The following is a 44,844-nucleotide window of genomic DNA, read 5'->3' on the forward strand; positions in this document are numbered from 1 at the left end:
GGTCCATGCCGGGATGCCCGCCGACGCAGCCGCGATAGGAGAGGACGACATGGTCGGACTGAGCAAGGGCGACACCGGAGAGCGCGTCAAATACCTGCAGGTCATCCTGATGAAGGCCGGGTTCGACCTGCCCGGGTTCGGCGCCGACGGCCACTACGGCGACGAGACCGAGAAGGCGGTGCTGGCCGCCCGCAAGTCCCAGGGGTCCGAGCAGGACTTCGGCGACCGCGTCACCGGCTGGGCCGCCGCCCAGATCATGGCGGCCTTCACCAGGAACCAGCTCGTCTGACCGGCCCCGCTCCGGACCCCCGCCCCTCCCGTCCGCGCCGGGGCGGGGCTCCGCCCGTTCCCGGAGTCGGATTCCGGCGGCCTGGGCCCTGCCCCTTCCGCTCAGCGGGCGGTGCGCCTCCGGGGCGGGATCAGGCCCTCCACCGCCGGTTCCCGCCGGACCACGGCCTCGGCCGTCTTGGACAGCCGGAGGTTGTTGCTCCGGGAGAACCCGCGCAGCATCTCGAACGCCCGGCCCACGTCCACATGGTGGTACTCCGCGAGCACCCCCTTGGCCTGCTCGATGGCGATCCTGCTGTTGAGCGCGGACTGGAGCTGCTCGGCGAGCCGCTCCTGCTCCTCCAGGGCGCGCGAGTTCAGGATGCCGATGGTGGCGATGTCGGCCAGCCCCTGTGCGACCGAGGCGTCGGCGGCGCTCAGGGAGCCGGGGGAGGTGCGGAACAGGTTCATCGCCCCCAGGGTCCGTTCGCGCAGGCGCAGCGGCAGCGCGCACACCGAGGCGAAACCGGCCGCGCGCGCGGCCTCCAGGAACGTCGGCCAGGGGGAGGACTCCCCGTCCACATCGGGTACGGAGACTTGGGCCCCCGTGCGGTAGGCCTCCAGGGCAGGGCCCTCCTCGTCTTGGAGCTGGAGCAGTTCGAGCAGGCGCGCCTGCTCGCTGGAGGCGGCGACGAAGTGCAGGCGCCCATCGGCGGCATTGTTCAGCATCAGGCCTCCGGCGTCGGCATCGACCAGCTCCACCGAGCGTTCCAGCAGGTCGTGCAGGAAGTCGGCGACGTCGAAACCGGCGACGAGCGTGTCGGCCAACCCGACGAACGCGTCGACCAGTTCGAGCTCTCGCGACACTCGGGGTTCCTCCTTCGGGAATGGGGCGCGGGGGCGTCGGAATCAGCCGGTCGCCGGGTCAGGGGAGAATCTGAGCCGCCGACGGACGACCTCGGTCGCCACGTCCGCCAGAGTCAGGTCGTGCCGGAAGGCATGGGCCCGAAGGCGGGCATAGGCCTCGTCCATGGCCACATCGAGTTGTACGGACACCATTCCCGCGGCCTGGTGCACTTCCACCTGGTGCGAGCCGAGGTCGCTCCCGTTCGCCCAGGGGACGGTCGTGTCGGGGCCTCGGTGCAGCATCAGGTCGAGCGTCGCCTCGGCCGAGGCGAGGCCGCAGGCGAGCCCCTCCTCACCGAGCGGGCCGGTGTCCGAGCGGTGGATCGTCAGGGCGCCGAGCATCGCGACACCGGTTCCGATGGGGAAGGCGAAAAGGCTCCGCAGCCCCTGGGCCGACGCCGATTCGGCGAAGACCGGCCAGCGCCGGCGGGCCTGGGGCTGGGACAGGTCGGGCACGAGCACCGGGGTGCCCTCGGCGGCCGCCGAGATGCTCGGCCCCTGGCCCAGGGCGGTCTGGAGCTCGTCCGAGATGCGGCTGAGATCCGAGGTGGCGTAGTAGGAGCCGGTGCTGGTCCCGGTCGAGGAGGAGACGATGACCCCGACGCCGTGGGAGTGCACCAGCTCTGCGCAGGCCTCGCACACATCGCCCACCTCCGGTGGCGTGTGCCGTGTCCGGGCGCGCTCGATGACCCGTGCGCGGATGGTCCGCGGTGCAGTGGTCAGTGGGCGCTCCTCGGTGTTCGGCGGGGTCCTTTCGATCCTACGCCCCCGTAGGGGAGGCGGGGGGAGCCCGGATGGCGATGCGTCTGATGGAAAAGGGGGATACGCCGTTCAGCGGCGGCGTAGCTTGGGTGGTTCGGGAATAACAGCCCGCTCCGGTTCCGGACCTTGATCGGTGGGCGCAACGGCAGGGACGCCGGGGAGGAGTCGCAGTGACCGGAGCCGGATTGGATGTGCGTGTCGAGCGGGACGGGACGCGGGTGCGCATCACGGGTGATCTGGATGTCGCGGGGGTGGACCTGGTCCGGGCGCGGGCCTGCGCGGCGGAACGGCGGGCGGGGCCGCGGCTGCTGGTCGACCTGACGGGCCTGCGCTTCATCGACTCCAGCGGGCTGGGGCTGCTGGTGGCGATGGACCGCGGTCGGCGCGCCCACGGGCGGCGGTTGCGGGTGCTGGTGGTCGAGGCGGGAGCGGTGGCCAAAGTCCTGGGGTACTCCGGATTGGACCAGGTGTTCGATGTCCGCGTCACCGCTTCCTGAGCGGCCCGGTTCGGGCCTTCCCGTCCGGGTCGGGACTCCGATAGGCAGGAGGGGGCGAAGGAGAGGAGCCCTGCCGATGGTCCCGTCGGGCAGCGAGGAGTGGCCGGAGGGCACGTTCATGGCCCGGATCGGCCCCGAGGCCCGCGATGTCCTGATGGACCTCGCGGTGCCGCGGCGCGTCCCGGCGGGCCGGGTGCTGATGAGCCAGGGCGGGCCCGGCGACGGCGTCCTGCTGCTGCGTGCGCCCGGCCGGTCGGCCTCGGCGTGCGTGAAGGTCACCTCGGTGCTGCCGAACGGCACCGAGACGCTGCTGGGCGTGCGCGTCGACGGCGACCTGGTGGGGGAGATGGGCATCGTGCGGGACCGCCCGCGCACGGCGACGGTGACCACCTGCACCCCGACGCTCGTGCACTCCTTCAGCGCCCGTGCCTTCAAGGACTTCCTGGACCGCGTCCCCGGCACCTGGGAGGCGGTGGCGTCGGTCCTGGGCGACCGCCTGGAGTGGTCGGACCGGCAGCGCAGCGAGTACACCGCCTACCGCGTCCCGGCGCGCCTGGCGCGTGCCCTGCTCCAGCTCGCCGCCCGGCACGGGGTGGTGAACGGCGACGGGGCGGTCGACATCGGGGTGCAGCTCTCCCAGGCCGAGCTGGGGATGCTCATCGGCGCCCGGGAGGACGCGGTGGGTGAGGCGCTGCGCCGGATGCGCGAGGCCGGGTGCGTCGAGGCCGGGTACCGCAAGGTCGCCATCCTGGACGGCGAGGGGCTGCAGTCCTTCGCCGACGAGGACTGAGGGGCGGTGCGGGGCGGGGCCCGGCCGGCGGGCCCCGCCCGTATGCGGGCTGCGAATACCCGCGGGCGCGTCCGCATCCGGGGCCGCTAGCGTCGCCCCGTGCCGTCCGCGGGTGCGCGGAATGCCGACTGGTCCGGGATTCCGGTGCGGCCCCGGCGAGAGACTGGGGCGGTGAACGGGGCGAGGCCCCTTCCCGGAGAAGAGCCGGAGGTCGGCCGCAGCATCGGCGGCGGGCGGCGGCGGGGCGGCGCTAGGACGGGGCGGCGCCCCGCGCATGGCCCGGACCCTCTGCGGGAGGGGCCGGGCCCGCCCGGACCGCCGTGTCCCCGCGGCTCGGGCTCACTCGCCCCGGAGCAGGCGCTCGAAGGGCACCGGATCCTCGTAGGGGCCGGGTCGGCGCCGCCGCGGGCCCCCGGACACCAGGGCGGCGAACTCCCCGCCGGCCCGGGCGATCCGGTCGGCGAGCGCCGCGTGCGCCCGGCCGCCGTCCGCGGTGCCGGCGCCCCAGTCCTCGGAGGCGGCGTAGACCGCGGTGGGCGCGACCACGGCGCGCAGGTAGGCGAACATCGGCCGCACCGCGTGCTCCAGCACCAGCGAGTGGCGCGGCGAGCCGCCGGTGGCGCCGGCGAGCACCGGGACGCCCTCCAGGTCGTCCGCGGCGACGAGGTCGAAGAAGCTCTTGAACAGGCCGCTGTAGGAGGCGTTGAACACCGGCGTGACGGCGATGAGGCCGTCGGCGCCGGCGACCGCGTCCACGGCCCGCTTCAGGTCCCCGGTGGGGAAGCCGGCCGCCATCGCCTCGCCGATCCCGCGCGCGTGGTCGCGCAGTTCGACGGTCTCCACCGCCGGTGTGCCGCCCGCCTCGCGCAGGGCCTCCTCGGCCGCCCCGGCCAGCCGGTCGGACAGCAGGCGCGACGACGACGGCGTGCTCAGTCCAGCCGTGACGGCGACGATGCGCTGCTCGCTCACTTGGCCTCCTCCGCGGTCTCCTGCCGCCCGTCCTTCTCCTGGGCGAGCGCGCGCTTGCGCTCCTCGTGGTCGGGCGGCCCGTCGGGAACGCCCGCGGGGCGCCGGGCGGCGAATTCGCGCCGCAGCACCGGGACGACCTCTTCGCCGAGCAGGTCCAGCTGCTCCAGCACGGTCTTCAGCGGCAGGCCGGCGTGGTCGATGAGGAAGAGCTGGCGCTGGTAGTCGCCGAAGTGCTCGCGGAACTCCAGGGTGCGCTCGATCACCTGCTCCGGGCTGCCCACGGTCAGCGGCGTCTCCCGGCTGAACTCCTCCAGCGTGGGCCCGCCGCCGTAGACGGGGGCGTTGTCGAAGTAGGGGCGGAACTCGCGCACCGCGTCCTGGGAGTTGCGGCGCATGAACACCTGGCCGCCCAGGCCGACGATCGCCTGGTCGGCGCGGCCGTGGCCGTAGTGCTCGTACCGCCTGCGGTACAGGTCGATCAGGCGCTGGAAGTGCTCCTTGGGCCAGAAGATGTTGTTGGCGAAGAACCCGTCGCCGTAGTAGGCGGCCTGCTCGGCGATCTCCGGGCTGCGGATGGAGCCGTGCCACACGAACGGCGGGACCCCGTCCAGCGGCCGCGGGGTGGCGGTGAAGCCCTGCAGCGGCGTGCGGAACCGCCCCTGCCAGTCCACCACGTCCTCCCTCCACAGCCGGTGGAGGAGCGCGTAGTTCTCCACCGCCAGCGGGATCCCCTGGCGGATGTCCTGGCCGAACCACGGGTAGACCGGGCCGGTGTTGCCGCGCCCGAGCATCAGGTCGGCGCGGCCGCCGGCCAGGTGCTGGAGCATGGCGAAGTCCTCGGCGATCTTCACCGGGTCGTTGGTGGTGATCAGCGTGGTCGCGGTGGACAGCACCAGGCGCTCGGTGCGCCCGGCCAGGTAGCCGAGCATGGTGGTGGGCGAGGACGGCACGAACGGCGGGTTGTGGTGCTCGCCGGTGGCGAACACGTCCAGGCCGACCTCCTCGGCCTTCTCGGCGATGCGCATCATCGCCGTGATCCGCTCCGCCTCGGTCGGCGTGCGACCCGTGGTCGGGTCGGGGGTGACGTCCCCGACCGAGAAGATCCCGAACTGCATGGCTCCTCCAGCCCCCGGCAAGAAATAGTTCCGCATTCAACTACTTCCCGGGAACACGATGGGGCCGCCGCGCATTCCCGGCGGCAGCCCCGTGCCCCGCTCAGGCCGGGACCAGGTCCAGCAGCGCGGCCTCCGGGCGGCAGCAGAACCGCACCGGCGCGTACGGCGAGGTGCCCAGCCCGCCGGACACGTGCAGGTGCGCGCGGCCGTAGCGGCTGAGCCCCCAGGCCCGGCGGCGGTCGATGCCGCAGTTGGTGACCAGCGTCCCGTAGAGCGGCAGGCACAGCTGCCCGCCGTGGGTGTGCCCGGCCAGCAGCAGGTCGTAGCCGTCGGCCTCGAACCGGTCGAGGTTGGCGGGCTCGGGGGAGTGCAGTACCCCCAGCCGGAGCGCCGCCCCGGACGGGGCGGGCCCGGCCACGTCGTCGTAGCGGTCCAGCCCGATGTGCGAGTCGTGCACCCCGGCCGCCGCCACGGTCTGCCCGCCCGCGGCGAGCGTGCCCCGGCGGTTGTTCAGGTCGGCCCAGCCGGCCTTCTCCATCGCCGCGCCGAGCTCGCGCCACGGCAGGTCCGGCTCCTGGCGCTCCCGGTAGTCGGCCTTGCTGCTGCGCCACAGGTAGCGCGCGGGGTTCTTGAAGCGCGGCGAGTACATGTCGTTGGACCCGAAGACGAACGCCCCGGGGCGGTCCAGCAGCGGCCCCAGCGCCTCCAGGAAGGGCTCCACGGCGTCGGGGTGGGCCAGCGAGTCCCCGGTGTTGACCACCAGGTCCGGCTCGTAGCGCTCCAGGCCGCGCACCCAGTCGACGAGCATCCGGCGGCCGGGGGTCAGATGCGCGTCGGACAGGTGCAGCACCCGCATCGGGGCCGAGCCGGGGGCGAGGACCGGCAGTTCGTAGCGGCGCAGCCGGAACCAGTTGCGCTCGACGACCGAGGCGTAGGCGAGGCCGGCGGCCCCGACCGCGGCGACCGCCGCCGCCGACCGGCCGAGCCTGCGCAGTCCCGCTCGCTGTCCATTCACGTGCCGCACCTCTCCACTGACCTCGAACGTCCGGACGCCCGCCCGGAAAAACCCTGGGGAAGCCGTCCGCGACCACCCTATGATCGTTGGCATGTCCGAACTCAAAGACCGCCTCAAGGCCGACCTCACCACCGCGATGAAGGCGCGCGACGATGTGCGCACCCGAACGCTGCGCATGGTGCTCACCGCCGTGTCCAAGGAGGAGGTGGCCGGCGGCTCCGCCCGCGAGCTCTCCGACGAGGACCTCGTCGCCCTGCTCACCCGGGAGGCCAAGAAGCGCCGCGAGGCCGCCGAGGCATTCGAGGCGGGCGGCCGTGCGGACAGCGCCGCCGACGAGCGGGCCGAGGGCGAGGTCCTGGCCGAGTACCTGCCCGCCCAGCTCACCGACGAGGAGCTGGGCTCCCTGGTGGAGGCGGCCATCGCCGAGGCCGGGGCGAGCGGCCCCAAGCAGATGGGCGCCGTCATGAAGATCGTCAACCCGAAGGTGGCCGGCCGGGCCGAGGGGTCCCGGGTGGCCGCCGAGGTCAAGCGCCGCCTCGCCGGCTGAGCGCCGCGGACGCCGACGGCCCGCGCCCCGATCCGGGGCGCGGGCCGTCGCGCGTCGTGGTCCCGCCGGGGCGGTCAGTCCTGCCGGCGGGGCATCTCGGAGACGGGGACGAACGCGGGCGTCCCGGTGTCCTCCGGTCCGGGCCCGGTGGGCTGTTCTTCGCCGTCACCGGAGGGCGCGGCCCGCCCGGAGCCGTTGCTGAGGAAGATGTTCACCGTCGCCCCCTCCGGCAGGAGGGTGCCCGGGTCGGGGTTGACCGCGGCCACCGTGCCCTCGGCCCGCTCGGAGCGGACCTGCGTTTCGGAGACGCTCACCCGGTACCCGGCCCCCTCCAGGGCGGCCACCGCCTCGCCCCGGCTCTGGCCGACCACGTCGGGCACACCGCCCTCGACCATGGCCTGGCCGGAGGTCTGCTGGGCGTCGGGGGAGCCGCCGCCCCGGTACTTCGAGGGCGCCGAGGGGAAGTCCTCCTCGGGCAGCTCCTCGACGGCCTCGGACATCGTCTCCTGCCAGATCGGCCCGGGGATGGTCGCGCCGTAGACCGTCCCGTAGTACCGGCCGCCCAGGGTGACCCCGCGCAGCGGGTGGTTCTGCGGGCCGCGCGGGTCGCCGACGAAGACCGAGCCGGCCAGGTTCGGCGTGAACCCCGCGAACCAGGCCGCCGCCGACCCGTCGGTGGTCCCGGTCTTGGCGGCGGCAGGGCGGCCGATCTCCAGGCCGTTGGTGGTGCCGCCCTTGAAGGTCTGCTGCAGCAGGTAGCTCACCCCGGCGGCGACGTCCTTGTCGAGGCGGCGCTCGCACTCGGGCTCGATCTCGATGGTCCGGCCGGCCTGCCGGTCCTTGATGGAGGTGATGGCCTGCGGCTCGCAGTAGGTGCCGCCGGAGGCGAAGGTCGCGTAGGCGTTGGCGACCCTCAGCGGGGAGACCTCCTCGCTGCCCAGCACGAAGGAGTTGTTGCCCTGGGTGCGGGGGTTGTCGAAGGACTCGCCGTCAGCCCGCTTCACGCCCAGGTTCTCGGCCATCTCGATGACGTTGCACAGCCCGACGTCCTTCTGCAGGTGCGCGAAGTAGGTGTTCACCGACCCCTTGGTCCCGGAGACCATGCTGCTGCCGCCGCCCTCGGTGTCGCCGGCGTTCTTCACCGGCCAGGGGGCGAGCCGGCCGCCCTCGCAGTTGCGCTGCCCGGTGATGGTGGTGCTGGAGCCGCCGGCGCCCGAGTAGGAGGTGCCGAAGCCCTTGCCCTGCTCCAGCGCCGCCGCCAGGGCGAAGGCCTTGAAGGTGGACCCGGCCTGGAACCCGGTGCTGCCGCCGCGGTTCGCGTCGGTGGTGAAGTTGATCGAGGTCATGCCGAGCTGGGACTCGTCGGGGCCGTAGTCCCGGCTCTGCGCCATGGACCGGATCTCGCCCGAACCCGGCTCGATCAGGATCTCGGCGGCCACCTTCTTGGACTCGTTCTTGCGCGGCACCCACTTGTCGACCGCGTCCTGGGCCGCCTCCTGCATGTCGGCGTCCAGGGTGGTGTGGATCTCCAGGCCGGCGGTGCGCAGCCAGCGGGCGCGCTCGGTCTCGTTCTCGCCGAACCGGTCGCTCTTCTCGATCTCCTGCACCACGTAGTCGCAGAAGAAGGGCTGGTCGCTGGGGACGCACCCGTTGGAGGGGTTGGACACGTCCAGCTCGTCCTCCAGGTCGACCGCCTTGGCCTCCTCGGCCTCCTCGGCGGTGGCCTTGCCGACCTCCACCATCCGGTCGAGCACCACGTCCCGCCGGTCCTGGGCGTCGTCGGTGTTGAGCCGCATGTTGTACAGGTAGGGGTAGCGGACCGCCCCGGCCAGGGTGGCGGCCTCGGCCAGCTCCAGCTCCGAGGCGGGCTTGCCGAAGAAGTGCTGGGCCGCCGACTCGACCCCGTAGGCCCCGTCGCCGAAGTAGGCGATGTTGAGGTAGCCCTCCAGGATCTCGTCCTTGCTCATCCGCTTCTCGATGGCCAGCGCATAGCGCAGCTCGCGCAGCTTGCGGGCGATGCTGGTCTCGGTGGCCTCCTCCTGCTCGGCCTGGGTGTCGGCGCTCTCCACCAGCACGTTCTTCACGTACTGCTGGGTCACCGAGGAGCCGCCCTGGGTGGAGCCGCTCAGCGTGCGCAGCGCCGCCCGGAAGGTCCCGGAGATGTCGATGCCGCCGTGCTCGTAGAAGCGCGAGTCCTCGATGGAGATGAGGGCGTCCTGCATCACCGGGGCCATGTCGTCGAGGTCGACCAGCTCCCGGTTCTTGTCGTAGATCTCGGCGATCACGCCGCCTTCGCGGTCGTAGATAGTGGACCGCTGTGGAGGAGGCGGCGTCTCCAGGTCGCTCGGCATGTTCATGAAGCCGGTCGCGACGTTGCGTGCGGTGATGCCGATGCCGCCGACGGCCGGCAGCGCGAGCGCCGCGACCAGGATCCCGGCGATGGCGCCGACACCGATCAGCTGAGCGATTCTCTGAACCATTGTCCCCTGACCCACCCCAACAGACTACGTGCGTACGCCACCGGCCGGAGAGGCCGGGCGAGACGGGGGATGGCCGGTGCGGCCGGAGTGGCGGCCGAGATACGGACCGGCCGGATTCGGCTGACGAAGATGACCGTTCAACATCCTGTCATACGGTCAGGGGTCCCCCGCCGAGGGCGTCCCCGACCTCCCGCAGCGCCGCCAGGTCGTGCACGTCCCGCGTGCGGGCCGGGACCTCGGCCACGGGCACCCCGGGGTGCGCGGCCGACAGCCGCCCCCGCAGCTCCGCCTCGCGATCGCGCAGGCCGGCGGCGCGCGCGTGCAGCCGCAGCGCGGCCGCGGCCAGCGGGTGCCCGCCCTGCCGCTCCAGCTCCGTGCAGGCCGCCATGGCCTGCTCGGCGGACAGGCCATCGACCGGGGTCCGATGTGTGCGGTTCATCACCATGCCGGCCAGGGGCATGCTGTCGGCGGCCAGCCGCTCCACGAAGTAGGCGGCCTCGCGGACCGCGTCGCTCTCGGGCACCGCCACCACCAGGAACGCCGTGCCGGGGTCCTGCAGGCGCCGGTAGGTGCGCTCGGCCCGCTCCTGGAAGCCGCCGAACACCGCGTCGAAAGAGGCGACGAACGACTGCACGTCCTTGAGCGCCTGGGCGCCCACGATCTTGGACAGCATCCCGGTGAGCATCCCGACCCCGGCCCCCAGGAGTCGGAAGGCGCCCGTGCGGGCGGGGGCGCCCAGCACCCGGATCAGCCGGCCGTCCAGGAACCGCCCCAGCCGCTCGGGGGCGTCCAGGAAGTCCAGCGCCGACCGGCTGGGCGGGGTGTCCACGATGATCAGGTCCCAGTCGCCGTCCTCACGGAGCTGGCCCAGCTTCTCCATGGCCATGTACTCCTGGGTGCCGGTGAAGCTGGAGGACAGCGACCGGTAGAAGGGGTTGGCCAGGATCTCCCGGGCCCGCTCGGGGGCGGCGTGCGCCTCGACGATCTCGTCGAAGGTGCGCTTCATGTCGAGCATCATCGCGTGCAGCGATCCGCCCGGGGCGGCGAAGGAACCGGGCAGCTCCACCGGGCGCGGGGTGTTGTCCAGCTCGCTCAGGCCCATCGACTGCGCGAGGCGGCGCGCGGGGTCCACCGTGATCACCACCGCCTGCCGTCCCAGTGCGGCGGCCCGCAGCCCCAGGGCGGCCGCGGTCGTCGTCTTGCCGACGCCCCCCGAGCCGCAGCACACCACCGTTCGCACGGCGCCGTCGGACAGCAGGGCGTCCACGTCCAGTCGGTCGGTGCCTCCGCTCACCGTCCCACCCCCTGAGCCGTCAACCGGTCGGCGATCCTGAACAAGGCGTCGGTGTCGATGCCCCCGCCGAGGAAGGGCAGCTCCAGCAGCGGCGGCCCCAGCGCGCGCAGGCGCTCGCGGACCGCCGACTCGGCGCCCACCCGCTGGGCGTGCTCGGTGACCTCCCGGGCGAGCGCGGCCGCCGTCTCCTTCGGGGCGTCGAGCCGTACCGCCTTGAGGCCCTGCGCCAACGCGTCGGTGTCGACCTCCCCGTGTTCGGCCTCCTCCAGCGCCTCCGGCGCCAGCAGCGGCTCGTGCGCCATGTTGAGCAGCACGAAGCCCGGGTGCAGCCCGGCCTCGCGGATCTCGGCCAGCCCGTCGGCCGCCTCCTGGGCGGGCATCTCCTCGGGCAGCGCGACGAAGTGCACGGCCGTGGCCGAGGAGCGGATGGTCGCCATCGCCTTGTCGGCGTGGTTGCGGATGGGCCCCATCCGGGCCAGCCCCGCAACCTCGGCGTTGACGCACAGGAACTGGGCGATGCGCCCGGTCGGCGGGGCGTCCAGCACGACCGCGTCGTAGACGTGCGGCCCCTGCCCGCGCGAGCGGCGGCCGCCCTCGCGGCGCCGCACCGCCTCGGTGGCCTTGCCGGTGAGCAGCACGTCGCGCACGCCGGGGGCGATGGTGGTGGCGAAGTCCACCGCGCCGAAGCGGGTGAGCACCTGGCCGGCGCGGCGGATCCCGTAGAACATCTCCAGGTACTCCATCAGCGCGGCCTCGGCGTCCACCGCCAGGGCGAACACCTCGCCGCCGCCGCGGGCCACGGCCACCTTCCGCTCGGCGTAGGGCAGCGGGCCGGTGCCGAACAGCTCGGCGATGCCCTGCCGCCCCTCGACCTCCACCAGCAGCACCCGGCCGCCGTCCGAGGCCAGGGCCAGCGCGAGCGCGCCGGCCGCGGTCGTCTTACCGGTGCCCCCCTTGCCGGAGACCACGTGCAGGCGGACCCCGGGCGGGTCCTGATCAGGTGCGCTCACCCCTGCGAGTCTATGTCCGAGCGGACCGCCGGGCCGGTGCGCCCCCGCGCGGCCGGTTAGGGTTGCGCCCATGACGAAGTGGGAATACGCGACGGTGCCGCTGCTGTCGCACGCGACCAAGCAGATTCTGGACAACTGGGGTGAGGACGGCTGGGAGCTGGTCTCCGTCATCCCGGGCCCCTCCGTGGACGGCGACCCGCGCAACCAGCAGCTGGTCGCCTACATGAAGCGGGAGAAGCAGTAGGCATGGCCGCGCCCGAGGAGAGGCTGGCCGAGCTGGGCCTGGCCCTGCCCGAGGTGGTCGCGCCGCTGGCGTCCTACACGCCCGCGGTCCGCACCGGCGACCACGTCTACATCTCCGGCCAGGTGCCCATGGTGGACGGCGCGCCCGCCGGCACCGGCAAGGTCGGCGCCGGGGTCACCCCAGAGCGCGCCGCCGAGCTGGCCCGCATCTGCGCGCTGAACGCCATCGCCGCGCTCAAGTCGGAGGTGGGCGAGCTGGCGTCGGTCCGGCGGATCGTCAAGATCACCGGGTTCGTGGCCAGTGACCCGTCGTTCACCGGCCAGCCGAAGGTGCTCAACGGCGCCAGCGACCTGATCGGCGAGGTCTTCGGCGAGGCGGGCGTGCACGCCCGCAGCGCGGTCGGCGTGGCGGCGCTGCCGCTGGACGTCCCGGTCGAGGTGGAGATGATCGCCGAGGTCGGCTGAGGGACGCAGCCCGGTCGGGCGCGGACCCCGCGGGGTCCGCGCCCGACGTGCGGGCGGCCCCTCCGGGGCGTCCGCTCCCGGCCGCCCCGGGGGCGCGGCCCGGCAGGGGCGCGGGGTACCGTTCCGCCGAGGAGGACGAACATGACGACACGGCCGGTGCGTCCCCGCGACGCCGCCACGGTGATGCTGGTCCGCGACGCTCCCGGCGGCGTCGAGGTCTACATGCTGCGCCGGGCCCCGTCCATGCCGTTCGCCCCCGGCGCCTACGCCTTCCCCGGCGGAAGGGTCGACGAGCGCGACGCCGACCGGGACGTGCGCTGGGCCGGGCCGCCCCCGGCCGCCTGGGCGCGCGTCCTGGGAACCGGTGAGCCGCAGGCCCGGGCCCTGGTGTGCGCGGCGGTCCGGGAGACCTTCGAGGAGTCGGGGGTACTGCTCGCGGGGCCCTCCCCGGACGCGGTGGTGCAGGACACCCGCGGGGACGACTGGGAGGCCGACCGCGCCGCCCTGGTCGACCGCACGCTCCCCTTCGCCGCGATGCTCGACCGGCGCGGCCTGGTGCTCCGCTCGGACCTGCTCACCGCCTGGTCGCAGTGGATCACCCCGGCGCCCGAGCCGCGCCGCTACGACACCCGCTTCTTCGCCGCGCGGATCCCCGACGGCCAGCAGGCCCGCGACGTCGGCGGCGAGGCCGACCGCCGGGCGTGGATGGCCGCCGGCGAGGCGGTGCGCAGGTGGCGCGACGGGGAGATCGCGATGCTGCCGCCGACCGTCTCGACCTGCATGGACCTCCAGGCGTGCGGGTCGGTCGCGGCGGTCATGGCCGCGGAGCGCGAGATCGCGCCGATCGAGCCGGTGCTGGAGGAGGTCGACGGTGAGCCGCGCATCGTCGTCCCCGACGGGGTCGTCTACCCGCGGGGCGACGTTCGATGAGGGGCGAGGTGCGATGAGGATCGACGGTTCCGGGACCCTGCGTGCGGGCTGCGTGCTGTGCCCCAATCCGGGCCCGATGACGCTGGACGGCACCAACACCTGGATGCTGCGCGAGCCCGGCTCGCGCGACGTCGTCGTGGTCGACCCCGGGCCGCACGACGAGCGGCACCTGGAGCGTGTGGCGCGCACCGTGCAGGAGCAGGGAGCGCGGGTGGTGTGCGCGCTGGTCACCCACCACCACGACGACCACACCGGCGGGGCGCGCTACTTCTCCGAGCTGACCGGCGCCCCGGTGCACGCGGTCACCCCGGCCTTCCGCGTCGGCGGGCACGGGCTGGACGACGGCGCCGTGATCGAGGCCGGCGACCTGCAGGTGCGCGTGGTGGCCGCGCCGGGCCACACGGCCGACTCGGTCTGCCTGCACCTGCCGGCCGACGGGGTGCTGCTGACCGGTGACACCGTGCTGGGGCGGGGCACCCCGGTGATCATCGACGGCGACGGCGGGCTGTCGGCCTACATGGACACCCTGTACCGGCTGCGGGAGCTGGTGGAGCGGGAGAACGTGCGGGCGCTGCTGCCCGGGCACGGCCCGATCCTCACCGATGCGCGCGCCGCCGTCGCCGAGTACATCGCCCACCGCGAGCAGCGCATGGAGCAGGTGGCCGACGCGGTGAGCAAGGGCGACCGCACGCCGGGGGAGATCGTCGCGCGGGTATACGCCGGCATCGACCCCTCGGTACAGGACGCGGCCGAGTCCTCGGTCCGCTCCCAGCTGCGCTACCTGGCCGAACGCGGCGACATCCCGGCCGACCTGGGCGGGGTCTGAACCGGGCTCCGGGGGCCGGGGGCCCGATCCCCGGAGCCCCGGAGCCCGGAGTCCTTCCGGCGTGGCGGGCCCACCCCGCCCCCACGCCGCCCCCACGCCGGGGTGCGCGATGGTGCCGGGCGCGCTGTCCTCCCGAGGCCTCCGGGCGGAGCAGGAGTAGCCGGTGCCCCGCTCATGGGCCCCGGTCGGGCGGTGGGGCGCCGGAGTGCCAGGGGGAGGGCGGCGACGAGGAAGCGGGGTGGTTCCCCGGTGTTGCCGGTCGGCCGCCGGACCTCTCACGGTCCGGGGCGATGGCGGCAACGACGGGACGGCCGGTGCCCCGCTCGAGCCTGCTTGCCGGGCGGCGGGGCCCTTCGGTGCCAGGGGAACGGGCGGCGACGAGGAAGCGGGGCGGTTCCCCAGGTCGTGTCCGTTGGAGTGGTGGAGCTTTCGGCCGCGTCCTTGTGAGAGGTGCGACCGCTGCGGCGCGATCGGGGACCCCGCCCCCGGTGCGCCCCTCCTTGGCGTTGATCTCGGGAAAGTCGGGGTAATACCGGCGAGTATTACCCCGACTTTCCCGAGATCGACGGGGGTGTCGGTGCGGGCGGAGGGCAGTGCTCCCGGGGGCAGCCGGGGCCCGGAGGGTTCCACCACGCCAGCGGACACGACCCAGGCATACCGGGCGCGCGAGGCGCTGCTCGGGCATCGAGAGTGGTGATATCGCCACGCAATGTGCAATTGCGTGGCGATATCACCACTCTCGATGGAGACCCGGCCCTTCCAGGGCGGTCTCCGGCGGATCAGGTCCGCCGGGCGTCCCGTCTGTCCGGATCGGAGGGGGTGCGGGCCTCGCGCGCGCCCGGAGCGGCCCCGCGGGCCGGGCGGGTGTGCGGTGGCGGGCAGACCAGAACGGGATTCGGTACCCGGCGCCCCTCCTGCCGGCACTCAGGACCCGTTTGCGGCGCTCTCGGTCACTCCGGGTGACCGGGGGCGGGCCGGCGTCGGCACGAGGCCCGGCACGGGCGGGCACCCCACCCCTCCTGTGCCGCCCCGACCCACCCGACGCGCGGACGAACAGGGGCGATACGGACACCGTGGCACCGAACCCCGTTCTGGTCTGGACGACACCGCGCCTGGAGGCCGCCATGGGGCGTCGATCAGCGCGCTCCCGCTCGCCCCGCCTCCGTGACGGTGTGTATTCACCCAGGTCGGATGGGGTCCTTGGTCGGAGGGGTGCCCGGCGCGGGCCGGGCGGGCCGCGCCCAGCACCATCGTGCCCCCGGCCCGGACCACGGGAGGCCCGGCGGCCGACCGGCGGCACCGGGGAACCGGCCTGCCTTCGTCGTCGCCGCCATCTCCCTGGCACTCCGCCAGCCCGCCGCCCGGCAAGCAGCCGCGAGCGGGGCACCGGCCGTCCCGTCGCTGCTGCTGCTGTGCCGGCACCGCAGAGGCCGGGCACTCGACCGCCAAGGTCGGGGAACCGGCCTGCCTTCGTCGTCGCCGCCATCGTCCCAACGACCCTGCGCCCCGGAACCCGACCGGGGCGCGGCCGTGCTCGCCGTGTCCGGCCGGGCCTTACCCCTGTGGCTGCTTCCGTCCCTCCTGCGCTTGTCCGCGCCGGCCCCCGTCCCCCTCCCCCTCCTTGTCCCCGTCTTCAGCCTGGCAGGACCGGCCGGTGAGCATGTTGGTCGTGGCGCCGGTGATCACGGAGTCGAGCCGGTGCCGGGTATCGGTCAGGTCGGTGATGCGGTCGTCGATGCGGTCGCGCTCGGTGGCCAGGCGGTCGAGGAGCTCCGGGGTGGAGCGGCCGTCCACCACGCACGGCATAAGCTCGACGATGGTCCGGCTCGACAGGCCCGCGGCGTACAGCCGCTGGATCAGCCGCACCCACTCGACCGCGTCCCGGGGGTAGCGGCGCTGCCCTCCCGCGCTGCGCTCGCTGGACAGCAGGCCCTGCTCCTCGTAGTACCGCAGGGCCCGGACACTGACCCCGGCTTCGGCTGCGAGCTGCCCGATGCGCATGCGCCCCCCTCTGTGGCGTGCGACACATGTACTTGCCTCTAACGTCAACGTCAGGTTCTAGCGTACGCGGCGTGGGGCCGTCCGGCCCCTCGGCGCAGGAGCGCCGCCGTACGCACGGATCGGAGACACCCATGACCGCCACACCGACCTCCACCCCGGCCCCCGGCGCGGACGGCCGCAGCAGCGACGGCCCCGCCGCCTCCCCGGTCGCCTCGGTCAAGCCGGTCGTCCTGCCCGCCCCTGAGCGCGGCCACGACCTGCACGTGCGGGTGACCGCGCCGGTCAACGGACGGGACCTGCCCATCATCGTGTTCGCCCACGGGTTCGGCTCGGACCTGGACGGATACGCGCCCCTGACCGACTACTGGGCCGCTCACGGCTTCGCCGTGCTCCAGGCCACCCACCTGGACTCCCGGCGGGTCGGCCTTCCCGCGGACGACCCCCGCAGGCCGCGGCTGTGGCGGTGGCGTGTCGACGACCTCAAGCGCATCCTGGACAGCCTCGACGTACTGGAGGCGGTGGTCCCCGGCTTGGAGGGACGCCTGGACCGCGGGCGCATCGCGGCGGCCGGGCACTCTTTCGGCGGGCAGAGCGCCGGGGTCCTGCTGGGCCTACGCGTCACCGACCCGCAGAGCGGGGTCGCCGAGGACCTGTCCGACCCTCGTGTCTCGGCGGGCGTCCTGCTGGCCACGGCCGGTGCGGGCGGGGACCACCTGACCCCGGAGGCCGCCCGTGACCTTCCCTGGCTGCGGGACGTGGACTTCTCCGGTATGGCTGCACCGGCCCTGGTGGTGGCCGGGGACGCGGACGAGCTCCCGGTGACGACCAAGGGGCCGGAGTGGACCGCCGAGCCGTACGCGCTCAGCCCCGGCGGGAAGGGCCTGCTCACCCTCTTCGGCGGCCGCCACCTCCTCGGCGGCATCTCCGGCTACGGGGCCGCCGAGACCACCGACGAGGACCCCGGGCGCGTCGCCCTCGTCCAGCGGGTCACCCTGGCCTTCCTCCGCCGGGCACTCGGCATCGACGCGGCCGGCTGGACGGCGGCGAAGGCGGACCTCGCCGACGGCGCCCACCCGTCGGGGCGGCTCGACACCAAGGGCGGGATCTGAACGCGGCCTCGGGCCATGGCACGAAGAAGGGCCCGGCGCATCGCCGGGCCCGTCCTCGTGACGGCGTCCGTCCGGGCGTCCCCCCGGGCGCCCGCCCCCTTCGGCCGGTCAGCGGGCGCGGCGGCGCATCCGCTCGACGTCGAGGAGCACGACGGCCTTGGCCTCGATCCGCAGCCAGCCGCGGAGCGCGAACTCGGCCAGCGCCTTGTTCACGGTCTCGCGCGAGGCGCCGACCAGCTGGGCCAGCTCCTCCTGGGTGAGGTCGTGGTGCACGTGAAGGCCGTCCTCGCCCTCCTTGCCGAACTTGTCGGCCAGCTCCAGCAGCTGCTTGGCGACACGCCCCGGAACGTCGGTGAAGACCAGGTCGCTCATCACGTCGTTGGTCCGGCGCAGCCGCGCGGCCAGCGCCTTGAGCAGCTGCAGTGACACGTGCGGCTGGCTCACGATGAAGGGGCGGAGGTCGTCGTGGCCCAGCCCGGCCAGCACGGTGTCGGTCACCGCCACCGCGCTCGCGGTACGCGGCCGCGGGTCGAACAGCGACAGCTCGCCGAACATCTCGCTCGGGCCCAGGACCGCCAGCAGGTTCTCCCGGCCGTCGACCGCCGCGCGGGTCAGCTTGACCTTGCCGCTCAGCACCACGTACAGCCGGTCGCCCTCGTCGCCCTCGCCGAACAGGGTCTGGCCCCGGCCGAGCCGTACCTCGCTCACCGAGGCGCGCAGCGCCGCGGCGCCCTCTTCGTCGAGTGCCTCGAAAAGAGGCGCCTTGCGCAGCACCTCGTTGGTCTCGTCCACCACTTCCTCCTTGAAACCTGACCGTCAACAGTGTGACGTATATCGCACCGGTGTGTGAAACCAGGTCGTTATCTCGGCTTGTCGTCCGGGTGATGCGACCAGCCCGTCACAGCCGACGTCAGCCCTCAACGATCTTAGTCGCCCTGACCGCCCGGATCGTGCCGCCACCGCCGTTCCTGCCGCATTGCGGACATAATCTGTGCCACCGTGACGAGGGGAAACGGTCCCGGGGTGGGCCGGGGCCCGGCGGACCCCGGCACGGGTACGTACCCTTTGGGTGTGCCAGCCGATGCTTCCACGACCTCCGCGCCCGCGACGGCGGCGCCCCCCGCGTCCCCGACGCCGACGGGGGAGACGCGCCTCGCGCTGGTCCGCAGGGCGCGCCGGATGTACCGCGAACTCGTCCGCCTCTACCCCGACGCGCACTGCGAACTCGACTTCGAGGGGCCGCTGCAGCTCCTGGTCGCCACCGTGCTCTCGGCGCAGACCACCGACAAGCGGGTGAACGCGGTCACGCCCCGCCTGTTCGAGCGCTACCCCGGCGCCGAGGACCTGGCCGGGGCCGACGCCGGGGAAGTGGAGCAGATCCTGCGCCCGACCGGGTTCTACCGGGCCAAGGCCGCCAATGTGATCCGCCTCGCCCAGGCGCTGTGCGAGCGGCACGGCGGCGAGGTGCCCGCCGACCCCGAGGCGCTGGTGCGCCTGCCCGGCGTGGGCCGCAAGACCGCCAACGTGGTGCTCGGCAACGCCTTCGGGGTGCCGGGCATCACTGTCGACACCCACTTCGGGCGGCTCGCCCGCCGATTCGGCTGGACCGCCCAGACCGACCCGGTCCGCGCCGAGCACGAGGTCGGCGCGCTCTTCGAGCGCAAGGACTGGACCATGCTCTCGCACCGCGTCATCTGGCACGGCCGCCGGGTGTGCCACGCCCGCAAACCCGCCTGCGGCGCGTGCGGCCTGGCCCGGATGTGCCCCTCCTTCGGGGAGGGGCCGACCGACCCCGACGCCGCCCGGGCCCTGCTGCGGGACGGACCGCGCGCATGACCGACCTGAGGACCGAACGGGTCGGCGCCCCGCCGCCGGACTGGCTCTCGGCGCTGGCCGCCGCCGGGGCGCGGATGGAGGTCCCGCCGCAGCTCCGCCCGCCCGACGGCGGCGGGCGCCGCGCCGCCGTGCTCGTCCTGTTCGGCGCGGGCGCCTCCGGTCCCGAAATGCTGATGATCCAGCGCAACGACGGACTGCGCCGGCACTCCGGCCAGCCCGCCTTCCCCGGCGGCTCCTTCGAGGACGGCGACCGCACCCCCGAGGAGTGCGCGGTGCGCGAGGCCGTGGAGGAGACCGGGGTGGACCCCGCGGGCATCGACACGGTGGGCCGGCTGCCCGATCTCTACATCCGGCCCAGCGGTTTCCGGGTGGCGCCGGTGCTGGCCTGGTGGCGCGCGCCCTCCCCGGTGCACGCCGCGGACGCCGGCGAGGTGGCGCACGCCGCCGCGGTGCCCGTCGCCGAGCTGGCCGACCCGGCCAACCGGGTGCTGGTGGAGGTCGCCGGGCGCGGCTGGAGGGGCCCGGGCTTCCGCGCCGGCGGGATGCTGGTGTGGGGGTTCACCGGCGGGGTGGTCGACGCCCTGCTGCGGCTCGGCGGGTGGGAACGGCCCTGGCGCACCGCCGCCACCGAGGTCGTCACGCTCGTGCCCCCGGGTTCGGCGATACCGTAACGGGATGGAAGGCGTCGTGCTGGATGCGGTCCTGGTCGTCCTGGTGCTGCTCTTCGCAGGATCCGGCTACCGGCAAGGGTTCATCGTCGGGGTGATGAGCTTCGCCGGGTTCATCGGCGGCGGGGTCCTGGCGGCGCTGGGCGCGCCGTCGCTGATCCAGTCGGTGGTCGAGGACCCGGGGCGGCAGGCGCTGCTGGCCATCGCGGTGGTCTTCCTGTCGGCGGCGATGGGCCAGTTCGTCGCCTCCTACATCGGGGCGCTGGTGCGCAACCGGGTCACCTGGGACTCGGCCCGGGTGCTGGACGCCCTGGGCGGCGCGCTGGTCAGCGGCGCCGCGGTGCTGCTGGTCGCCTGGCTGGTGGGCAGCGCGGTGGCCAACTCCTCGCTGCCGGTGGTCACCGGGCAGGTACAGAACTCGCGGGTACTGCACCAGGTGGACGGGGTGATGCCGCCGGTCGCCGACACCTGGTTCTCCACCTTCCGCAAGATCGTCGACCAGAGCGCGTTCCCGCAGGTCTTCAGCGGGCTGGGCACCGGCGAGCCGGCCGAGGTGGAGCCCCCGGACCCGGCGGTGCTCACCACCGAGGAGCTGCGCGAGTCCAGCCAGAGCGTCGTCAAGGTGCTGGGGACCGCGCCGTCCTGCCGGCGGCGCGTGGAGGGCACCGGCTTCGCCTACGGCGGCGGGCACATCATGACCAACGCCCACGTGGTGGCGGGCGTCACCGAGGACCTGCGGGTGGTCACCCGCAACGGGCGCCAGCTCCCGGCCACGGTGGTGCTGTACGACCCGCAGCAGGACATCGCGGTGCTGGACGTGCCCGGCCTGGACCTGGAGCCGCTGGAGTTCGAGCACCAGGCGGGCAAGGGCGACGACGCCGTGGTGGCGGGCTTCCCCAAGAACAACGGCTTTACGGCGGTGCCGGCCCGGATCCGGGCCGAGCAGACCGCCCAGGGGCCCGACTTCTACCACTCCACGCAGGTGAGCCGGGAGATCTACCAGGTGCGGGCGCTGGTGCGCCCGGGCAACTCCGGCGGCCCGCTGCTGTCGCCGGAGGGGACCGTCTACGGGGTGGTGTTCGCGGCCGCCACCAACGAGGACGAGACGGGCTACGTGCTCACCGCCGACGAGGTCGCCGAGAACGCCCAGAAGGGCCTGGACGCGACCGCCCCGGTCTCCACCCAGCAGTGCGACTAGGGGCGGTGGTCACCAGGCGCCCTCGTGGTCGGAGAGGTCCTCGTCGCGCAGGCGCCGCGCGTCCCCGGCGGCCTGCCGGAGCCACTCTTCGCGTTCTGAGGACGTGGTGCACCTCGGGCACCTGTTCCGGGGCGGCCGCTCGGGCTCAGGGCGCTCTCGTGGTGGCTCGTCCACACGTCGACGGTAAGAGGAAAGGCGGCCGAAGCAGAGTGGAACTGACGGTTCTGGGAAGTGCGAGCCCCTACGCCCGCCCCGGGAACCCGTGTTCGGGGTACCTGGTGCGGCACGGCGGGTCGGCCCTGTGGATGGACGCCGGGCCGGGGACGCTGGCCGAGTTGCAGCGCCACGTGCGGCCCGATCGGCTCGACGGGGTCTGGATCTCCCACCTGCACGCCGACCACGCCGCGGACCTGCTCACCGCCTACTACGCGCTGCTCTATGCCGACCTGGAGCCCTCCGGCCCCGTCCCCCTGTACGGGCCGCCGGGGACCGCTGAGCGGCTGCGGCACTTCCTCTCCAACCAGGGGCCCAGCCGGGTCGAGGAGGCCTTCGACGTCCGGGAGCTCTACGACGGCCGCACCGACCGCGTCGGGGAGCTCGTCGTGGAGTCGCGTGCCGTCGAGCACGGCCTCCCGGCCTTCGGCGCCCGCGTCGGCACGGAGGATCCGGGCGGGGTACTGGCGTACTCGGGCGACACCGGACCCTGCCCGGCGCTGGCGGAGCTGGCCGCCGGCGCCTCGCTGTTCCTGTGCGAGGCCGACCTGGACGCCCCCTCCGACGGCGGGGCGGTGCACCTCACGCCGGAGCAGGCGGGGCGCAGCGCGCGGGAGGCGGGGGCGGGGCGGCTCCTGCTGACCCACGTCGGGCCCTCTCAGGAGCCCGGAGAGGCGGTCGCCAGGGCCGGGGAGGCCTTCGGTGGCCCGGTGGCGTATGCGGCGCCCGGAGAGGCGTTCAGCACCGGCTGAGGGCCCTCAGCCGCCCGTGCGCCTCAGCCGTCCGCGCGGTGGATCTCCACCGACTCCAGCACCACGTCCTCCACGGGCTTGTCGGCGGAGTCGGTCTCCACCTGCGAGACGGCCTCGACCACCTCCTGGCCCTCGGTCACCTCGCCGAAGATCGTGTGCCGGCCGTTCAGGTGCTCGGCCGGCGCGGTGGTGATGAAGAACTGGGAGCCGTTGGTGTCCGGCCCGGAGTTGGCCATGGCGAGCAGCCCCGGACGGTCGAACCCCAGGTCGGGGTCGATCTCGTCATCGAAGGTGTAGCCGGGGCCGCCGCTGCCGGTGCCGGTCGGGTCGCCGCCCTGGACCATGAACCCCGGGATCACCCGGTGGAACACGGTGCCGTCGTAGAAGGCGTCCCGGCCCGTCTCCGGGTTCTCCGTTCGCTCGCCTTCGGCGAGCGCGGCGAAGTTGAGCACCGTCTCCGGGGCGCTGTCCGGGAAGAAGGCGACCTCCACGCCCCCTCGGAGGTGCGCAGGGTCGCCCCCTCGACGCCGCCGGCACCGTCGGCCGAGGCCCGCACCTGGGCCCCGCACGCCGCGGAGGCGAGCAGCACGGACAGGGCGAGCGCGGCCGGGGCCGCGGCGGAACGCCTCACGCCGCGGCCTCCAGGGGCCAGCTCATCCGGACGGCGGTGCCCCCCTCCCCGGGCTCGATGCGGACCTCGTCGGCCAGGCCGACGATGACCGCGAGCCCCACGTCGGGGGAGAGGCCGGTCACCCCGCCGGGCGGTGTCGTCTCGCCCGGATAGAGGCCGGTCCCGGCGAGACCGTGGTCGGTCGCTGCCGCGTCCGGCTCCTTGGCCGGGGCACGGTCGGTGACGACCACCTCGAAGCGGCGGGCGGCGCTCGCGTGGCCGTTGGACGGGGCGGCGGCGCCGGGGGTCCGCTGTGCGGGGGCGCCGTCGACGGTGCCGTCGATGAGCTCGACCGTGATCGGACGCCCGGGGCAGTGCGCGCGGTGCGCCTCGACGGCGCGGGAGCACGCCTCCCCGACGGCGAGCCTGATCTCATCGAGGGCGGACTCGGCGATGCCCGCCCGGCGCGCGACGGCGGTGGCCATGAGGCGGGCCGTGCGCACGTGGGCGGGCAGCGCGCTGATCGTGAGCTGGACGAGAGCCATGATCTCGCTCGAAACGCAGCCGGCTACTTCGCGGCGCGTTTGTCGATGGCCTCCTGCACCGACTCATAGATGCCGAAGACCTTGGTCAGGCCCGTGATGCGGAAGATCTTGAGGATCCGCTCCTGGGTGCAGACCAGGTCGAGCGTGCCGTCGTGCGCCCGGACGCGCTTGAGGCCGCCCACGAGCACCCCGAGACCCGTCGAGTCGAGGAACTCCACCTTCTCCATGTTCACCACGAGGTGGAAGTTGCCCTTGTTGACCAGGTCGATCAGGAGCTCACGCAGCCGAGGCGCGGTATAGACGTCGATCTCACCTTCGACGACGACGATCTCCGTGTCGTCCTGGGTGTGGTGATCCAGCTTCAAGTCCACTAGTCCTCCAGCGCCGAACCGCGAAACCGCGAGTGATCTGTGCCGGGCGTTACCCCGCAGGGCGGCATTCAACCACGCTTTTCCCCCGGGTCTTCGTGCTTCCGCACGGAAAACCCGGACACCGCGCGTCTGTTCCCCCGGATGCCACACTGAAACCGGCGGCCGACGGCCGCCCGCGGGACGCGAGGGCCGCCGAGGGAGGGTGTCGGGCGTGGGACCGTGGGAATCGACACTGCGGCGATCGTGGCGTGACCATACCCGGAACCCGCAGGTGACACATGTGGAGCGGCTGGCACGTGGCGCCGGGGTAAGTGAAGACTGGCCGACATGGACACCGCCCTCCGTTCGACGACGACTCGCCGAGGCGGGCATCACGGCGCCGTGGTCGCACCAGACCGACGCCGCGGACCGGGCGCGCTCCGGTAGCAACGTGATCATAGCGACCGGCACGGCCTCGGGGAAGTCGCTGGCCTTCCTGCTGCCGGCCGCCGAGGCTGTGGCCGACGGGGGGTCGGTGCTCTACATCGCCCCCACCAAGGCGCTCGCCGCCGACCAGCTGCGGGGCGTGCGCGAGGTCGACCCGGACCTGCGCGCGGCCGTCTACGACGGCGACACCCCCGGCCAGGAGCGGTCCTGGATCCGCGCGCACGCCGACTACGTGCTCACCAACCCGGACATGCTCCACCACGCCGTGCTGCCCCGGCACGCGGCCTGGGCCGGATTCCTGCGCCGGCTGCGCTACGTCGTGGTGGACGAGGCGCACCACTACCGGGGCGTGTTCGGCTCGCACGTGGCACAGATCATCCGCCGGCTGCGGCGGGTGTGCGCGCGTTACCGGTCCGCCCCCGTGTTCATTCTCGCGTCCGCGACCACCGGCACCCCGGAGCAGAGCGCCTCCCGGCTCGTGGGGCTGCCGGTGGAGGCGGTGGTGCGGGACGGCTCGCCGCGCCCGGCCGTCGACTTCGCCCTGGTGGAGCCGGAGCTGACCGAGCTGCGCGGGGAGCGCGGCGCCCCGGTGCGGCGCACGGCCACCGCCGAGACCGCCGACACCCTGGCCGCGCTGGCGGCCCAGGGGGTGCGCACGCTCGCCTTCGTCCGGTCCCGGCAGGGCGCCGAGGCGGTCGCGCTGGCCGCGCAGCGCGCCCTGCGCGACGGCGGCCGCCCGGACCTGGCCGAGCGGATCGCCGCCTACCGCGCCGGGTACCTGGCCACCGACCGACGCTCGCTGGAGGAGCGGCTGCGCACCGGCGAGCTGCTGGGCCTGGCCACCACCAACGCCCTGGAGCTGGGGGTGGACATCACCGGGGTGGACGCGGTGCTGGTCGCGGGGTGGCCCGGCACCCGCGCCTCGCTGTGGCAGCAGGCGGGGCGGGCCGGGCGGCGCGGGGCAGACGCGCTGGCGGTGTTCATCGCCCGCGACGACCCGCTCGACACCTACCTGGTGCACCACCCCGAGTCGATCTTCGGCGCCTCGGTGGAGGCGACCGTGATCGACCCGGACAACCCCTACGTCCTGGGGCCGCACCTGTGCGCGGCCGCCGCCGAGGTCCCGCTCACCCGCCAGGACCTGGAGGTGTTCGGGCCGCGGGCCGGCGAGGCGGTGGAGGACCTGGTGCGCCGGGGCCTGCTGCGCGCGCGCCCGCGCGGGTGGTACTGGACCCGGCGGGAGCGGGCGAGCGACCTGGCCGACATCCGCGGCGCGGGCGGGGCGCCGGTGCAGATCGTGGACTCGGGGAGCGGGCAGCTGCTGGGCACCGTGGACGAGGGGGCGGCGCTGGGGACCGTGCACGAGGGCGCGGTCTACCTGCACCAGGGGCGCAGCCACCTGGTGGAGGCGCTGGACCTGGAGGACGGGGTGGCGCTGGTGCACGAGGAGGACCCCGGCTACTCCACCTGGTCGCGCGAGGTCACCGAGATCGAGGTGCGCCGCACGCTGCGCAGCACCCGCTGGGGGCCGCACACGGTGGGCTTCGGCGAGGTGCGGGTGGGGCGGCAGGTCGTCGGCTACCTCAAGCGGGACGTGCGCACCGGCACGGTCCTGGGGGAGCAGCCGCTGGACCTGCCGGAGCGGCCGCTGGACTCGCGGGCGGTCTGGTGGACGCTGGCGCCCGGGGCCGCCGAGCGGCTGCGCGCCGAGGGGGTGGAGCTGCGCGGGGCCGCGCACGCGGCCGAGCACGCCTCGATCGGCCTGCTGCCGCTGCTGGCCACCTGCGACCGCTGGGACATCGGCGGGGTGTCCACCGCCGAGCACGCCGACACCGGCCGGCTGACGGTGTTCGTCTACGACGGGCACGAGGGCGGGGCCGGGTTCGCCGAGCGCGGGTACGCGGCGGCGCGCACGTGGCTGGAGGCGACGCGCGCGGCGATCGCCGACTGCGAGTGCGCGCAGGGGTGCCCGTCGTGCATCCAGTCGCCCAAATGCGGGAACGGCAACGAGCCGTTGAGCAAGTCCGGGGCGCTGCGGCTGTTGGACGAGCTGCTGTCGGCTTCTCCACAGGGGTGTGGATCGCGGGCCGGAGCGCCGGAGGAAGCAGGGGATCGGGCCGAGATCGGACCGTGATGGGGAGCGGTGAAACCCGTGGGCACGCGCCTGCGGGGGCGGTCCCGCGGGAGTTTTCCACACCGTAATTCACAGCCTGTGGGTAATTCGGTGCGGTTCTCCACAGGCGGGGGATTTCCCATTCCGAGCGGGGGCGCCGAGCCCCACGATGGGCCCCACAGGCGCGGTCCCGCCAGGTGGCCGCGCGAGGCCCGCTCTTTGGAGGTCCACCGTGACCGCAATCCGCGGCGGCCCCGTCCGTGCCGCCATCGCGTGTTCGCCTCCCGTTCTCCCACGGTCCCACCCGTTCCGGCCGCCGCTTCTTCCCGCGGGGAGGACGGAGGCCTCCTCCGCCCCGGAGGGGGCCAAGGAGGGGGCCAACAGGACGGGGCGCGACGGCGGAATGTCCACGGCCGAGTACGCCATCGGAACCGTTTCCGCGGTGGCGTTCGCCGCCGTTCTCTATGCAATTCTGACCAGTTCCGAAGTCCGCGAGACCCTGACCCGGATCGTCGTCGATGCGCTGCAGTCCGTGGGCTGAGCGCCGCCGCCGGCCCCGTGCGGACGGCGGCGCGGACGGCGGTACGGCCACCGCCGAGACGGCGGCGGCCCTGCCCGCCCTGGCCCTGGTGCTGGCCGTGGCCCTGGCGGCGGTCAACGCCGTCGCCACCCACCTGGCCTGCGTGGACGCCGCCCGGGCCGGGGCGAGGGCCCTGGCCCGGGGCGAGGCCGAGTCGGCCGTCCTGGAGGCGGCCGCGCGCGCCGCACCGGAGGAGGCGCAGACGCGCGCCACCCGCTCCGGAGGCGAGGTCCGGGTGGAGGTTTCGGCCCCGATCCGCATCATGCCCGGAATGCCCGCACCGGTGCGCGCGGTGGCCACCGCGGCCACACCCGTGGAACCGGGAGCACCGCCATGAGCCCTTGCCCCGGACGCGCCTTGGGCCCGCCCACCGGCACCGGACGCCGCCCGGGGGCGGACACCGGCTCGGGCACGGTCTGGACGGTGGCGGCCTGTGCGCTGGTGTGGACGGCGGCCGCCGCCGCGGTGGCCGTGGGCGGCGCCCGCGTCGACCGGCACCACGCCGGGGCCGCCGCCGACCTGGCGGCCCTGGCCGCGGCCGACCGGGCCGCCGAGGGGCCGGACCGGGCCTGCGCGGCGGCGTCCCGCACCGCCGGGGCGAACGGCGCCCGAATCGAGTCCTGCACGGCCGAAGGCCTGGAGGTCACGGTCGAGGTGTCCGTCCCGGTCCGCACCTGGCCCGTCCGCGCCCACGCCGAATCCCGAGCGGGCCCAGTGAGCACGGAACCCCCATGAGCGAACGACCGGCCACCGGTCAGGGCCGACCACCAGAGGGCGCCGGTACACCGTGAGGCGGAGGACCTTCCCCGGACGGCGGGCACCTAGCCGTCCTGCCCCCGTCAGCGGCGGGAGCCGACCCCTCCGGGGCACGGTCCGCGATCGATCCCGGCGCCGATCGACCGAGCCGGCCGTGCGCAAGTCGCGGTGCGGTCCTCCCGGCGCTCCCTCTTCAAGGGGCCCGTGTCGGACGGGGACACGCCAGGCGGGGGCGGTACCGGCGTCCCCGCACGGGCGCGGCCGACCCGCACGGGCGCGGCCGACTGGCCAGCGCGGGGAAGGAGCGGGCAACGACGCCCGTTCACCGCGTCTCACCGGTCCATCGGAGCCCTCGGTACGACCGCAAGCACTGCCGTCGCTCGAGACGGCTCCTGACGCCCCGTCCACAGCGGCGCGCTGGAAGAGATGGGCCCGTGCCGTGGCCGAAGGAAGATCGGTCACCCGGTCCACGGCCGCACGGTCCCGAGGCGCTCCGCAGATGTGCCGCCCCGCATACGTCTCCGGGCCTCCCTACCGATGGGCCCTGCGGGGCCGACGGCGGAACCCGTAAGGCACCCGGCCTGGCTCTTTGGGCCGAGCCGGGACAGCGACCACCCCAAGGAGTCATCATGGGCGCCCATTCACGGCCTCCGGTACGTCCCCCGTCCCCTCGACCGCTCCTGCCGCCCCGTCCGCTCGTTCGGGCCGTCGTCCTCGCGATCGGGGTCCTCCTCCTGTGCGGCGGAGCGTCCGCGGCCGAGGTGCTGCGGGAACCGACCCCGGCACCGACACCCGCGCCGACGCTGACCTCGCGTCCCGAACCGTTCCCCGACGAGACGGGCGAGACCCGCAGTCCCCTGCCCACCCGGTCGCCGATCGACATCCCACCCGGCCCGTTCCCGGTCCCCGGCCCCGTGGTGCCCCCGGTCCCTGCACCGCCTGCCCCTCCCGACGCGCCGTCGGTGCCGAGCGAAGACACCGCGGACTCCTCCGAGGAGCGAAATCCGGCCCCGAGCACGGACCCGTCCCCGGCGGCCGCCCCCTCGGCGTCCCCGAGCCCGTCCGTCTCCCCCTCGCCCGAACCGAGCGCTGCCGCCTCTACGGCCTCCACGTCCGAGGGCCCTCCTCCGGGCCCCGAACCGCCCGCCGGCCTCGACGCGACCGGCGAGCCCGACATCGCGTTCGGCTACGCTCCACCCGATCCGGTGTCCGACGGACGACCGCTCGGCACGGCCGCGGCCTGGCTGCTCCCGATCCTGGCCTTGGTCGCACTGGCGCTCCGCCTGAGCGTGGGCTGGCCCCGATTCCCGCCCCGCTACCGGGGCCGCCGCCGCGTCGGCGGCGACGTCGACCCTTTCGACCCAGGGGAAGCACGCCGACTCCGCAGCCGAGGCCGATCGCAGTCGTGAGCTCGGTCCGGCGGGGATCGGAATCGGCGGTCGAGGGTGGTGGATCCACCACCCTCGACCGTCCGGGGCGGCCCCGGAAGGGGATCAGGGGCCCGTGAGGTCGCCGACCAGGGCGGCCACCAGGGGGACCACCCCGATCAGCACGAACGCCGGGAGGAAGCACAGGCCGAGCGGGGCGACCACCAGCACCGCCGTGCGCTGGGTGCGGGCCAGGGCGCGTCCGTGGGCCGCGCGCCGTGCCTCGGCCGCGTGGTGTGCCACCAGGTCGCCGACGGGTGCGCCGGTCTCGGCGGCGCGGGCGAGCGTCCGCCCCAGCGCCGCCAGCTCGGGCGGCCCGTCCACCGCCTGCCACGCACGGTCGGGGGAGGCCCCGAGCCGCTGACGCTCGGCCACCTCGGCCAGGGCCCCGCCCAACGGCCCGCCGACCGACCGGGACAGCGCCTCCAGCACCTGTCCGGGTTCCCCGCCCGCGCGCACGCCCGCCGCCAGCAGGTCGAGGGCGAGCGGCAGCCCGGCGGCGATCCTGGCCCGGCGTTCCCGTCCCCGGCCTCCGGCCACCCGCCGCAGCCCCAGCCACAGGGCCGCGCCCAGGGGCGCGCCGACGAGCAGGGCGATTCCGGGGCCGCCGACCGCCGCGAGGGCGAGGACGGGAGCACCCGCCACGGCGGCGGCGCCCAGGCGGCCCACACCGCGGTCCTCCGTCGCGGGCCCGTGTGCCGTCCCGTCCGAGGAACGGCGTCCGGACCGCGCCAACTGGGCGTCGAGCCTCAGTCGGCCCGGGGACGGCCCCGGGAACAGGAGCAGCCGGGCGGCGCAGGCCCCGAAGACGACCACGGCCGCGGCGAGCAGGGCGTTCATCGTGCCTCCAGAGCGGCGGCGGCGTTGCGCACCATCCGGTCGGTCCACCACAGGCCCAGCGCCTCCAGGGCCAGCCCCGCCGCCAGGCAGGCCAGCCCGACAGGGGTGGTGAACAGGAACGCGACGGGTCCCGCTCCCATCGCCGCCGACAGCCCCAGCCCTGCCGCGGGAAGGATCGCCAGCAGGACCGCGGTGGTGCGCGGCCCGGCCAGCTGCGCGGAGAGTTCACGGCGCCGCTCCTCCTCCTGCGCGAGAGAATCGGCCAGCCGCTCACAGACCTCGGCCAGTCCGGCCCCGGAGCGGGAGGCCACCGCCCAGCAGGCGGCCAGGTGCACCAGCCCTGCCATCCCGGGTGCGTCGCCGGCCCGTCGAAGGGCCGCGGACGGGTCGGCCCCGCTCCGTGCGGCGGCGGCCACGGGCGCCAGGGCGGTGGCGCCCGCCTCCACGGCCTCGGCCGCCGAACGCTCCAGTGCCGCCGACGGCGGGAGACCGGCGCGCAGCTCTGAGGGGAACGCCCGGCAGAGGGCGATGGCCGCCTCCCGGCCCTGCGTGTGCGCACGGCCCACCACGCGGTCGAACCGCGCGCGGACGAGCCCCGCGAGCACGGCGCCCGGCGCGCGCGGCCCGTCATCGGCGCCGCCGAGCACGGCCCGCAGCCGCACACGTCCCGGCGGGGGGAGTGCGGCGGCCGCGACGGCCCCTGCGCTCCCCATGAGCAGCATCCACATCCCGGCTGATGTCAGATCGTTCATGCGCACCTCCGCCCTGCATCACCGAAAGCCGAACGTGGGGCCGTCCGAAAAGGGAGGGCGGGGATCGCGTCCCGTCCTCCCCGGAGCGACCGGGCGCTGCGGCCGAAGCCGGCGGTCGCCGACGGCCCGCCCCCGTGACCGGGCCCCGTGCCGGACTGCCTTCGACGACTGCAGGCGGCCCCCCGCTGCGGACGCAGGCTCCGGAGGCCGGGGGAACGGCGGTCTTCGGCGGCCGCCGTTCGCAGGTGGGGCCGTGGTGTCCGGTGGCGTGTCGTTTTCGTCCAGGGGGCCGGCGGGCGGGACAGGCCGCTTTTCGGTGAGGGCCCGCCGCAGGGGATGGCCGGACCTGCGCTCCCCGTTCTCTGGGGGCGATGCGTTCGTTGAGGTCCGGGAAGGCAATGGCCACGGCCGGGCCCGGCCGTCGGTGGACGGGCTTTGACCGCCGAATACGGGTCCCGCGCGTTCGCGCGTGGGGGACGTGTCGTTCATGGTCGTCCTCGGCGCCAATCCGTGCCGACGCGATCGGCGAGGTCGGGGAAGGCCTCGGCCTCGGTCGGAGGGCCTCCCGCCGGGACGACCACGGCCGGGACGGCCCGCACCAGGCCCGTGCCGTCCCGCCGCAGGACGCACACCTGCGCCGGCCGCCGGGCCCCGTCGCCGCCGCGCACCATGTGCACGACGACGGCCCTCGTCGCCGCGAGCTGGCTGTGGGCCGCCTCCCGGGACAGTCCCGCCGCACATGCCAGGGCCTCGATCCGGGCGGGCAGCTCGTCCGCGGCGTTGGCGTGCACCGTGCCCGAACCGCCCTCATGGCCGGTGTTCAGCGCCGCCAGAAGGGACACCACCTCGGCCCCGCGCACCTCGCCCACCACCAGGCGGTCCGGGCGCATCCGCAGGGCTTGGCGCACCAGCTGCGGCAGGTCCACCTCGCCGGTGCCCTCGATGTTCGGCGGCCGGGCCTGCAGCCGGACCACGTGCGGGTGGCGCGGCCGCAGCTCCGCCGAGTCCTCCACCAGCACCAGCCGCTCGGCCGGCCCCGCCAGCGACAGCAGCGCCGAGAGCAGCGTCGTCTTCCCCGTCCCCGTCCCGCCGGTCAGCAGCAGGGCGACCCGCGCCTGCACCAGCGCCTCCAGTAGCCGCACCGCGGGCGGCGCCAGCGCCCCCCGATCCGCCAGCTCGGCCAGGTCCATGCCGCCGCGCGGCGGCAGCCGCAGCGACAGGCAGGCCCCCTCCGGCGCCACCGGCGGCAGCACCGCGTGCAGCCGGGCACCGGACGGGAGCCGGGCATCGCACCAGGGCGCCGCCGCGTCCAGCCGCCGCCCCGCCTGCGCCGCCAGCCGCCGGGCCAGCGCCCGCACCTCCTCCTCGCCGCCGAAGCGAACCCGGGCGGCGCGGTGCAACCCCTCCGGCCCGTCCACCCACACCTCCTCCGGGCCGTTCACCAGGATGTCGGTGACCTCCGGGTCGGCCAGCAGCGGTTCCAGCGGCCCCGCCCCGCACAGCTCGGCGCTCAGCGCGCGCACCACCGCCAGCAGTTCGGCGTCGCCCAGTACCGCCCCCTCGGCGCGCACCGCGGCCGCCACCCGCGCCGGTGAGGGCGCCGCCCCGTCCCGGACCAGCCGCGCCCGCACCGCCTCGAGCAGGGACGTGGCCGGGCCCGCCGCGGGGCTCACCCCGCCACCGGGGCGCGCAGCGCCCCCAGCAGCCGGTCGGCCGCCCGCCCCAGCGCCGAGGCGCCGTCGGCCCCCGGGAGGTCGCCGCGGTCCAGGCCCCGCCGCAGGCGCGGGTCGTCGGGCACGTCCCCCAGCAGGTCCAGGCCGAGCGCCGAGGCGACCGCCGTGCCCGGCAGGTCGGTCCCTGCGCCCCGGGTCACCAGGTGCAGAACCGAGCTGTGCGTGCGCATCCGCGGCACCAGCCGGTAGGCCGCCATCACCGAGCAGAAGTCGGCGGGCACCACCACCAGCACGGCGGTGCACCGGCGCAGCGCCTCCGCCGCCCCCGGGCCGGGCGCGCGCGGGGCGTCGACCACGACCAGGTCGCCGCCGAGGGCCGCCGCGCCCAGCACCGACCGCAGCGCCGGTGCCGGGACCTCTTCGGCCGGCCCCCGGGACCAGGTCACCAGCGGGCACCCGCGGACCCGCGGCAGCACCCCGCTCAGCGCGGGCCAGCTCATCCGCCCCTCGCGGGTCAGCAGGTCCTCCCACCGGGTGCCGCCCGGCCGGTCCTGGCCGCAGACCAGGTCCAGCCCCGGGCCGAGCGGGTCGGCGTCGACGAGCGCGGTGCGCAGCCCCGCCCGCACCCCCGCCATGGCCAGCGCCACGGCGAGCACGCTCGCCCCGGCGCCGCCCCGGCCGCCGACCGCGGCCACCACCGGGCAGGGGCCGGGCCGTTCCCGGCCGGCGTCGGCGAGCAGGTCGGTCAGCCGGGCCTCGTCGCCGGGCAGGTGCAGCAGCGCGCGCACGCCCAGGCGCAGGGCGTCCGGCTCGGGCGGCGGGGCGCCGGAGGGGCGTGGGCCCACGGCGGCCAGGGCGTGCGGATGCGGCGGGGGCTCCAGGTCGGCGAGGGCGGCGAGCAGGTCGCCGCCGACGACGACCAGCGGGGCGCGCGCCCAGTCGCGCAGCGCCGCGCCGGCCGAGGAGGCGACGTGCACCTCGATGGAGGCCGCGGCGGCCAGCCGCAGCAGGTCGTCGAGCAGGGCGGGGTCGTCGGTGGCCAGCAGGGGGCGGGGACGGTCCATGCCCCCGACGATGGCGCGGCGGCAGCGGCCGCGGTAGGTCCGTCGCCGTGCCTGTGGACGGCCGGGGCGGCGGTTCGGAAGCAGGCGCCCGGACCGGTGGGAGCCGATACGGCCGGGGCGAGGGCGCACACCCGCCCTCGAGGCACGTCCCCCGGTCGCGATGGGCCCGGTCGAGTTCGCAGACGACTTCTGAAAACCTCAGAACCGAGCTCTTCGAGTGCCGAGGGCGGTGCTCGGGGCGGCCGATGTCCCTGTGCAGCTCGGGAGCGGATTCTTCTGTGTCCCGTCAAGGAGGCCGCGTTGAGGCACCGGTTGCTCCGCCGGGCCAAGAAGCGTGATGCGGCCCGGCGGGCCGGTGGGCCGGTTCCTCCTTCTTGCCGTTGATCTCGGGGAAGTCGGGGTAATACCCGCCGGTATTCCCCCGACTTCCCCGAGATCAACGGGGGGGTCGGTGCGGGCGGCCGGGGCCCGGAGGGTTCCACCACGCCAGCGGACACGACCCGGGGACCGCCCCGGAAAAGGCGACGGCCCCCGCCGGGGGGATGGCGGGGGCCGTCTCTCGGTCCGGCTCCGGGGGGGTAGAGCCGGCTCCGTTCCTGGAGAGGTTCGGATACGTGCGTCTCCGGCACCGAGCGGAGGTCGAGGGGTGCGGGTTCCGCGCCGACGGACGCCGACGGGCGCGGGTACCGCCGTACCGTGCGCCGCGACGGGAAGGGGGAGGCCCGTGGTCTCTGCGCGCTCGGCCGAGGTAACAGATCTGATACGCAACGTTACCACGGGGGAGTGTGCGGCGGGGGTGCCGGACCGTTCCACCCCCTTTTCAAAACGCCTGATCAGGCGTACAACGGAATCAGGAGGTGGGCACGGACCCACCGGGCGGGGCACCCGGGTACCCACGCGTCACCAAGCCGCGAGAGGCCCGTCCGCACCGGGATACGTCCTGGTCGGAGCTGAGATATGCACGCTTGATAGCCCGGGTTGACCCGCCCTCGGCGGCGTCTCGGCCGCCCCTTCGCAGAGGGGGCCGGGGCGCCGCTCACCGCGTACGGGTTGTGATGGAAAAGAGACGTGCCCGCCCCCGCTCCGTCCCGCTTCAGCCCCGCTTCAGCGCCTCGCAGGTGGCCAGCGAGTCCCGGGCGCCGTCGGCGATCGCCGCGCAGCAGTGCAGCACCCACGTGCGCACGCCCTCCGGGGTCCCGGTGAGGTAGGCGCGCAGCCCCGCGGTGTACTCCTCGCGGCGCTGCAGGTGCCCCAGCTCCGGCGCCGCCAGCGACTTGGGGTCCAGCCCCCGCTCGATCAGCACCAGCCGCTCGGCCGCCCGCGCCACCACACCGTCGCCCCACCCGAACGGGCGCAGCGCCATCAGCTCGCCGTGCACGACCGCCGACACCACCGGCGCGGGCGCCGAGGAGCGCCGCTCCAGCAGTGCGCCGAGCGCCTCCAGCCGGACCTCGACCTCGATCGGCGCGGGCGGGGCGCCCAGCCCCGCGGGGTCCTCCGCCTGCTCGGCGGCGGACCGCGGCCGTCCCAGGCGGTCGGCGCCGGCGCCGTCGGCCGCGGCGAGGGTGTGCAGCCGCGCCAGCGCCTGCCGCGGCGCCTTCGGCCAGGTCTCCACCAGCTGACCCAGCTCGCCGGAGACCCGCAGCGCCCCCTTGACGCGGGGGTCGTCGGCCTCGCCGGAGCGCACCTGCTCCAGGGGCGCCTCCGCGCCGTCGAGCACCGCCGAGGCATGCGCCCCGCGCAGCGCCGACTCCAGGGACACGTCCGCGCTGCGCCGCCGCAGCACCCGGTGGCCGAGCAGCCGGTCCACCACGGTGCGCGCCTCGGCGACCGCCTCGTCGACGCCGGGGAGTTCCGCGATCCGGGCGAGCGGATCGGTCGTTGCCGCATTCACGCCGTCCACACTACTCGGGCGGCTACGCGGCGGTAACCGGCCGTTCGGCGTGCCGCCGCGACCGCTACGCGCCGGTAACCGACCGCCCGCCGTTTTCGCACCTGCGCGCCCTTGTGATGGGCGGCACCCGATTGATGGAGTGGTCCGCGCCACGTGATTCAGTACATAAGGCAAGCAGGCCTACGACGCACGAAGGAGCTGTAACGGTGGCTGAGACTCCCCAGGGGCACGAGACGCTGTCCAACCTGCTTCACGAGTCACGTCGGTTCGCGCCGCCGGAGGACCTCGCCGCCGCGGCCAATGTGACGGCCGACGCCTTCGCCGAGGCGGACGCCGACCGCCTCGCCTTCTGGGAGAAGCAGGCCGGGCGGCTGCAATGGGAGCAGCGCTGGGACCGGGTCCTGGACTGGGACCCCCCGTTCGCCGAGTGGTTCACCGGCGGCACCATCAACGCCGCCGTGAACTGCCTGGACCGGCACGTGGACGCCGGGCGCGGCGACAAGGTCGCCTACCACTGGGAGGGCGAGCCCGGCGACACCCGCACCATCACCTACGCCGAACTCACGGACATGGTCTGCCAGGCCGCCAACGCCCTGGTGGAGCTGGGCGTGCAGAAGGGCGACCGGGTGGCCGTCTACATGCCGATGATCCCCGAGACCGTGGTGGCCATGCTGGCCTGCGCCCGCATCGGCGCGGTGCACATGGTCGTCTTCGGCGGCTTCTCGGTGGACGCCCTGGGCACCCGGCTCGACGACAGCGCGGCCAAGGTCGTCGTCACCGCCGACGGCGGCTACCGCCGGGGCAAGCCGAGCTCCCTCAAGCCCGCGGTGGACGAGGCCGTCCAGGGCCGCCCGGCGGTCGAGCACGTGCTGGTGGTGCGCCGCACCGGCCAGGACGTCGACTGGACCGAGGGCCGGGACGTGTGGTGGCACGACATCGTCGACCGCCAGTCCACCGAGCACACCGCCGAGGGGCACGACGCCGAGCACCCGCTGTACATCATGTACACCAGCGGCACCACGGCCAAGCCCAAGGGCATCCTCCACACCACCGGCGGATACCTCACCCAGGTCTCCTACACGCACTGGGCGGTGTTCGACCTCAAGCCCGAGACCGACGTCTTCTGGACGGCCGCCGACATCGGCTGGGTCACCGGCCACTCCTACATCGTCTACGGCCCCCTCTCCAACGGCGCCACCTCGGTCATGTACGAGGGCACCCCGGACACCCCGCACAAGGGCCGCTTCTGGGAGATCGTGGAGAAGTACGGGGTGACCATCGCCTACATGGCCCCCACCGCCATCCGCACCTTCATGAAGTGGGGCGAGGACATCCCCGCGGGCTTCGACCTGTCGAGCCTGCGCGTCCTGGGCTCGGTGGGCGAGCCCATCAACCCCGAGGCCTACACCTGGTACCGCAAGAACATCGGCGGCGACCGCACCCCCGTGGTCGACACCTGGTGGCAGACCGAGACCGGCGCCATCATGGTCAGCCCGCTGCCCGGCGTGCACTCCGGCAAGCCCGGCGCCGCCATGCGCCCCCTGCCCGGCATCGCCGCCGACGTCGTGGACGAGAAGGGCGAGTCGGTCCCGCCCGGCGGCGGCGGGTACATCGTGGTGCGCGAGCCCTGGCCCTCGATGCTGCGCGGCATCTGGGGCGACCCCGAGCGCTACAAGGACACCTACTGGTCGCGCTTCGACGGGCTCTACTTCCCCGGCGACGGCGCCAAGCGCGACGAGGACGGCGACATCTGGCTGCTGGGCCGCGTGGACGACGTCATGCTCGTCTCCGGCCACAACATCTCCACCACCGAGGTGGAGTCGGCCCTGGTGGCCCACCCCAAGGTCGCCGAGTCCGCCGTGGTCGGCGCCAACGACCCGACCACCGGCCAGGCCATCGTGGCCTTCGTCATCCTGCGCGGCGAGGCCGGCGACGGCGGCGACGATCTGGTCAAGGAGCTGCGCGAGCACGTCGCCGCCTCCCTGGGCCCGATCGCCAAGCCGCGCCAGATCATGGTCGTGCCCGAGCTGCCCAAGACCCGGTCCGGCAAGATCATGCGCCGCCTGCTCCGCGACGTCGCCGAGAACCGGGAGCTGGGCGACGTGTCCACGCTCACCGACGCCGGCTCGATGGAGAAGATCCGCACCGCGTTCGGGGCGGCCTCCGGCGACGACGAGTGAGCCGTGGTCCCGTCCTCGCGTGAGAGGCGCACCCCTCGGAGAGGACGACACGGCGGCCCCGGAAGCACGCGCTTCCGGGGCCGCCGCCCTTTTCGCAGGGCCGGGCGCGGGGAGCACCGGCCGGGAGCGGTGCGCCGACGGCCCGAGACCGCGGACCGGCTCGTCCGATACGCTCCGCAGGCACGCCGAACAGCGTGCCGAGGGGAACCCCCGACGTGGCGAATGTGCAAGGATGCGAGAAGCGTTCGACGGAATGAAGGGAGACGCCGCGATGCCCGAGAACCCGTCGAGTGGCCAGGGGGCCGAGGAGTTCGACGCCGCCGACCGGTCGCTCGGGGAGCTCGTCTCCGAGGCGAGCGGGAACATCTCCCGGCTCGTCCGCCTCGAACTGGAGCTGGCCAAGCTCGAACTGGCGCAGAGCGCCAAGCAGGCCGGCAAGGGCTCGGCGATGTTCGTCGTCGCCGCGGTGCTGCTGCACCTGTTCCTGATCCTGTTCTCCGTGACGGCCGGCCTCTTCCTCTATGACGTCGCCGGGCTGTCCGCCTGGGTCTCCTTCCTCATCGTCACCCTCTTCTACCTGCTCGTCGCGGCGGCCTTCATCGGCGTCGGCGTGATCCAGTTGCGCAGGATCAAGGGCTTGGAGCGGTTCGGGAGCACCATGTCGACCACCGTGGCGGTGCTCCAGGGCGAGCGCCCGGCCGACCGCTGACCCGCGCCCGCCCGGACGCAGGCGCGCCCATGCCCCGCGACGCGCCCGCCCCCGACGACTCCGCCGCCCTGGTCGATGGTCTCTGGAAGCACCGGACCGTCAGTGCGGCGGGCACCCGGTTCCACGTCGCCGAGGCCGGCGACGGCCCGCTCGTGCTGCTGCTGCACGGCTTCCCCGGCTTCTGGTGGTCCTGGCAGGCCCAGATCGGTGCCCTGGCCGACGCCGGGTACCGCGCCGTCGCCGTGGACCTGCGCGGCTGCGGCGCCAGTGACAAGCCCCCGCGCGGCTACGACCTGGTCACCGCCGCCTCCGACGCGGCCGGCCTGGTGCGCGCCCTGGGCGAGCCGGACGCCGCCGTCGCCGGGCACGGCACCGGAGGCCTGGTCGCCTGGACGATGGCGGCCTACTACCCCTGGTCGGTCCGGCGCCTCGCGGCCGTCTCGGCCCCGCACCCCCTCCAGCTCCGCGCCGCCCTGCTGGGGCGGCCGGCGCAGACGTGGGCGGCCCGTCGGCTCTTCGGCGACCAGCTGCCCATGGTCCCCGAGCGCGCGCTGCTCGCCGACGGCGCCGTCCGCGTGGGCGAGATGCTCCGCGAGTGGTCGGCGGCCCCCGGCTGGCCGGACCGGGAGACCGAGCGCAGGTGCAAGGAGGCCTTCAGGATCCCCGGGGTCGCCCACTGCACGATGGAGTACCACCGCTGGCTGTTCCGCTCTCAGGTGCGCCCCGACGGGTACCGGTACAGGCGCAGGATGCGCCGTCCAGCGAACGTGCCGACCCTTCAGCTCCACGGCGACCGCGACCCGTTCATACTGCCCTCGACCGCACGCGGGTCGGGCCGCTATGTGGACGCTCCGTACCGGTGGCGGCTGGTGGAGGGCGCCGGACACTTCCCGCACCAAGAACGCCCGGAGGCCGTCACGAACGCGCTCCTGCGGTGGCTCTGGGACACCGAGCCCGACGCCTGATGGCGGACACGGCACAATCGGGGGAGAGGACGAACGGAGCCCGCACGCGATACGCACGCGACGAGCGTGCGGCACGGGATCCGGGAGACGAGACGGCACGGGCACGGGCCACGCGGGGGAGGGGCGACGCAATGGCGGAGAACGCGGAGCACACACAGCACACACACCACACTGGGCACGAGGAGCACATGGGAGGCCCCGAACGCGCCGACGCGGAACGGGACCGCAACCCGGAGGGGCGAGCCCAGAACCAGCGCCCCCGCGACCGGTTCGGCCGGCCGCTGCCCTACGGCTCTCCCGGGGTTCCGCGGGTCCCCGACGACGCCGTCTTCGCCCCCGATGAAGGGCTGGACGAGGCCCAGTCGCTGCTGGAAGACGGATACGCCTTCCACGCGCACGAGGTCCTGGAAGCCGTCTGGAAGGGCACGCAGGGCCACGAGCGCGAACTGTGGCGCGGCCTGGCGCAGATCGCGGTCGGCCTGACGCACGCCCAGCGGGGCAACCGGGTCGGTGCGGCACGGCTGCTGCGTCGCGGCGCCGAACGGGTGGAGGAGTTCGGCCCCGAGGCGCCCTCCGGCGTCGACGCCCTGGGCGCGGCGGCCCACGCGCGTTCGGTGGCCGACACCGTTGAGGCGGGGCACACGGGCGAGATCGACACCGCCAGGCTGCGTCTCCGCCGCTGAACCCGCCCGCCCGGCTCCCGGGCCGCGGCGGCCTTTCGGGCCCCTCCCCGGGGCCCTCTCTCCCCCGAGGGGCCTCCACGCCTGTGACCGGTGCGTCTCCTGTGACGCGTGGGACGCATGCCGCCTATCCGCCCTGCCGAGTATTTCCTCCACATTTCCTGCGGCTAATCCATTATTGCCGATAATAGTGGGCAACGTCGACCATAAAGGGAAATACGGTGCCTGTGAGATCACCGAGCGATCACATATCCGGCCCCAATGCAAGAAGGGTCGGCCCGGCCCTCACTTTTCACCGCTCCGGTGCGTAGAATCCCCGAACATCGTGCCCGCTGGCACCAGCGGCACCGATGACCGAAGAATACGTGCAGTACGTGGTGGTGGCACCCGCATGACCCTGCTCTGCGCGTCGCTCACGGCGCGCACCCTTGCGGGGCCGTACGTGCCCGTCTCTAGGAGGACGGATTGTCTGGGCTCAGCAGCCTCGCCGTTGACAGCGGCCCGGCGCTCGCCCTGGACGGCATGAATTTCACGCTCGTCGTCGTGGTCCTGGTGGTGGCGCTGCTCGCGCTCGCCGTCGCCGGGGCCCTGGTGCGTGAGGTTCTCAACGCCGGACAGGGAACCGAGCGGATGCAGAACATCGCACTCGCGGTGCAAGAGGGTGCGGCGGCGTATCTCAAACGCCAGTTCCGCACCCTCGTCGTTTTCATCATCGTCATTCCCCTGCTCCTTCTCCTCCTGCCCGCCGACAGCGAGGCGGTCAGGTACGGGCGCTCGGTCTTCTTCGCGATAGGCGCGGTCTTCTCGGCACTGACCGGATTCATCGGGATGTGGCTCGCGGTGCGCGGCAACGTGCGCGTGGCCGCGGCCGCCCGGGAAGGGGGCCAGGCCGGCGAGCACCGGGCCATGCGCATCGCCTTCCGCACCGGCGGTGTCGCGGGCATGTTCACCGTGGGGCTGGGGCTGCTCGGCGCCGCGATCGTGGTGCTGGCCTACCGCGGCGACGCGCCCATCGTCCTGGAGGGCTTCGGGTTCGGCGCCGCGCTGCTCGCCATGTTCATGCGTGTCGGCGGCGGCATCTTCACCAAGGCGGCCGACGTCGGCGCCGACCTGGTCGGCAAGGTCGAGCAGGGCATCCCCGAGGACGACCCCCGCAACGCCGCCACCATCGCCGACAACGTGGGCGACAACGTCGGCGACTGCGCGGGCATGGCCGCCGACCTGTTCGAGTCGTACGCGGTGGTCCTGGTGGCCTCGCTCATCCTGGGCCGCGTCGCCTTCGGCGTGGAAGGGCTGGTCTTCCCCCTGCTCGTGCCGATGATCGGCGTCATCACCGCCGTGATCGGCATCTTCGTCACCGCCCCGCGCGCGCGGGACAAGAACGCCATGTCGGCCATCAACCGCGGGTTCTTCATCTCCGCCGTCATCTCGGCGCTGCTGGTGGCCGTGACCTCCTACGCCTACCTGCCCTCCAGCTTCTCGGAGCTGCAGGGGGTCGACGAGGCCACCGCCGCCCTCGACGGCGACCCGCGGCTGATCGCGTTCGGCTCGGTCCTGGTGGGACTGCTGCTGGCGGCCGCCATCCAGCTGCTCACCGGCTACTTCACCGAGACCACCATGCGGCCGGTCAAGGAGATCGGGGAGAGCTCGGAGACCGGCGCCGCCACGGTCATCCTGTCCGGCATCTCCGTCGGCCTGGAGTCGGCGGTCTACTCGGCCCTGCTCATCGCCGGCGCGGTGTACGCGGCCTTCCTCATCGGCGGGGTCTCGGTCACCGTCAGCCTGTTCGCCGTCGCCCTGGCCGGCACCGGACTGCTCACCACGGTCGGCGTGATCGTGGCCATGGACACCTTCGGCCCGGTCTCCGACAACGCCCAGGGCATCGCGGAGATGTCGGGCGACGTCGAGGGGCGCGGCGCCGAAGCCCTCACCAGCCTGGACGCGGTCGGCAACACGACCAAGGCGATCACCAAGGGCATCGCGATCGCCACCGCGGTGCTCGCGGCGACCGCCCTGTTCGGGGCGTTCCGCACGTCGGTGGAGGGGGCGCTCGGCGACGCGGCCGACACCTTCAGCCTCTCCATCGACCAGCCCAACGTCCTGGTCGGCGTCATCATCGGCGCCGCGGTGGTGTTCCTCTTCTCCGGCCTGGCCATCATGGCGGTGGGCCGCGCCGCCGGCCGCGTGGTGATGGAGGTGCGCGAGCAGTTCCGCACCCGCCCGGGGATCATGGATGGCACCGAGAAGCCGGAGTACGCGCGGGTCGTCGACATCTGCACCCGGGACTCGCTGCGGGAGCTGGTCACCCCCGGCCTGCTGGCGGTCCTCACCCCGATCGCGGTCGGGTTCGCCCTCGGGTACGCCCCGCTGGGCGCGTTCCTCGGCGGGGCGATCGCGGCCGGTGCGCTCATGGCCGTGTTCCTGGCCAACTCCGGTGGCGCGTGGGACAACGCCAAGAAGCTGGTCGAGGACGGCCACCACGGAGGCAAGGGCTCGGAGGCGCACGAGGCCACCGTTATCGGCGACACGGTCGGCGACCCCTTCAAGGACACCGCCGGCCCGGCGATCAACCCGCTGCTGAAGGTGATGAACCTGGTGGCGCTGATCATCGCGCCGAGCGTGGTGCTCTACGCCGACGACATCGCGCTGCGGGCGGGCGCGACCGTGCTGGCGGTCGGTGTCATCGCCGGGGCCATCATCTGGTCGAAGCGCCGCGGCAGCACCGAGGCCCCCGCGCAGCAGATCCCTGCCGCGCGTGAGGAGGCGCCGGCCTCCGACGACACGGGCTCCGAGCGCGCGGTCGGCTCCGCCTCCGACGACGGGAAGACGGACGGGGCGGAAGCGCGCGACGAGGGAGACGAGGGCGACGGCGACAAGCAGCCCGTCACCGACGGGACCGCTAAGGACTGATCCCGCAGTCCGCCACTCCCGAGGCCGCCCGGACCCTGTCCGGGCGGCCTCCGCCGTGTTCGGGGCCGACCGGGGCGCTCGGCGGCGCCGTTCCCGGGGAGCGGCGGGATCCGGCGCAGGACGCCGGGGGTGCCTCCGCCCTCGCCGTCACCACGCATGCGCCCGTCCTGAACGCCGGGAATGGACAGTGAAAGCGCGTACGCTCCCCCCTCGAACCCCGACACACGACCTTGAGCAACACGACCAAGGAGCGACATGTCCGTCCTCGACGTCCCGATCGACGCACTCACCGGTGGCCCCGCCGACCTGGCCGGGTACCGCGGCAAGGCCGTGCTGATCGTGAACGTGGCCTCCAAGTGCGGCCTGACCCCGCAGTACACCGCCCTGGAGGAACTCCAGGGCCGCTACGGCCCGCGAGGCTTCACCGTCGTGGGCGTGCCCTGCAACCAGTTCATGGGCCAGGAGCCCGGCAGCGCCGAAGAGATCGCGGAGTTCTGCTCGGCCACCTACGGCGTCACCTTCCCCATGACCGAGAAGGTCGACGTGAACGGTGAAGGGCGGCACCCGCTGTACGCCGGGCTCGTCGACACCGCCGACGCCGAGGGCCACAGCGGCGACATCCGCTGGAACTTCGAGAAGTTCCTCGTGGCCCCCGACGGCAGGGTCGCCGCGCGCTTCTCCCCGCAGACCGCGCCGGACGACGACCAGGTGACCGGTGCGATCGAGGCGGTCCTCCCCGGATGACCGGGCAGTGGTGGAGCAGGTGAAGCAACGGCGTGGGGAGGGTCCCGGTACCGGCCGGGGCCCTCCCCTCCCTCTCTCCCAGGTTCGTCAGGCGGAACCGTTCTGTGCCGTGTCCTTGCGGCGGGCCGACCCGACCGTGAGGCGGTCGAGGATGGCCGCGCCTGCCAGGACGAGGAGGGCGTAGTTCGTCTGCTCGAAGTAGTGCATGAGGACGCCCGCGACGAGCACGGTGGCGGCGCCGACGACGATGCGGTGCGCGCTTCCCTGGGAGGCGCAGAGGACCAGGAAGGAGAGGAGCGCAAGGACCGCGAGGTCCGGTCGGCCGGAGAGGGCCGCGAAGAGCATGCCGCCGGCGAGGACACCGGCACCGACGAGGGCGCGGACGTCGGTGGTGGGAAGGGAAGCGGGGGCGATGGGGGGCATGGGGGAGTCCTTCTCGGTCGGTCCCGGTGTCGGGGGGGCTCGCCGTGGTGCCGCGCCGGCCGGTGGATCCGGTGGGGTTCGCCGTCCCGCCGCGCCGACCGATGACGATGATTCCGTGAGGGGCCCAGGCCGCGGCAGACGGAGAAGTCACCGGTGCGAGCTGACCGAAGCCACGGGGCGGGGGGTGACGAACATCAGCACAAGGCTCCATAGGCTGGGACGAGACGAGCCGGCCGCAGGGGACCGTACGGCGCGGTCCGGTCCGCGGCGGTCCGGTCGGTGGGTCCGCGGTGACACTGAGGAGGGCACGTGACCGGGATGAAGGGCCTCGCCGTGGTGCTGGGGGCCATGCTCGGCTTCATGGCGGTGATGGCCGTCGTGGCGACCATGGTGGCGCCATGACGGGAACGCTGGTGATCGTTCGCCATGCCAAGGCGGAGAACGGAGACGGCGACGACCATGCGCGGCGCCTGACAGGGAAGGGCCGGGCTCAGGCCCAGGCGGCGGGAAGGCTGCTGGCCGAGTCGGGGATCGTGCCGGATCAGGTGATCTGCTCGACCGCGGCCCGGACCCGGGAGACGCTGGAGCTCGCTCTGGAGCAGATGCCGGGACGGCCGTCGGTCGATTACGAGGACGCGGCGTACGGGGCGGACGACCATACGCTCTTCGACCTCCTCAACCTGGTCCCCAAGGACGTGGGGACGGTGATGCTGGTCGGGCACAACCCGGCGGTGGCACAGATGGCGTCGTCGTTCGTCGACACGCAGGTGCACGGTGGGTACGTCGCCTTCCCGCCGGCGAGCGTCGCGGTGGTCGGCATGGAGGTCGAGTGGCTCTACGCGGCACCGGGTACGGGGAGCGGACGTCTCCTCACCGCGTAGGCGGCGCCCTCCAGGAGGGGATCCGGACGCGGCGCGTCCGGATGCCGGACCGGGAGCCCCTGCGTGGACGGGCTTCCCGCCCGCGACCGTGCCGGGACGGAGCAGCGACGAAGCAGCGGTGGAGCGAGTCCACCAGTGCGTTTGCCATCGGGTCGATCCGTCCCTATAGTGGATCGAGTCGCCCTGAGCCGGGCCCACGGGTTCAGGTTCGGGCGGCGGTCTTCTCTCGGTCGAAGCGAACACCGGACAACGGTGGGCGTGACCGCATCCTCCCGGACACGGAACACTTGGTTCTGAGCACCGGCGAACCGATGGCATACTAGATCACGTGCCTGAAGCGCGCCCTTTCTCGGAACCGGGGAAACCCTCCGGAACGGGTGAGTCAGGGAAAACCGGAACAACCCGCCG

43 protein-coding genes and 1 pseudogene (1 of these 44 running past the window's edge) are annotated in these 44,844 nt (G+C 74.2%); 24 read left to right on the forward strand and 20 right to left on the reverse strand.

The window, feature by feature from the left end; translation table 11 throughout:
• Window positions 1-289 carry the end of a peptidoglycan recognition protein family protein gene (locus tag C892_RS0121515; RefSeq protein ID WP_017558869.1) on the forward strand. The gene continues 437 nt to the left of window position 1, outside the view, so only the last 289 of its 726 coding nucleotides appear in the window; its start codon lies off the left edge, out of view; it ends in the stop codon at window positions 287-289.
• Between the two features lie 101 nt (window positions 290-390).
• Here C892_RS0121515 and C892_RS0121520 read toward each other — a convergent pair whose 3' ends face one another.
• Together C892_RS0121520 and C892_RS0121525 are read right to left on the reverse strand one after the other, a co-directional pair.
• Window positions 391-1,134 carry a GAF and ANTAR domain-containing protein gene (locus C892_RS0121520; RefSeq protein WP_017558870.1) on the reverse strand — a complete coding sequence of 248 codons (744 nt, stop codon included), beginning with the start codon at window positions 1,132-1,134 and terminating at the stop codon, window positions 391-393.
• Between the two features lie 42 nt (window positions 1,135-1,176).
• Window positions 1,177-1,815, reverse strand: a complete 639-nt coding sequence (locus C892_RS0121525; protein ID WP_017558871.1) for a GAF and ANTAR domain-containing protein — start codon at window positions 1,813-1,815, stop codon at window positions 1,177-1,179.
• A gap of 290 nt (window positions 1,816-2,105) precedes the next feature.
• Between C892_RS0121525 and C892_RS0121530 the strand changes: the two genes are divergently transcribed.
• Entirely contained in the window at window positions 2,106-2,432 is a 327-nt protein-coding gene (locus C892_RS0121530; RefSeq protein ID WP_051060584.1) for an STAS domain-containing protein, read from the forward strand.
• 76 nt (window positions 2,433-2,508) lie between these two features.
• The gene (locus tag C892_RS0121535) at window positions 2,509-3,222 is read left to right on the forward strand and encodes a Crp/Fnr family transcriptional regulator (protein WP_017558873.1); all 714 of its coding nucleotides are present in this window, start codon (window positions 2,509-2,511) and stop codon (window positions 3,220-3,222) included.
• A gap of 339 nt (window positions 3,223-3,561) precedes the next feature.
• Here the strand turns inward: C892_RS0121535 and C892_RS0121540 are convergent, their stop codons facing one another.
• The 3 genes from C892_RS0121540 to C892_RS0121550 form a co-directional block, all read right to left on the reverse strand.
• Window positions 3,562-4,191 (reverse strand): FMN reductase, encoded by a 630-nt coding sequence (locus C892_RS0121540; RefSeq protein ID WP_017558874.1) that lies wholly within the window; start codon window positions 4,189-4,191, stop codon window positions 3,562-3,564.
• Window positions 4,188-5,306: an LLM class flavin-dependent oxidoreductase gene (locus C892_RS0121545; RefSeq protein ID WP_017539498.1), complete on the reverse strand. Its 1,119-nt coding sequence runs from the start codon at window positions 5,304-5,306 to the stop codon at window positions 4,188-4,190. Before C892_RS0121545 ends, C892_RS0121540 begins: the two co-directional genes overlap by 4 nt.
• Window positions 5,307-5,406: 100 nt before the next feature.
• On the reverse strand, window positions 5,407-6,321 hold the full coding sequence (locus C892_RS0121550) for a metallophosphoesterase (RefSeq protein WP_017558875.1): 915 nt from the start codon (window positions 6,319-6,321) through the stop codon (window positions 5,407-5,409).
• Window positions 6,322-6,412: 91 nt separating this feature from the next.
• On the opposite strand from C892_RS0121550, the gene C892_RS0121555 reads away from it, so the two are divergent.
• Window positions 6,413-6,868, forward strand: a complete 456-nt coding sequence (locus C892_RS0121555) for a GatB/YqeY domain-containing protein (protein WP_017558876.1) — start codon at window positions 6,413-6,415, stop codon at window positions 6,866-6,868.
• A 74-nt stretch (window positions 6,869-6,942) separates the two neighbouring features.
• Here C892_RS0121555 and C892_RS29375 read toward each other — a convergent pair whose 3' ends face one another.
• From C892_RS29375 to C892_RS0121570, 3 genes are all read right to left on the reverse strand, one after another.
• A complete protein-coding gene (locus tag C892_RS29375) occupies window positions 6,943-9,348 on the reverse strand; it encodes a penicillin-binding protein (protein WP_083934442.1) in 2,406 nt (801 codons plus the stop codon).
• A 148-nt stretch (window positions 9,349-9,496) separates the two neighbouring features.
• The gene (locus C892_RS0121565; protein WP_017539495.1) at window positions 9,497-10,642 is read right to left on the reverse strand and encodes an ArsA family ATPase; all 1,146 of its coding nucleotides are present in this window, start codon (window positions 10,640-10,642) and stop codon (window positions 9,497-9,499) included.
• Window positions 10,639-11,610: an ATPase BagA gene (locus tag C892_RS0121570; RefSeq protein WP_017558877.1), complete on the reverse strand. Its 972-nt coding sequence runs from the start codon at window positions 11,608-11,610 to the stop codon at window positions 10,639-10,641. Before C892_RS0121570 ends, C892_RS0121565 begins: the two co-directional genes overlap by 4 nt.
• A gap of 112 nt (window positions 11,611-11,722) precedes the next feature.
• Here C892_RS0121570 and C892_RS30825 point away from each other — a divergent pair, with 112 nt between their 5' ends.
• The 4 genes from C892_RS30825 (at window position 11,723) to C892_RS0121590 (ending at window position 14,116) form a co-directional block, all read left to right on the forward strand.
• The gene (locus C892_RS30825; RefSeq protein WP_017625908.1) at window positions 11,723-11,896 is read left to right on the forward strand and encodes a Sp36 family protein; all 174 of its coding nucleotides are present in this window, start codon (window positions 11,723-11,725) and stop codon (window positions 11,894-11,896) included.
• A 2-nt stretch (window positions 11,897-11,898) separates the two neighbouring features.
• Window positions 11,899-12,360: a RidA family protein gene (locus tag C892_RS0121580; RefSeq protein WP_017558878.1), complete on the forward strand. Its 462-nt coding sequence runs from the start codon at window positions 11,899-11,901 to the stop codon at window positions 12,358-12,360.
• Window positions 12,361-12,501: 141 nt separating this feature from the next.
• Complete coding sequence (locus C892_RS0121585; protein ID WP_017539491.1) at window positions 12,502-13,290, forward strand: NUDIX hydrolase; 789 nt, start codon at window positions 12,502-12,504, stop codon at window positions 13,288-13,290.
• A gap of 13 nt (window positions 13,291-13,303) precedes the next feature.
• Complete coding sequence (locus C892_RS0121590; protein ID WP_017558879.1) at window positions 13,304-14,116, forward strand: MBL fold metallo-hydrolase; 813 nt, start codon at window positions 13,304-13,306, stop codon at window positions 14,114-14,116.
• A gap of 1,554 nt (window positions 14,117-15,670) precedes the next feature.
• On the opposite strand, the gene C892_RS0121595 is transcribed toward C892_RS0121590, so the two are convergent.
• Window positions 15,671-16,117: a MerR family transcriptional regulator gene (locus C892_RS0121595; RefSeq protein WP_017558880.1), complete on the reverse strand. Its 447-nt coding sequence runs from the start codon at window positions 16,115-16,117 to the stop codon at window positions 15,671-15,673.
• A gap of 131 nt (window positions 16,118-16,248) precedes the next feature.
• Between C892_RS0121595 and C892_RS0121600 the strand changes: the two genes are divergently transcribed.
• Window positions 16,249-17,226, forward strand: a complete 978-nt coding sequence (locus C892_RS0121600) for an alpha/beta hydrolase family protein (RefSeq protein ID WP_017558881.1) — start codon at window positions 16,249-16,251, stop codon at window positions 17,224-17,226.
• A 108-nt stretch (window positions 17,227-17,334) separates the two neighbouring features.
• Here the strand turns inward: C892_RS0121600 and C892_RS0121605 are convergent, their stop codons facing one another.
• Window positions 17,335-18,021 carry a Crp/Fnr family transcriptional regulator gene (locus tag C892_RS0121605; protein ID WP_017539487.1) on the reverse strand — a complete coding sequence of 229 codons (687 nt, stop codon included), beginning with the start codon at window positions 18,019-18,021 and terminating at the stop codon, window positions 17,335-17,337.
• Window positions 18,022-18,405: 384 nt separating this feature from the next.
• On the opposite strand from C892_RS0121605, the gene nth reads away from it, so the two are divergent.
• The 3 genes from nth to C892_RS0121620 are packed head-to-tail and all read left to right on the forward strand — an operon-like array spanning window position 18,406 to window position 20,928.
• Window positions 18,406-19,062 (forward strand): endonuclease III, encoded by a 657-nt coding sequence (gene nth, locus C892_RS0121610; protein ID WP_017558883.1) that lies wholly within the window; start codon window positions 18,406-18,408, stop codon window positions 19,060-19,062.
• Window positions 19,059-19,733, forward strand: coding sequence for an NUDIX hydrolase (locus C892_RS0121615; protein WP_017558884.1), 675 nt, complete (start codon window positions 19,059-19,061; stop codon window positions 19,731-19,733). The genes nth and C892_RS0121615 overlap by 4 nt, the downstream gene beginning before the upstream one ends.
• A gap of 16 nt (window positions 19,734-19,749) precedes the next feature.
• On the forward strand, window positions 19,750-20,928 hold the full coding sequence (locus C892_RS0121620; RefSeq protein ID WP_026124544.1) for a MarP family serine protease: 1,179 nt from the start codon (window positions 19,750-19,752) through the stop codon (window positions 20,926-20,928).
• A 9-nt stretch (window positions 20,929-20,937) separates the two neighbouring features.
• On the opposite strand, the gene C892_RS31900 is transcribed toward C892_RS0121620, so the two are convergent.
• A complete protein-coding gene (locus tag C892_RS31900) occupies window positions 20,938-21,102 on the reverse strand; it encodes a hypothetical protein (protein WP_193374799.1) in 165 nt (54 codons plus the stop codon).
• Window positions 21,103-21,137: 35 nt separating this feature from the next.
• Here C892_RS31900 and C892_RS0121625 point away from each other — a divergent pair, with 35 nt between their 5' ends.
• Entirely contained in the window at window positions 21,138-21,893 is a 756-nt protein-coding gene (locus C892_RS0121625; RefSeq protein ID WP_017558886.1) for an MBL fold metallo-hydrolase, read from the forward strand.
• Between the two features lie 23 nt (window positions 21,894-21,916).
• Here the strand turns inward: C892_RS0121625 and C892_RS29380 are convergent.
• From C892_RS29380 to C892_RS0121640, 3 genes and pseudogenes are all read right to left on the reverse strand, one after another.
• Window positions 21,917-22,524 (reverse strand): annotated as a pseudogene (locus tag C892_RS29380) (peptidylprolyl isomerase).
• On the reverse strand, window positions 22,521-23,048 hold the full coding sequence (locus C892_RS0121635) for an ATP-binding protein (RefSeq protein ID WP_017558888.1): 528 nt from the start codon (window positions 23,046-23,048) through the stop codon (window positions 22,521-22,523). The pseudogene C892_RS29380 and the gene C892_RS0121635 overlap by 4 nt, the downstream one beginning before the upstream one ends.
• A 23-nt stretch (window positions 23,049-23,071) precedes the next feature.
• Window positions 23,072-23,419 (reverse strand): STAS domain-containing protein, encoded by a 348-nt coding sequence (locus C892_RS0121640; RefSeq protein WP_017539480.1) that lies wholly within the window; start codon window positions 23,417-23,419, stop codon window positions 23,072-23,074.
• A gap of 211 nt (window positions 23,420-23,630) precedes the next feature.
• Between C892_RS0121640 and C892_RS0121645 the strand changes: the two genes are divergently transcribed.
• The 4 genes from C892_RS0121645 to C892_RS0121660 all read left to right on the forward strand — a co-directional run bounded on the left by C892_RS0121645 (window position 23,631) and on the right by C892_RS0121660 (window position 27,273).
• A complete protein-coding gene (locus C892_RS0121645) occupies window positions 23,631-25,979 on the forward strand; it encodes a DNA 3'-5' helicase SftH (RefSeq protein ID WP_394296682.1) in 2,349 nt (782 codons plus the stop codon).
• A 382-nt stretch (window positions 25,980-26,361) separates the two neighbouring features.
• Window positions 26,362-26,499 carry a DUF4244 domain-containing protein gene (locus C892_RS32375; protein WP_017558890.1) on the forward strand — a complete coding sequence of 46 codons (138 nt, stop codon included), beginning with the start codon at window positions 26,362-26,364 and terminating at the stop codon, window positions 26,497-26,499.
• Window positions 26,477-26,875: a TadE family type IV pilus minor pilin gene (locus C892_RS0121655; protein WP_017558891.1), complete on the forward strand. Its 399-nt coding sequence runs from the start codon at window positions 26,477-26,479 to the stop codon at window positions 26,873-26,875. The genes C892_RS32375 and C892_RS0121655 overlap by 23 nt, the downstream gene beginning before the upstream one ends.
• On the forward strand, window positions 26,872-27,273 hold the full coding sequence (locus C892_RS0121660) for an Rv3654c family TadE-like protein (RefSeq protein ID WP_026124545.1): 402 nt from the start codon (window positions 26,872-26,874) through the stop codon (window positions 27,271-27,273). The genes C892_RS0121655 and C892_RS0121660 overlap by 4 nt, the downstream gene beginning before the upstream one ends.
• A 1,514-nt stretch (window positions 27,274-28,787) precedes the next feature.
• On the opposite strand, the gene C892_RS0121665 is transcribed toward C892_RS0121660, so the two are convergent.
• From C892_RS0121665 to C892_RS0121685, 5 genes are all read right to left on the reverse strand, one after another.
• A complete protein-coding gene (locus C892_RS0121665; protein WP_017558893.1) occupies window positions 28,788-29,561 on the reverse strand; it encodes a type II secretion system F family protein in 774 nt (257 codons plus the stop codon).
• On the reverse strand, window positions 29,558-30,313 hold the full coding sequence (locus C892_RS0121670) for a type II secretion system F family protein (protein ID WP_239647478.1): 756 nt from the start codon (window positions 30,311-30,313) through the stop codon (window positions 29,558-29,560). Before C892_RS0121670 ends, C892_RS0121665 begins: the two co-directional genes overlap by 4 nt.
• A 485-nt stretch (window positions 30,314-30,798) precedes the next feature.
• On the reverse strand, window positions 30,799-31,986 hold the full coding sequence (locus tag C892_RS0121675) for a TadA family conjugal transfer-associated ATPase (protein ID WP_017558895.1): 1,188 nt from the start codon (window positions 31,984-31,986) through the stop codon (window positions 30,799-30,801).
• Window positions 31,983-33,050 (reverse strand): septum site-determining protein Ssd, encoded by a 1,068-nt coding sequence (gene ssd, locus C892_RS0121680; protein WP_017558896.1) that lies wholly within the window; start codon window positions 33,048-33,050, stop codon window positions 31,983-31,985. The genes C892_RS0121675 and ssd overlap by 4 nt, the downstream gene beginning before the upstream one ends.
• A gap of 1,093 nt (window positions 33,051-34,143) precedes the next feature.
• Window positions 34,144-34,953 (reverse strand): Fic family protein, encoded by an 810-nt coding sequence (locus C892_RS0121685; RefSeq protein ID WP_017558897.1) that lies wholly within the window; start codon window positions 34,951-34,953, stop codon window positions 34,144-34,146.
• 197 nt (window positions 34,954-35,150) lie between these two features.
• Here C892_RS0121685 and acs point away from each other — a divergent pair, with 197 nt between their 5' ends.
• The 6 genes from acs (at window position 35,151) to C892_RS0121715 (ending at window position 43,132) form a co-directional block, all read left to right on the forward strand.
• Window positions 35,151-37,124, forward strand: coding sequence for an acetate--CoA ligase (acs, locus tag C892_RS0121690; RefSeq protein WP_017558898.1), 1,974 nt, complete (start codon window positions 35,151-35,153; stop codon window positions 37,122-37,124).
• A gap of 271 nt (window positions 37,125-37,395) precedes the next feature.
• On the forward strand, window positions 37,396-37,833 hold the full coding sequence (locus C892_RS0121695) for a phage holin family protein (protein ID WP_039820541.1): 438 nt from the start codon (window positions 37,396-37,398) through the stop codon (window positions 37,831-37,833).
• A 29-nt stretch (window positions 37,834-37,862) separates the two neighbouring features.
• Complete coding sequence (locus tag C892_RS0121700; RefSeq protein ID WP_017558899.1) at window positions 37,863-38,798, forward strand: alpha/beta fold hydrolase; 936 nt, start codon at window positions 37,863-37,865, stop codon at window positions 38,796-38,798.
• A 188-nt stretch (window positions 38,799-38,986) separates the two neighbouring features.
• Window positions 38,987-39,481 carry a DUF309 domain-containing protein gene (locus C892_RS0121705; RefSeq protein WP_017558900.1) on the forward strand — a complete coding sequence of 165 codons (495 nt, stop codon included), beginning with the start codon at window positions 38,987-38,989 and terminating at the stop codon, window positions 39,479-39,481.
• Window positions 39,482-39,943: 462 nt separating this feature from the next.
• The gene (locus C892_RS0121710; RefSeq protein WP_017558901.1) at window positions 39,944-42,388 is read left to right on the forward strand and encodes a sodium-translocating pyrophosphatase; all 2,445 of its coding nucleotides are present in this window, start codon (window positions 39,944-39,946) and stop codon (window positions 42,386-42,388) included.
• 255 nt (window positions 42,389-42,643) lie between these two features.
• Window positions 42,644-43,132 (forward strand): glutathione peroxidase, encoded by a 489-nt coding sequence (locus C892_RS0121715; RefSeq protein ID WP_017558902.1) that lies wholly within the window; start codon window positions 42,644-42,646, stop codon window positions 43,130-43,132.
• Between the two features lie 87 nt (window positions 43,133-43,219).
• Here the strand turns inward: C892_RS0121715 and C892_RS0121720 are convergent, their stop codons facing one another.
• Window positions 43,220-43,555 carry a hypothetical protein gene (locus C892_RS0121720; protein ID WP_017558903.1) on the reverse strand — a complete coding sequence of 112 codons (336 nt, stop codon included), beginning with the start codon at window positions 43,553-43,555 and terminating at the stop codon, window positions 43,220-43,222.
• A gap of 398 nt (window positions 43,556-43,953) precedes the next feature.
• On the opposite strand from C892_RS0121720, the gene C892_RS0121730 reads away from it, so the two are divergent.
• Window positions 43,954-44,436 (forward strand): SixA phosphatase family protein, encoded by a 483-nt coding sequence (locus tag C892_RS0121730; protein WP_026124546.1) that lies wholly within the window; start codon window positions 43,954-43,956, stop codon window positions 44,434-44,436.
• Window positions 44,437-44,844 lie beyond the last annotated feature (408 nt).

The sequence above is a fragment of the Nocardiopsis baichengensis YIM 90130 genome, from assembly GCF_000341205.1.
Taxonomy (GTDB): domain Bacteria; phylum Actinomycetota; class Actinomycetes; order Streptosporangiales; family Streptosporangiaceae; genus Nocardiopsis_A; species Nocardiopsis_A halophila.

Excerpts from the sequence above, each read along its gene's own strand:
- C892_RS0121535 (WP_017558873.1), top strand. The coding sequence starts at position 2,509 with ATGGTCCCGTCGGGCAGCGAGGAGTGGCCGGAGGGCACGTTCATGGCC.
- C892_RS0121545 (WP_017539498.1), bottom strand. The coding sequence starts at position 5,306 with ATGCAGTTCGGGATCTTCTCGGTCGGGGACGTCACCCCCGACCCGACC.
- C892_RS0121555 (WP_017558876.1), top strand. The coding sequence starts at position 6,413 with ATGTCCGAACTCAAAGACCGCCTCAAGGCCGACCTCACCACCGCGATG.
- C892_RS29375 (WP_083934442.1), bottom strand. The coding sequence starts at position 9,348 with ATGGTTCAGAGAATCGCTCAGCTGATCGGTGTCGGCGCCATCGCCGGG.
- C892_RS30825 (WP_017625908.1), top strand. The coding sequence starts at position 11,723 with ATGACGAAGTGGGAATACGCGACGGTGCCGCTGCTGTCGCACGCGACC.
- C892_RS0121580 (WP_017558878.1), top strand. The coding sequence starts at position 11,899 with ATGGCCGCGCCCGAGGAGAGGCTGGCCGAGCTGGGCCTGGCCCTGCCC.
- C892_RS0121585 (WP_017539491.1), top strand. The coding sequence starts at position 12,502 with ATGACGACACGGCCGGTGCGTCCCCGCGACGCCGCCACGGTGATGCTG.
- C892_RS0121590 (WP_017558879.1), top strand. The coding sequence starts at position 13,304 with ATGAGGATCGACGGTTCCGGGACCCTGCGTGCGGGCTGCGTGCTGTGC.
- C892_RS0121595 (WP_017558880.1), bottom strand. The coding sequence starts at position 16,117 with ATGCGCATCGGGCAGCTCGCAGCCGAAGCCGGGGTCAGTGTCCGGGCC.
- C892_RS0121600 (WP_017558881.1), top strand. The coding sequence starts at position 16,249 with ATGACCGCCACACCGACCTCCACCCCGGCCCCCGGCGCGGACGGCCGC.
- nth (WP_017558883.1), top strand. The coding sequence starts at position 18,406 with ATGTACCGCGAACTCGTCCGCCTCTACCCCGACGCGCACTGCGAACTC.
- C892_RS0121615 (WP_017558884.1), top strand. The coding sequence starts at position 19,059 with ATGACCGACCTGAGGACCGAACGGGTCGGCGCCCCGCCGCCGGACTGG.
- C892_RS0121635 (WP_017558888.1), bottom strand. The coding sequence starts at position 23,048 with ATGGCTCTCGTCCAGCTCACGATCAGCGCGCTGCCCGCCCACGTGCGC.
- C892_RS32375 (WP_017558890.1), top strand. The coding sequence starts at position 26,362 with ATGTCCACGGCCGAGTACGCCATCGGAACCGTTTCCGCGGTGGCGTTC.
- C892_RS0121655 (WP_017558891.1), top strand. The coding sequence starts at position 26,477 with ATGCGCTGCAGTCCGTGGGCTGAGCGCCGCCGCCGGCCCCGTGCGGAC.
- C892_RS0121660 (WP_026124545.1), top strand. The coding sequence starts at position 26,872 with ATGAGCCCTTGCCCCGGACGCGCCTTGGGCCCGCCCACCGGCACCGGA.
- C892_RS0121665 (WP_017558893.1), bottom strand. The coding sequence starts at position 29,561 with ATGAACGCCCTGCTCGCCGCGGCCGTGGTCGTCTTCGGGGCCTGCGCC.
- C892_RS0121670 (WP_239647478.1), bottom strand. The coding sequence starts at position 30,313 with ATGAACGATCTGACATCAGCCGGGATGTGGATGCTGCTCATGGGGAGC.
- ssd (WP_017558896.1), bottom strand. The coding sequence starts at position 33,050 with ATGGACCGTCCCCGCCCCCTGCTGGCCACCGACGACCCCGCCCTGCTC.
- C892_RS0121695 (WP_039820541.1), top strand. The coding sequence starts at position 37,396 with ATGCCCGAGAACCCGTCGAGTGGCCAGGGGGCCGAGGAGTTCGACGCC.
- C892_RS0121700 (WP_017558899.1), top strand. The coding sequence starts at position 37,863 with ATGCCCCGCGACGCGCCCGCCCCCGACGACTCCGCCGCCCTGGTCGAT.
- C892_RS0121705 (WP_017558900.1), top strand. The coding sequence starts at position 38,987 with ATGGGAGGCCCCGAACGCGCCGACGCGGAACGGGACCGCAACCCGGAG.
- C892_RS0121715 (WP_017558902.1), top strand. The coding sequence starts at position 42,644 with ATGTCCGTCCTCGACGTCCCGATCGACGCACTCACCGGTGGCCCCGCC.
- C892_RS0121720 (WP_017558903.1), bottom strand. The coding sequence starts at position 43,555 with ATGCCCCCCATCGCCCCCGCTTCCCTTCCCACCACCGACGTCCGCGCC.
- C892_RS0121730 (WP_026124546.1), top strand. The coding sequence starts at position 43,954 with ATGACGGGAACGCTGGTGATCGTTCGCCATGCCAAGGCGGAGAACGGA.